Annotated in this window: 51 protein-coding genes, 1 tRNA gene and 1 pseudogene (1 of these 53 only partly in view); 33 read left to right on the forward strand and 20 right to left on the reverse strand. The window is 61.7% G+C overall.

What is annotated here, in order from left to right; translation table 11 throughout:
- Both J2857_RS28510 and J2857_RS28515 read left to right on the forward strand, forming a co-directional pair.
- On the forward strand, positions 1-1,690 hold the 3' portion of the coding sequence (locus J2857_RS28510) for a branched-chain amino acid ABC transporter ATP-binding protein/permease (RefSeq protein ID WP_210013448.1). Its footprint begins 80 nt before the window's first position; only the last 1,690 of its 1,770 coding nucleotides appear in the window; its start codon lies off the left edge, out of view; it ends in the stop codon at positions 1,688-1,690.
- Entirely contained in the window at positions 1,687-2,400 is a 714-nt protein-coding gene (locus J2857_RS28515; protein WP_210013449.1) for an ABC transporter ATP-binding protein, read from the forward strand. The genes J2857_RS28510 and J2857_RS28515 overlap by 4 nt, the downstream gene beginning before the upstream one ends.
- A gap of 29 nt (positions 2,401-2,429) precedes the next feature.
- Here J2857_RS28515 and J2857_RS28520 read toward each other — a convergent pair whose 3' ends face one another.
- Positions 2,430-4,082, reverse strand: a complete 1,653-nt coding sequence (locus J2857_RS28520; protein ID WP_210013450.1) for a sulfatase-like hydrolase/transferase — start codon at positions 4,080-4,082, stop codon at positions 2,430-2,432.
- 30 nt (positions 4,083-4,112) lie between these two features.
- Here J2857_RS28520 and J2857_RS28525 point away from each other — a divergent pair, with 30 nt between their 5' ends.
- Positions 4,113-5,039, forward strand: coding sequence for a lysylphosphatidylglycerol synthase transmembrane domain-containing protein (locus tag J2857_RS28525; RefSeq protein ID WP_210013451.1), 927 nt, complete (start codon positions 4,113-4,115; stop codon positions 5,037-5,039).
- Positions 5,040-5,043: 4 nt separating this feature from the next.
- Here J2857_RS28525 and J2857_RS28530 read toward each other — a convergent pair whose 3' ends face one another.
- Entirely contained in the window at positions 5,044-5,793 is a 750-nt protein-coding gene (locus J2857_RS28530) for an FkbM family methyltransferase (protein ID WP_210013452.1), read from the reverse strand.
- Positions 5,780-6,574 (reverse strand): CDP-alcohol phosphatidyltransferase family protein, encoded by a 795-nt coding sequence (locus J2857_RS28535; RefSeq protein ID WP_210013453.1) that lies wholly within the window; start codon positions 6,572-6,574, stop codon positions 5,780-5,782. The genes J2857_RS28530 and J2857_RS28535 overlap by 14 nt, the downstream gene beginning before the upstream one ends.
- Before the next feature lie 219 nt (positions 6,575-6,793).
- Here J2857_RS28535 and J2857_RS28540 point away from each other — a divergent pair, with 219 nt between their 5' ends.
- Genes J2857_RS28540 through J2857_RS28555 form a run of 4 tightly spaced genes read left to right on the forward strand, consistent with a single transcriptional unit; the run spans position 6,794 to position 10,027 of the window.
- Positions 6,794-7,795 (forward strand): zinc-dependent alcohol dehydrogenase, encoded by a 1,002-nt coding sequence (locus J2857_RS28540; RefSeq protein ID WP_348635733.1) that lies wholly within the window; start codon positions 6,794-6,796, stop codon positions 7,793-7,795.
- 11 nt (positions 7,796-7,806) lie between these two features.
- Positions 7,807-8,205 carry a 6-pyruvoyl trahydropterin synthase family protein gene (locus tag J2857_RS28545; RefSeq protein WP_210013454.1) on the forward strand — a complete coding sequence of 133 codons (399 nt, stop codon included), beginning with the start codon at positions 7,807-7,809 and terminating at the stop codon, positions 8,203-8,205.
- Positions 8,202-9,245 (forward strand): glycosyltransferase family 4 protein, encoded by a 1,044-nt coding sequence (locus J2857_RS28550; RefSeq protein WP_210013455.1) that lies wholly within the window; start codon positions 8,202-8,204, stop codon positions 9,243-9,245. The genes J2857_RS28545 and J2857_RS28550 overlap by 4 nt, the downstream gene beginning before the upstream one ends.
- Positions 9,242-10,027: a class I SAM-dependent methyltransferase gene (locus J2857_RS28555; protein ID WP_210013456.1), complete on the forward strand. Its 786-nt coding sequence runs from the start codon at positions 9,242-9,244 to the stop codon at positions 10,025-10,027. Before J2857_RS28550 ends, J2857_RS28555 begins: the two co-directional genes overlap by 4 nt.
- On the opposite strand, the gene J2857_RS28560 is transcribed toward J2857_RS28555, so the two are convergent.
- The gene (locus tag J2857_RS28560; RefSeq protein WP_245363967.1) at positions 9,986-10,798 is read right to left on the reverse strand and encodes a RibD family protein; all 813 of its coding nucleotides are present in this window, start codon (positions 10,796-10,798) and stop codon (positions 9,986-9,988) included. The genes J2857_RS28555 and J2857_RS28560 overlap by 42 nt on opposite strands.
- 258 nt (positions 10,799-11,056) lie before the next feature.
- Here J2857_RS28560 and J2857_RS28565 point away from each other — a divergent pair, with 258 nt between their 5' ends.
- Positions 11,057-11,881 (forward strand): SHOCT domain-containing protein, encoded by an 825-nt coding sequence (locus tag J2857_RS28565; protein WP_348635735.1) that lies wholly within the window; start codon positions 11,057-11,059, stop codon positions 11,879-11,881.
- Between the two features lie 849 nt (positions 11,882-12,730).
- On the opposite strand, the gene J2857_RS28570 is transcribed toward J2857_RS28565, so the two are convergent.
- Positions 12,731-12,820, reverse strand: a tRNA-Ser gene (locus J2857_RS28570).
- Positions 12,821-13,138: 318 nt separating this feature from the next.
- Between J2857_RS28570 and rplU the strand changes: the two genes are divergently transcribed.
- The 4 genes from rplU to J2857_RS28590 all read left to right on the forward strand — a co-directional run bounded on the left by rplU (position 13,139) and on the right by J2857_RS28590 (position 15,100).
- Positions 13,139-13,450 (forward strand): 50S ribosomal protein L21, encoded by a 312-nt coding sequence (gene rplU, locus J2857_RS28575; RefSeq protein WP_210013459.1) that lies wholly within the window; start codon positions 13,139-13,141, stop codon positions 13,448-13,450.
- A gap of 32 nt (positions 13,451-13,482) precedes the next feature.
- Positions 13,483-13,752 (forward strand): 50S ribosomal protein L27, encoded by a 270-nt coding sequence (rpmA, locus tag J2857_RS28580; protein WP_046606682.1) that lies wholly within the window; start codon positions 13,483-13,485, stop codon positions 13,750-13,752.
- A gap of 128 nt (positions 13,753-13,880) precedes the next feature.
- The gene (locus J2857_RS28585) at positions 13,881-14,516 is read left to right on the forward strand and encodes a GNAT family N-acetyltransferase (RefSeq protein WP_210013460.1); all 636 of its coding nucleotides are present in this window, start codon (positions 13,881-13,883) and stop codon (positions 14,514-14,516) included.
- Positions 14,513-15,100, forward strand: coding sequence for a GNAT family N-acetyltransferase (locus J2857_RS28590; RefSeq protein WP_210013461.1), 588 nt, complete (start codon positions 14,513-14,515; stop codon positions 15,098-15,100). The genes J2857_RS28585 and J2857_RS28590 overlap by 4 nt, the downstream gene beginning before the upstream one ends.
- Before the next feature lie 45 nt (positions 15,101-15,145).
- On the opposite strand, the gene J2857_RS28595 is transcribed toward J2857_RS28590, so the two are convergent.
- Entirely contained in the window at positions 15,146-16,009 is an 864-nt protein-coding gene (locus tag J2857_RS28595; RefSeq protein ID WP_210013462.1) for an endonuclease/exonuclease/phosphatase family protein, read from the reverse strand.
- 114 nt (positions 16,010-16,123) lie between these two features.
- On the opposite strand from J2857_RS28595, the gene obgE reads away from it, so the two are divergent.
- The 10 genes from obgE (at position 16,124) to J2857_RS28645 (ending at position 26,129) form a co-directional block, all read left to right on the forward strand.
- Positions 16,124-17,185, forward strand: coding sequence for a GTPase ObgE (obgE, locus tag J2857_RS28600; protein ID WP_210013463.1), 1,062 nt, complete (start codon positions 16,124-16,126; stop codon positions 17,183-17,185).
- Entirely contained in the window at positions 17,182-18,360 is a 1,179-nt protein-coding gene (proB, locus tag J2857_RS28605) for a glutamate 5-kinase (protein WP_210013464.1), read from the forward strand. The genes obgE and proB overlap by 4 nt, the downstream gene beginning before the upstream one ends.
- Positions 18,353-19,636 carry a glutamate-5-semialdehyde dehydrogenase gene (locus J2857_RS28610; RefSeq protein ID WP_210013465.1) on the forward strand — a complete coding sequence of 428 codons (1,284 nt, stop codon included), beginning with the start codon at positions 18,353-18,355 and terminating at the stop codon, positions 19,634-19,636. The genes proB and J2857_RS28610 overlap by 8 nt, the downstream gene beginning before the upstream one ends.
- A gap of 42 nt (positions 19,637-19,678) precedes the next feature.
- Positions 19,679-20,275, forward strand: coding sequence for a nicotinate-nucleotide adenylyltransferase (locus tag J2857_RS28615; RefSeq protein WP_245363990.1), 597 nt, complete (start codon positions 19,679-19,681; stop codon positions 20,273-20,275).
- 148 nt (positions 20,276-20,423) lie between these two features.
- Positions 20,424-20,855 (forward strand): ribosome silencing factor, encoded by a 432-nt coding sequence (rsfS, locus tag J2857_RS28620; RefSeq protein WP_210013467.1) that lies wholly within the window; start codon positions 20,424-20,426, stop codon positions 20,853-20,855.
- Between the two features lie 108 nt (positions 20,856-20,963).
- Positions 20,964-21,446 (forward strand): 23S rRNA (pseudouridine(1915)-N(3))-methyltransferase RlmH, encoded by a 483-nt coding sequence (gene rlmH, locus J2857_RS28625; protein WP_210013468.1) that lies wholly within the window; start codon positions 20,964-20,966, stop codon positions 21,444-21,446.
- A 106-nt stretch (positions 21,447-21,552) separates the two neighbouring features.
- Positions 21,553-22,953 carry a murein hydrolase activator EnvC family protein gene (locus tag J2857_RS28630; RefSeq protein ID WP_245363969.1) on the forward strand — a complete coding sequence of 467 codons (1,401 nt, stop codon included), beginning with the start codon at positions 21,553-21,555 and terminating at the stop codon, positions 22,951-22,953.
- Positions 22,943-24,277, forward strand: a complete 1,335-nt coding sequence (locus tag J2857_RS28635; RefSeq protein WP_210013470.1) for a S41 family peptidase — start codon at positions 22,943-22,945, stop codon at positions 24,275-24,277. The genes J2857_RS28630 and J2857_RS28635 overlap by 11 nt, the downstream gene beginning before the upstream one ends.
- 90 nt (positions 24,278-24,367) lie before the next feature.
- On the forward strand, positions 24,368-25,567 hold the full coding sequence (locus J2857_RS28640) for a divergent polysaccharide deacetylase family protein (RefSeq protein ID WP_210013471.1): 1,200 nt from the start codon (positions 24,368-24,370) through the stop codon (positions 25,565-25,567).
- A gap of 16 nt (positions 25,568-25,583) precedes the next feature.
- A complete protein-coding gene (locus tag J2857_RS28645) occupies positions 25,584-26,129 on the forward strand; it encodes an RNA pyrophosphohydrolase (RefSeq protein ID WP_210013472.1) in 546 nt (181 codons plus the stop codon).
- A 117-nt stretch (positions 26,130-26,246) separates the two neighbouring features.
- On the opposite strand, the gene bfr is transcribed toward J2857_RS28645, so the two are convergent.
- From bfr to J2857_RS28665, 5 genes and pseudogenes are all read right to left on the reverse strand, one after another.
- On the reverse strand, positions 26,247-26,732 hold the full coding sequence (bfr, locus tag J2857_RS28650) for a bacterioferritin (RefSeq protein ID WP_113283845.1): 486 nt from the start codon (positions 26,730-26,732) through the stop codon (positions 26,247-26,249).
- Positions 26,698-27,101: pseudogene (locus J2857_RS31160) on the reverse strand ((2Fe-2S)-binding protein). Before J2857_RS31160 ends, bfr begins: the two are co-directional and overlap by 35 nt.
- A gap of 58 nt (positions 27,102-27,159) precedes the next feature.
- Positions 27,160-30,597 carry an error-prone DNA polymerase gene (locus J2857_RS28655; RefSeq protein WP_210013473.1) on the reverse strand — a complete coding sequence of 1,146 codons (3,438 nt, stop codon included), beginning with the start codon at positions 30,595-30,597 and terminating at the stop codon, positions 27,160-27,162.
- On the reverse strand, positions 30,594-32,015 hold the full coding sequence (locus J2857_RS28660) for a Y-family DNA polymerase (RefSeq protein ID WP_210013558.1): 1,422 nt from the start codon (positions 32,013-32,015) through the stop codon (positions 30,594-30,596). Before J2857_RS28660 ends, J2857_RS28655 begins: the two co-directional genes overlap by 4 nt.
- Positions 32,016-32,055: 40 nt before the next feature.
- Complete coding sequence (locus J2857_RS28665; RefSeq protein WP_210013474.1) at positions 32,056-32,994, reverse strand: ImuA family protein; 939 nt, start codon at positions 32,992-32,994, stop codon at positions 32,056-32,058.
- A gap of 172 nt (positions 32,995-33,166) precedes the next feature.
- Here J2857_RS28665 and J2857_RS28670 point away from each other — a divergent pair, with 172 nt between their 5' ends.
- A complete protein-coding gene (locus J2857_RS28670) occupies positions 33,167-33,604 on the forward strand; it encodes a metallopeptidase family protein (protein ID WP_210013475.1) in 438 nt (145 codons plus the stop codon).
- 4 nt (positions 33,605-33,608) lie between these two features.
- Here the strand turns inward: J2857_RS28670 and J2857_RS28675 are convergent, their stop codons facing one another.
- Positions 33,609-33,815, reverse strand: a complete 207-nt coding sequence (locus J2857_RS28675; protein ID WP_007764402.1) for a DUF1737 domain-containing protein — start codon at positions 33,813-33,815, stop codon at positions 33,609-33,611.
- Positions 33,812-34,714, reverse strand: a complete 903-nt coding sequence (locus tag J2857_RS28680) for an HpcH/HpaI aldolase/citrate lyase family protein (RefSeq protein WP_210013476.1) — start codon at positions 34,712-34,714, stop codon at positions 33,812-33,814. Before J2857_RS28680 ends, J2857_RS28675 begins: the two co-directional genes overlap by 4 nt.
- Positions 34,715-34,822: 108 nt before the next feature.
- Here J2857_RS28680 and J2857_RS28685 point away from each other — a divergent pair, with 108 nt between their 5' ends.
- From J2857_RS28685 to lpxE, 5 genes are all read left to right on the forward strand, one after another.
- The gene (locus J2857_RS28685) at positions 34,823-35,050 is read left to right on the forward strand and encodes a hypothetical protein (protein WP_210013477.1); all 228 of its coding nucleotides are present in this window, start codon (positions 34,823-34,825) and stop codon (positions 35,048-35,050) included.
- Positions 35,051-35,187: 137 nt separating this feature from the next.
- Entirely contained in the window at positions 35,188-35,793 is a 606-nt protein-coding gene (gene leuD, locus J2857_RS28690; RefSeq protein WP_210013478.1) for a 3-isopropylmalate dehydratase small subunit, read from the forward strand.
- A gap of 16 nt (positions 35,794-35,809) precedes the next feature.
- On the forward strand, positions 35,810-36,199 hold the full coding sequence (locus J2857_RS28695) for a RidA family protein (protein ID WP_210013479.1): 390 nt from the start codon (positions 35,810-35,812) through the stop codon (positions 36,197-36,199).
- 107 nt (positions 36,200-36,306) lie between these two features.
- Positions 36,307-37,416, forward strand: coding sequence for a 3-isopropylmalate dehydrogenase (gene leuB, locus J2857_RS28700; RefSeq protein ID WP_210013480.1), 1,110 nt, complete (start codon positions 36,307-36,309; stop codon positions 37,414-37,416).
- A 133-nt stretch (positions 37,417-37,549) separates the two neighbouring features.
- Positions 37,550-38,374, forward strand: a complete 825-nt coding sequence (gene lpxE / locus J2857_RS28705) for a lipid A 1-phosphatase LpxE (RefSeq protein WP_210013481.1) — start codon at positions 37,550-37,552, stop codon at positions 38,372-38,374.
- A gap of 80 nt (positions 38,375-38,454) precedes the next feature.
- Here the strand turns inward: lpxE and J2857_RS28710 are convergent, their stop codons facing one another.
- Entirely contained in the window at positions 38,455-40,341 is a 1,887-nt protein-coding gene (locus tag J2857_RS28710; RefSeq protein ID WP_210013482.1) for an MFS transporter, read from the reverse strand.
- A gap of 504 nt (positions 40,342-40,845) precedes the next feature.
- On the opposite strand from J2857_RS28710, the gene J2857_RS28715 reads away from it, so the two are divergent.
- Together J2857_RS28715 and J2857_RS28720 are read left to right on the forward strand one after the other, a co-directional pair.
- Positions 40,846-41,880 carry an aspartate-semialdehyde dehydrogenase gene (locus tag J2857_RS28715; RefSeq protein WP_210013483.1) on the forward strand — a complete coding sequence of 345 codons (1,035 nt, stop codon included), beginning with the start codon at positions 40,846-40,848 and terminating at the stop codon, positions 41,878-41,880.
- 203 nt (positions 41,881-42,083) lie between these two features.
- Positions 42,084-42,896, forward strand: coding sequence for a lytic murein transglycosylase (locus J2857_RS28720; RefSeq protein WP_210013484.1), 813 nt, complete (start codon positions 42,084-42,086; stop codon positions 42,894-42,896).
- A 33-nt stretch (positions 42,897-42,929) separates the two neighbouring features.
- Here J2857_RS28720 and J2857_RS28725 read toward each other — a convergent pair whose 3' ends face one another.
- Positions 42,930-43,604: a carbonic anhydrase gene (locus J2857_RS28725; protein ID WP_210013485.1), complete on the reverse strand. Its 675-nt coding sequence runs from the start codon at positions 43,602-43,604 to the stop codon at positions 42,930-42,932.
- 70 nt (positions 43,605-43,674) lie between these two features.
- Complete coding sequence (pdxY, locus tag J2857_RS28730) at positions 43,675-44,547, reverse strand: pyridoxal kinase PdxY (protein WP_210013486.1); 873 nt, start codon at positions 44,545-44,547, stop codon at positions 43,675-43,677.
- A 174-nt stretch (positions 44,548-44,721) separates the two neighbouring features.
- Here pdxY and J2857_RS28735 point away from each other — a divergent pair, with 174 nt between their 5' ends.
- Both J2857_RS28735 and J2857_RS28740 read left to right on the forward strand, forming a co-directional pair.
- Positions 44,722-49,488 carry an NAD-glutamate dehydrogenase gene (locus J2857_RS28735; RefSeq protein ID WP_210013487.1) on the forward strand — a complete coding sequence of 1,589 codons (4,767 nt, stop codon included), beginning with the start codon at positions 44,722-44,724 and terminating at the stop codon, positions 49,486-49,488.
- A gap of 34 nt (positions 49,489-49,522) precedes the next feature.
- Positions 49,523-50,905, forward strand: a complete 1,383-nt coding sequence (locus J2857_RS28740) for an MFS transporter (RefSeq protein WP_210013488.1) — start codon at positions 49,523-49,525, stop codon at positions 50,903-50,905.
- Between the two features lie 200 nt (positions 50,906-51,105).
- Here the strand turns inward: J2857_RS28740 and purH are convergent, their stop codons facing one another.
- From purH to htpX, 4 genes are all read right to left on the reverse strand, one after another.
- Entirely contained in the window at positions 51,106-52,722 is a 1,617-nt protein-coding gene (gene purH / locus J2857_RS28745) for a bifunctional phosphoribosylaminoimidazolecarboxamide formyltransferase/IMP cyclohydrolase (protein WP_210013489.1), read from the reverse strand.
- Between the two features lie 86 nt (positions 52,723-52,808).
- Complete coding sequence (locus tag J2857_RS28750; RefSeq protein WP_210013559.1) at positions 52,809-54,491, reverse strand: heparinase II/III family protein; 1,683 nt, start codon at positions 54,489-54,491, stop codon at positions 52,809-52,811.
- A gap of 100 nt (positions 54,492-54,591) precedes the next feature.
- On the reverse strand, positions 54,592-56,010 hold the full coding sequence (locus J2857_RS28755) for an RsmB/NOP family class I SAM-dependent RNA methyltransferase (RefSeq protein ID WP_210013560.1): 1,419 nt from the start codon (positions 56,008-56,010) through the stop codon (positions 54,592-54,594).
- Positions 56,001-56,963, reverse strand: a complete 963-nt coding sequence (gene htpX, locus J2857_RS28760; RefSeq protein WP_210013490.1) for a zinc metalloprotease HtpX — start codon at positions 56,961-56,963, stop codon at positions 56,001-56,003. Before htpX ends, J2857_RS28755 begins: the two co-directional genes overlap by 10 nt.
- Before the next feature lie 121 nt (positions 56,964-57,084).
- Between htpX and J2857_RS28765 the strand changes: the two genes are divergently transcribed.
- Positions 57,085-57,303 carry a DUF1674 domain-containing protein gene (locus tag J2857_RS28765; RefSeq protein WP_210013561.1) on the forward strand — a complete coding sequence of 73 codons (219 nt, stop codon included), beginning with the start codon at positions 57,085-57,087 and terminating at the stop codon, positions 57,301-57,303.
- Positions 57,304-57,671: the final 368 nt, after the last annotated feature.

Consider the following 57,671-nt stretch of genomic DNA (forward strand, 5'->3'; position numbering starts at 1 on the left):
CTGGCTGACGATCCTCAACAATATCGGCCTCGCCTCGCTGGTGACGATCGGCCTCGTGCTGCTGACCGGTGTCGGTGGCCTCACCTCCTTCGGACAGGCCGCCTTCTGCGGCTTCGGCGCCTATACGACCGCCGTGCTGAGTACCAATTACGGCGTGTCGCCGTGGCTGACCCTGCCGCTGTCGCTGATTGTCGGTGCGGCAACCGCCCTGCCGCTCGGTCTGATCACCGTGCGCCTTTCCGGCCATTTTCTGCCGCTCGGCACCATCGCCTGGGGCCTGGCGCTTTATTATCTGTTCGGCAAGATCGACCTCCTCGGTCGTTATGACGGCATTTCCGGCATCCCGCCGGTTGAAGTCGCCGGCTATCGCTTCCTAAGCGACGGATCGATCTATTACCTCATCTGGTTCTTCGTGATTGCGGTCGCGATCGGCGCGAAAAACCTGCTCGACTCGCGGATCGGCCGCGGCATCCGGGCGCTGCGTGGCGGCGGCCAGGCGGCGGAAGCGTTCGGCGTCAACATCGTGCGCGCCAAGCTCACCGTCTTCGTGTTTGCCGGCGTCGTCGCCGCACTTTCCGGCTGGCTCTACGCCCATATGCAGCGCTCGGTGAACCCGACGCCGTTCGGGCTCGGCATGGGCATAGAATATCTGCTGATGGCCGTGGTGGGTGGTTCGGGTCACGTCTGGGGGGCAATCTTCGGTGCCAGCATCGTTCTGATCATGAAGGACGTGCTGCAGCGTTTCCTGCCGGATCTGATCGGTACGACCGCCAATCTGGAAATGGTCGTTTTCGGCATCCTGCTGGTGGTGATCCTGCAGCTCGCCCGAGACGGTCTCTGGCCCTTCGTATTGAAGCTCCTGCCGAAGCGCGCCGCGCGGCCTCTGCCCGCTTCCGACGACAAGCTTGCCAAACGAACGCTAGCGCCGGCCGGCTCGTCGCTGATCAAGGTGGAAAAGGCGCGAAAAGCCTTCGGCGGGCTGGTAGCGGTCAACGATGTCAGCTTCGAAGTGCGCGCCGGGCAGGTCGTCGGCCTGATCGGGCCGAACGGCGCCGGCAAGAGCACGACATTCAACCTCATCACCGGCATCGCTTCATTGACCAGCGGATCGGTTTTCTACGAGGGCCAGCCGATGACCGGCGACAGCCCGCGCGAAGTCGCCAAACACGGCATCGCCCGCACCTTCCAGCACGCCAAGATCCTGCCCGACATGTCGGTATTGGAAAATGTCGCGCTCGGCGCGCATCTGCGCGGCACGGCCGGCGTCTTCAGGAGCTTTCTGCGGCTGGAGCGGAGGCAGGAGGCGACGCTGTTGGCCGAAGCTGCCGTCCAGCTCGAACGCGTCGGGCTCGGCGCCTATCGCGACCGGCCGGCCGGTGATCTGGCGCTCGGCCAGATCCGCATCCTCGAAATTGCCCGCGCCCTATCCGCCGACCCGGCCGTGCTGCTGCTCGACGAACCCGCGGCGGGCTTGCGTCACGGTGAAAAACAGGAGCTCGCCAACCTCTTGAAGAAGCTGCGTGAAGAGGGCGTCAGCGTGCTGCTCGTAGAGCACGACATGGGCTTCGTCATGGGTCTCGTCGATCATCTCGTTGTGCTCGATTTCGGCACCCTGATCGCCGAAGGCAAGCCGGCCGACGTGCGCAAACATCCGGCAGTCGTCGCCGCATATCTGGGAGGCGTCGCATGAGCGGGAACCTGCTCGAACTCTCCGGCATCCACGTTTCCTACGGCCGCGCCGAGGTGCTGCACGGCATATCGCTTTCCATGAAGCCCGGCAGCATCGTCACCGTGATCGGCGCAAACGGCGCCGGCAAATCGACACTGCTCAATGCCATCATGGGCATCGTCCCCTCCTCCGGCACGATCGTCTACGACGGTGCACCGGTGCCGCGCTCGGTCGAAGGCCGAGTCGCCGCCGGTCTCTGCCTCGTGCCGGAAAAGCGCGAACTGTTCTCCACCATGTCGGTCGAGGACAATATCGAGCTCGGCGGCTTCCTGCGCAGCGCCACCGAGCGCGCCGAGACGCGCGAGGACGTTTACGCGCGTTTTCCGCGCCTGGCCGAACGGCGCAAGCAGCTTGCCGGCACGCTTTCTGGCGGCGAGCGGCAGATGCTGGCGCTCGCCCGCGCCTTGATGAGCCGGCCGCGCCTGCTGCTGCTCGACGAACCGAGCCTGGGCCTGGCGCCCAAGATCGTCATCGACATCCTCAACATCGTTTCGGAACTGCGAAAGACCGGCGTCTCGATCCTGCTCGTCGAGCAGAATGCCCGCGCCGCGCTCGAAATCGCCGACGAGGGTTATCTGGTCGAACTGGGCGAAGTCCGCCTTTCCGGCCCGGCAAGCGAAATGGCAGTCAATCCGGCGCTGATGGAGAGCTATCTCGGCACCCATTCCTGATGAGATAATTCGGCCGGGGATACGATCAATCAATCGAAGCTTTCGACCAGCTTCCTGCGGAATTCGTCCATGCGATAGACCGGAGTGGACGGCTGCGGGATCATGCCCTTCTGCCAGTTCCAGCCGTCGAGGCGTTTCAGGAGGTCCGGGTTGCCGGTGACGATATGCATCGGCACGTCGCGCGAGGCGCCTTCGCCGGTAACGATCGACGCCGGCTGGTGATCGCCGAGCAGGATGAACAGCGTGTTCCTGCCGTAACGCGCCATGTAGGAACCAAGCGTTTCGAGCGTGTAATCGATCGAGGTAAGGTATTGCGCCCGGACGCGGTTGGGATCGGCCCAGACGACCGAAGGCGGGTCGCCGCTTTCCGCCTGCGCGTTGAAGACGGCACCGTCGCCGACCTTATCCCAGGGGACCAGCGACGGGATAGGCGTCCATGGGGCATGACTGGAGATCAGCGCCATTTCCGCCATGACCGGTTTGTGGCCAGGCTTGTCACGGGCCTGCCGCTCCAGCCTCTCGAACGCCTCGAGCGTGAACTGATCCGGCATCGTCACCCAGTTGAAGGGTTTTCCGCGGTATCCGAGTCCCGCGGCGGCATGGATGCTGTCGTAGCCGAAATAACCGGCTTCCGGCCAGTCGAGCGTGATCGCCGGCATAACCGCCGTTGTACGCCAGCCGGAGGTACCGAAGAGGTTGTTGAGCGTCGTCCGCTCGCTGGTAACCATCCGGTCGTAGCGTCCCTGATTGTTGACCCAGAGGCCGGAGAGCAGCGTGCCATGCGCCAGCCAGCTGATGCCGCCGACGGTCGGCGAGGTGAGCCAGCCGCTGCGTGCCTGCAGGCCGGCGGCCTCGATCTCCTTCTCCACCAAGGTCAGCCGGCTGCCGATGCGCGCCGCATAACGCGGATCCTCGATCGCACTGCGGCCATAGGATTCGACGAAGACCAGCACGACGTCCGTGCCGGCAAGCGCTGAAAAATGCGGGCCGGCGGAAACCGGATCCTGTTTCAGTTCGTCTTCGAACCGGGCGAGATCGGCAATCGACTCCTCCACCATGGTGACACGATTGATGAGATAGGAGGCGGCATGCGCTTCGACGCCGAGATTGCGGCGATCAGGATTCTGAACCAAAAGCCCCACCAGTCCGACCGATAGCACCGCACCGCTGACAAGAACGGATTTGCGCCGGGCTCCGCCTGAGAGCCGCCGGAAGCCGCCAAGCGACCAATAGAGAATGGCCGCGATGACAAGCCAGGCCAGAAGACCGGCGCAGATGACCCCGACCGCCTCCGTGACACCGATGGCTCCGCTCAGCAGATTCCAGCCGTCGGTGAGTATCCTGAGATCCAGATAGGGATTGAACGGCCGCTGGAAGGCAGCGCCGGTGCCGATATCCGCAAGTTTCAGGAACAGCATCGCGGCAAGCGGCAGGGTGACGGCCCAGCGCAGAAGAGAAAAACCGATCCCCGTAACCACCGATGCCAGCAGCGCGATCCCGGCAATCTCCAGCGGAAACCGCAGCTCCGAGAATTCGCTGAAATTGGAAGGCAGGGCCAGAATCGCGACCATGATCGCCAGCGCAATCGTGATCCTTAGAAATGGCGACCCATTTGCCTTGCGCTGCGCGATATGCCCTATTCTGAGGGCGTCACTCTGGCGAAAAGGCCGATACTCGTTCATGCGCTACTGTTCCTGCAAAACCTTCGGCCCATGCGTCTTCTGAAACTTATAGGCTTATCTGCGGTCCTGGCACTTCTCATTGCCGTGATCCTGCGCTTCGATCCGGAGCGGATTGCCGCAGGCCTGGTTTCGGCCAATCCGGTCTATGTAGCGGCAGGGCTTCTTCTGGTGCAGATACAGATCGTCCTCTCCGCGCTCCGCTGGCGGTTCACGGCGGCGCGGCTTGGCCAGCATCTGGGTGTCGGCCAGGCAATCGGCGATTATTATCTCGGAACCCTGCTCAACCAGCTTCTGCCGGGGGGAGTAGCAGGTGATGCCATTCGTGCCGTTCGCAACCGGGCTCATGGTGACGATGGGTGGAAAGTCCCGGCCCAGGCCGTGCTCTTCGAGCGGATCGCCGGGCAGGGTGTGTTTTTCCTCATTGCGACCTTCGGCGTCATGCTCTGGCCGCTTCTGGGCGGTGCAGCGATCCCGGAAGACCTGCGCCTCCTTCTCTCCGGCTTCGCACTCGCGGTCGCAAGCCTCGCCATCATGTTTCTGCTGGCGCTCCGTTTCCCGCCGCGCCGCATCCAACCTCAGTTCGAGGGGCTGAAGGTGGCGCTCGCGCAGGTCTTCCTGCAGGGTCGGGCCTGGATCGCGCAGTCGCTGTTCAGCGTCGTCATCGTCGCAAGTTATATCGCCATGTTCATGCTTGCGTCAGCGGCCGTCGGTGCGCCGCTGCCGGCGCTTGCGGCAGTCACCGCGATTCCGCTCTGTCTGCTGATGATGCTGATCCCGGCGACGATTGCCGGCTGGGGCGCCAGGGAGGCGGCGGCAGCGGCGCTCTGGCCGCTCTTCGGTTACGCGGCGTCCGATGGCGTGGCCGCCGGCATCCTCTACGGCATTCTGGCGCTTGTCGGCGCAGCACCCGGCCTGGTATTCATCCTCGCGGCGCTTTTCAGCAGACGGAACCGTTGAACCGTCAGGCCTCCAGCCGAGCGTAGATATCGCCGGAGGGCGTGTGATCGGCAAGGCCCGCAATCTCGGCCAGCATCGCGTCGGCAGCTATCCATTCGTCATGGACGAACCGGTGCCGCTCGCCCTCGACCCGGTTGAAACGATAGGGACCGACTTCCCGCAGATGGCCGATCGCCTCCTCGGCGATTTCCATTGTCGCCGGGATATATTCGAAGGCGATCAGCGGGATGGGATGGCGCAGCCCGGCGACGATATCCGCTTCGGCCCCCTCCACATCGATCTTGCAGAAGGCCGGTTGGCCATATTCTCCGATCAGCGCATCGAGCGTCGTCATCTCCACGCGCTGGACCCGGTCCCAGGTGACGTTGCGGAAACCGGAGGTCTTCTCGACCTTCGAAATCCAGGACGAGGATATGCTGGTCACGGTCGGGTGGCGGCTGGAAATATGCAGATCGACGCTGCCGGGCTCCTTGCCGACCGCCTTGCGCAGCAGCGTCAGTTCCTCGCCGGCGAAGGATCTGGCAATGAAATCGGCAAATAGCGGCTGCGGCTCCAGCGCGACGATCCTTGCGCCGAGCGACAGAAGCGTCCGGCTACGGCTGCCGGCATGCGCGCCGATATCGAATACGAGATCGCCTTTGCGGACGAGGCCCGCATAGAACCGCTTCAGCGAAGAACGCCGCCAGGGCTGGCCGTAATAGATCAGCAGCGAGCGCGTCAGGCCCAGGGAAGCGGAAAAATCAGGCCGCAGCATGATGGCTCCTGCTCGCACTCACCAGGAAGATCACATCGACGGCGAAGGAATAGGTAAGCGAAGCGAGGGCTGCTGCTGCAAGCACGGCGGAGACCGGCGAGGCAATGACGGGAAACAACATCAGACAGAGCGCCACGCCCTGCACGACGCAGATCGCCTTGCGGCGCATCGAATGAGGCAGTTCGCCCTTGAGAGCCGGAAAGATCGCCTGCGCGGCCACATACGCATACCGCATCAGCCCGATCGACAGGACCCAAACTCCCGCCTTCTCGAGCATCACGGCTGCGAGCGACAGGAAGAGGATCAGCAGCGCATCGACTTCCATGTCGAATCGCGCGCCGAACCGGGAAGACGTACCCGCCTGCCGCGCGAGGAAGCCATCGACACCATCCAGAACAAGCGCGAAAGCGACTACGAACCCCAGCATCCATGAGGCGCCCTGACCGAAACCCATGCCGAACTGCGGCGATGCCAGCACCATCCCGCCCAAAACCGAGGTGAGCGCGGCGCGGACTGTCGTCACGATATTAGCCGCCCCGAAACGGCCGTGCCCGTGCGTGTGCAGATTGCCGAGCGCAATGGCGGAAATCGCTGCATAAATGATGAAGGCACAACCCGCGGCGGCCGTATCGATGCCGAGCCAGTCGCCGAAGAAATGCATCGCCGCGACCAGCGCGGCAGCGACGGTCATGGTCACCGCATAGGCATCGAGGGAGAGCAGGCGGCGAGCCCTGCGCGCCGCCCGGCGGTCCAGCGGCCCGACATTCATCCAGTCAGCCATCGGACGTGCCTTCCTCGTCCAAGGGATGATATGAAATATTCATGACGCTCTCCTCACAGGCACTACATGGAGAAGAATACGGCGGGCAGCAAAGGCCGGATCCGCGAAACCGCCGTCAAATAAACGTGATAGCCATATCGCCCTCTCGCCGGACAGGTCCCTTGCCGTCATCGTTGAAGCCTCTAGGTCTGGATTGTTATGGCGTGAAAGGTGTGAAGCGTGACAAGGCGTGAGACAGCTCCGAGTGCGGCGGCGCAGAAGGAGGGACGAGCCCTCTGGATCGAGGAGACTAGTCGTTGCGCGCTTCGGCAGGAGAAGCTGCAGGCGGCCTGCGAGGGCGAGATTGTCGTCCGTACGCTCTATAGCGGCATCAGCCGAGGCACCGAATCGCTCGTTTTTGCCGGACAGGTGCCGGAAAGCGAATACGAGCGCATGCGTGCCCCGCACCAGGCCGGCCAATTCCCCTTCCCGGTGAAATATGGCTATGCCGCAGTCGGCGTGATCGAAGAAGGGCCTAAGCACCTCGTCGGCAAATCGGTCTTCTGCCTGCATCCCCATCAGGACCGTTTTCGCATGCCCTTTTCCGCCGCCCACCCGCTTGGCGACAGTTTGCCCCCTCAGCGCGCCGTGCTGGCGGCCAATATGGAAACCGCGCTCAACATTATCTGGGACGCAGGCATTCAGCCAGGCGACCGGGTCACGGTGTTCGGAGCCGGCGTGATCGGGCTTCTGGTTGCCTATCTCGCCTCACGGATCATCGGCACAGAAGTGGTGATTTCGGATATCGAGCCGAAGCGCGCCGAAACCGCCAAGGCGCTCGGTCTTCGCTTTTCGCTCGGTCGTGATGTGCCCCATGATTGCGACGTGCTGATCAACGCCTCCGCTTCGGCACACGCCCTGGCAACGGCGCTCGATCATGCCGGCATCGAGGCACGCATCGTCGAAGCGAGCTGGTATGGCGAAAAGCATGTGGAAATTCCCCTCGGCGGCGCTTTCCACGCCAAGCGGCTTTCCATCGTCAGTTCACAGGTGGCCTCCCTGCCGCCTGGGCGGCGCGCCCGCTGGGACACCAGGCGACGCATGATGAAGGCGCTCCAGCTTCTCGCCGACGATCGGCTCGACCATCTGATTTCGGGCGAAACACCGTTCGAAACCATCGCCGCCGACTATGCCGGGATCATCGGCTCGGCTGCCACGCTCTGTCATCGCATCAAGTATTGAAGGAATCCCGCATGTTCGCCGTCGAAGTCCGCGATCACATCATGATCGCGCATAGTCTTGCCCGCCCGGTTTTCGGTCCCGCCCAGGGCATGCACGGAGCAACCTTCGTGGTCGATGCCGCCTTCTTCACCAGCGATCTGGACGAGAACGGCCTTGCCGTGGATATCGGGCTTGCGACCGACGTCCTGAAGGAAGTGCTGGCGCCGCTCAACTACCAGAACCTCGACACGCTGGAGATCTTCGCCGGCAAGGTGACGACGACGGAATTCCTCGCCAAGCACATATTCGACCGCATCGCCGATGCCGTCCGGAACGGCCGGCTCGGCGAGGGTGGTGGCCGCATCCGCAAACTGCGGGTCATGCTGCACGAATCGCACACTGCCCGCGGCTGGTTCGAGGCCGAGCTGTGAGCCGCGATCTTGTCTTCGCCTATCCGGGCGAGCTCGAAACCCGCACGGGCGGTTACGGCTACGATCGCCGTGTCGTCGCGGCCCTGCGCGACCTCGGTTGGAATATCGAACTGATCTCCCTCGGCGACGGCTTTCCGAAGCCGAATGCAAGACAGCTGGACGATGCCGGACGGAGGCTCTCCGAACTCGCCGACGACAGTGTCGTCCTGATCGACGGACTGGCCTTCGGCGCCATGGACGAATGGGCCGGGCGCGAAGCGAAACGCCTGAGGATCATGGCGCTCGTGCATCATCCGCTGGCGCTGGAGACGGGGCTCGACGGCGGGCAACAGGAGGCCGCGGCCACCCGCGAAAAGGCGGCACTGGCGTACACCCGCGGCGTGATCGTCACCTCGCATATGACGGCCACCGAACTCGCCGCCAATTACGCCGTCCCCGCAGAAAGGATCGCGGTCGCCATCCCGGGAATGGATCCGGCGCCGCTGGCCGCCGGTGGCGGCGATCCGCCTCTGATCCTCAGCATCGGCACCTTGACCCGTCGCAAGGGGCACGACGTCCTGATTTCTTCGCTCGAAAAACTGCACGATCTGCCATGGACCTGCCGCATCGTCGGCAGCAAGGTGCTCGATCCCGGTGTAGCAGCAGAACTCGAAGGCCAGGTCGCACGATCCGGGCTCGGTGACCGCATCGAACTCGCAGGGCAGATCGACGACACGCGCTCCGAATTCGCCAAAGCCGATATCTTTGCACTGGCGAGCCGTTATGAAGGTTATGGCATGGTGTTTGCCGAAGCGCTCGCGCAAGGCCTGCCGATCGTCGGCTGCGCGGCGGGAGCCGTGCCGGACGTCGTGCCGGGAAGCGCCGGCTTTCTCGTGCCGCCGGACGATCCGGACGCTTTCGCAGCCGCTCTGCGACGGCTGCTGGAGGAGCCCGAAACCCGTATTTCCATGGCCGACGCCGCAGCGATCGCCGGTGCCAAGCTTCCCTCCTGGCGGGACACCGCCGTCATCATCTCCGACTTTCTGGAAACGGTATCGTGAGCGGCTTCGACAAGGATTGGCTGGCACTGCGCGAACCCGTGGATGTTCGGGCACGGGATGCGAACTTGCTGGCATCAGCGATCCGAACCCTCGAAAGCGTCGCGGCACCAACCATCCTCGATATCGGCTGCGGCACCGGCTCGACCTTCCGCGTGCTCTCCCCGGGACTTGGAAAGCCGGCTCACTTTCGGCTTTTCGACCACGACCACCGGCTGCTGGACGAAGCCCGCCGCTTGCATGGCGATGCCGTCGAACTCATCCAGGGGGACCTCAACGAGATCGGAGCGCTGCCGCTCGACGATGTCCACCTCGTCACCGCGTCCGCACTCTTCGATCTCTGCTCGGAACGGTTCATTCGTCGTTTCGTCGCCCATATCGCGAAGAGGCGCGCCAGCCTCTATGCGGCGCTCAACTATGACGGCCGGATGCGCTGGTCGAAACCGCATCCGCTGGACGAGGCTGTGCTTGCCAGCTTCAACGCCCACCAGTTGAGCGACAAGGGGTTGGGTTCTTCGCTTGGTCCCGGGGCGTGGGAGACGCTCGCGGATTGCCTCGGGGAGAGCGGCTATACGGTGAGGACCGCCGAAAGCCCATGGATGATGGCGGCAGACCATCGGGACCTGCAGCTTCTGTTTCTCGACGGTGTGGTGCGTGCGGTCTATGAATACGGCCAGCTCGACGAGAGCGAAATCCGCGACTGGGCCGATTTCAGGCGGAAAATGATCGACCGCGAAGGCAGCCTATGCCAGGTCGGCCATCAGGATATCCTCGCGACCCGCTGAAACGGTCACCTGCTGCGATTCAACGCGGAAATTGCAGTCGAATACGATATCCGTGCCGATATTGTAGACCTGAACTTCAGGGCGGCGAGCCTCCGACAACCGGTCGATCGGCGAAAGGCGAATGCCGGCAGGCCCCGAGCCTATGATGATCGGTGCGACCGAGATATGCAGCCGGTCGATCATCTGGGCATCGACGAAGCGGGAAATGGTGGTTGCGCCTCCTTCGACGAGCACCGTGGTGAGGCCGCGTTCCGCAAGCGCCTCGAGAATATCCCGCGGCGCGAGCCCCCCATCCGCCTGGCGCGGCAGTCGGATGATCCGGTGCCGGACGTTGCGGAGCGGAATGTCGTCCGCCTGTAACACGAGCACGGGCATCCCCCCGTCGTGCAACATCTTGGCTCGCTCCGGCATGCGGCCATTGCAATCCACCACGACGCGCACGGGGCTTTTGCCGCTGACGGCACGAACCGAAAGACTGGGGTCGTCGGCAACGACCGTCCCGACCCCGACGATCACCGCATCCACCAGCGCCCGGCACCGGTGCAGATGGGCAATCCCGTCGCAGCCCGACACATCCTGGGCGTCGCCGGTCGGCGTCGCGACGCGGCCATCCAGAGACTGGCCGACCTGGGCCAGAACCAGTCGCCCGCCGCGGGCCGCGATCGGCCTGTAGAGCGAGAGACCGGAACCATCGACATCGGCGGAGAGTGCGATCGGGCGCAAGGGGGCCTCGCGAAGCGAAAGCAGGTGCTGCCACAGCTCTTCGGTCATCCTCACTGATCGCATACCCTGCCTCGTCCTCCGGCCGAAAATGAAGAATGCCGGTAAACCCAAAAAGTTCCTCGCCGGCGTACTTGCCTGTAGCTGTAATACGATCGAGAAATTTCACCAGATCAACATTCGGTCAACGGCCTGTGTTCCGCGTGCTCCATGCCCCGGCAACGGTCTGCGCCAGTACACGGCGCGGCGTGCCTATCTTCCGGGCCACGCAGGTGTCATAAGGGAAACCCGGCCAGTGGAGAGCAGCTTGTGACGAGAGATCCCCAGGAACAGAGCATTATCGAAGGCCTGTCCCAGCGGCACGGGTTCAGCCCTGGCGTCGTCGAGCACCTTGCGATGGCCTTGATCGCCGGCCATGCGAGCCAGGCACAGTTCAACCACGCCGAGCTTGGCGGCATGGGGCAATGGTCAAGCGGCGGCATGGTCATGATCGGCGACATGTTCAACAATGGTCTCAAGCACCGTGTGGATATGCTTTGCTCGGAGATCGCCGCTTATATCCGGTCGGGTGAAATTTCCGGCCCGAAGGTCGAAAGGCCCTATCAGTCTCAGAGCCAGGGAGACGGAAGCAGCTTCTTCTACCAGGGAAGTTCCCATGGCGGTTCGTGGCCGCAACATCTCGGCCAGCCCTCATCGACGGGCGCGCAGAACAACCTTCGCTACGCCTTCTTTCCCGCGAGCCGCCGTCTGGCCATCGACGTAAACGGGCAGATCACGGTTTACGACACAAAGGATCACAGCATCGGCGGCTTTTCCCAGCAGCAGAGCGGCGACCAGTCGCTGACCTTCACCTCGCAGCACGGCCTCGTCCGCATATCGGACCTCGAAATTGTACCGGCCGTCGATCAGACGCCAACACCCAAGGAGGAGCAGGAGGCGTCGGCACGCCAGAGCGAGCACGTCGCTGCCCCGTCGACGGCGTCCCCGAACACGAACGCCCCCTCCGCGCCGGCAGCCTCCGACCCGGACGACATCTTCGGCAAGATCGAACGACTCGCTGACCTGCATTCGAAAGGCATACTTTCCGACAACGAATTCACGGCGAAAAAGACGGAGCTGCTTCAACGGCTTTAGGTTTGGGGCCTGCCTGGACGCCGCGGAAATAGAGCGTTTGCGGCAAAGGCATCAGGCGCGAGTTTGCTCTGGAACCGAATTGTCAGGAAAGGTGGCTGACAGATAGGCAAGCCCTGCCGTCACTGCGGCCGGAACCTACTAAGACGAATAGTTCAGAAGGATGAGGTTCAAGGAAACCCTGGCAAACCACGGTCGTCATGGCGGACCGAGAACGATGAAACGGAGAACTACGTCTACGCTTTAGCCCTCCAAAATTAAGGCGCGAGCGAATGGCAACAATGGGGTGATAGCGGACGGTCAGCTTCAGGGGTGAAATGCGGAAAGCAGACCAGCTCTCGAAGAGGGGTAGCCAGAACGAGCGAGATTCATGTCGCCTTGCTCAGTTCGCGGACTGGGAGACGGCTGATGCTATGTCCTGTGGCCGCTTCAGCTGCGCGACGCAGCATGGCCGGGTCTGACACTCCCTGATGGTCGAGCCGCGGCGTGTAATTGATCGCGATGCAAATGCCGACGATGTTTTGATGCTTCTCGGAGTCCTTTGGCAAATCCCGTCCCATCCCGGGAGGGATGCTCAGGCAGCGAGGATAATAGCGCTCATCTTCAGGGGGTTGGGCGCCAAAGACGAGCCAGGCAGCCTTGCTGGACCATAAAGCTCGTTCTGTGTTGGAGCGCGTGTCGGGAGTGACCGGTCCCATGTACCGCGAGCGCATGGTTGCGGTGCAAGCCCGTAAGGCCTGCTTTCACGCCTTCGCTTTTAGGCGACCAACGTCAGAAATGGGGTCGTAAGCTCCTGTCGCCACTCTCAGGATATCGGATTGTAGCATAGTATAGCATGTAATCGGCGGCCAATGGCGGAGAGGGTGGGATTCGAACCCACGATACGGTTGCCCGTATGCCGCATTTCGAGTGCGGTGCTTTCGACCACTCAGCCACCTCTCCGCTAAGACGTGATGACGCGTTGGTCAGCGCGGGCGTTCTCATAGCGGGCAAACATGGGGCTGGCAAGGGGCGAATATCAAGTCTTTGTATCCTTTCGTCTTGACAGTTTTTTGTCGCTCGCGTATGTCCGCTCGCGATCAGGCGTGGAAAAGTATCCATGCCTCTTTGTTTGTGTGGAGGTTGTTGGAACGCCACATGAATTCCACCGGCAGGCAAGTTCAAAAGATCGTTCTTTCGAAACCCTGCTAGAGCCCGACTGATAAAAAGACCGGCCGCCTTTTCAAGGCAGAGCCGGAAACGAACATGAAAGGATAAAAAATGTTCGCAGTCATCAAGACCGGCGGTAAGCAGTACCGCGTGGCAGCCAACGACGTGCTCACCATCGAAAAGCTGGAAGCCGAAGCTGGTTCAGTCGTAGAATTCAACGAAATCCTGGTTGTCGGCGTTGGCGCCGATGCCAAGTTCGGCGCTCCCTTCGTTTCGGGTGCGACGGTCAAGGCCGAAGTGGTCGAGCATAACCGCGGCAAGAAGGTCATCTCCTTCAAGAAGCGTCGCCGTCAGAATTCCAAGCGGATTCGCGGGCATCGCCAGCATCACACGGTCGTCCGCATCACGGACATCTTGGCTTAACAACGGGTTTCGAAGGTTAAAGGAGAACTCCAATGGCACATAAAAAAGCTGGCGGTTCGTCGCGCAACGGTCGCGATTCGAATTCCAAGCGCCTTGGCGTGAAGAAGTTCGGCGGCGAAGCTGTCATTCCGGGCAACATTATCGTGCGTCAGCGCGGTACGCAGTGGCATCCGGGCGCCAATGTCGGCATCGGCACGGACCACACCATTTTTGCGCTTACCGAAGGCAATGTGAATTACCGAACCAAGGCCAATGGTCGAGTGTTCGTGTCCGTAATGCCGAAAGCCGAAGCAGCAGAATAAAGCCGGCAAGCGTTTTAAGCAGCCGGTGTCACATCGACCCGGCTGAACGCCCAAAGGTTCAGTCAGAAAAAAGGGAAGATGGGACACCACCATCTTCCCTTTTTCTTTCCCCAACAGGAGGACTGAACATGCAAGGCGAACTATTGAGGGCGAGCCAATCCCGGCCGCCAGAGGAACGGTTAAGACCTGACCGGTCGAGAAGCGATTGCCCCGTCTTACTGTCGCAGAGGTTAGTTCTGCGCACGCCCCACGAAGAAGACATCGACGCACTTGCCCATCTCGCCAACAATGCGAATATCGCGACCATGGTGTCGCGTATGCCGCATCCCTATACGGCTAAGGACGCAGCCGACTTTGTGCGACGCACGAAGGCCGGCGAGATTGGCAAATGCGTCTACGCCATCACGCGAGGAGACAACGGCGCCTTTCTCGGTTGCTGCGCGCTCGAACCGCAACAGGACGAAAGAACGCTCGAACTAGGCTATTGGCTGGGCGAACCCCATTGGAACAGGGGTTATGCCACGGAAGCCGCCCATGCCCTGATCGACATGGCCTTCCGCACCCGCAACAATATCGACCATATCGATGCCCGTTGCCGGGTGACCAATATCGCATCGAGGCGGGTGATCCAGAAATGCGGTTTCCAGTTCCAGGGCACCGGCATGATCGATTGCCTGGCGCTTGGCGGCATGGTCGCGGTCGAATGGTTCCGGCTCGACCGCAAGACCTGGATGTCATTGAGAAGCTGGGGAGAACTGCGATGAACGCCGCCGTCCTCCAGAAGACGAGTTCGACCGTAACGATGCCTGGACCCTGCCCGGTCATCAGCACGGAAAGGCTGGTGCTTCGCCCGCACAGGATCACCGATGCGACGGCAATTGCCGAATCGCTTAGCGATTTCAAGGTCAGCCGCATGCTGGCACGGGTGCCGCAACCCTATGACCGCCAGGACGCGCTGGACTGGCTCGTTCCGCATGCATCCGGCATCCTGCCGGACTGGACGCTGGCGATCACCACCGGTGACGACACCCATATCGGCGCCGTCTGCCTGGAGCCGAGACGGGGCCAGTGGCATCTTGGGTACTGGCTCAACCGGCTCTACTGGGATCGGGGTTATATGACGGAAGCGGTGGCCGGGGCGCTGGAGCGTTTCTTCCGACGCATGCCGGAGGCGCAGGTGTTTTCCGGCGCCTTCGCGGACAACCTCGCCTCGTTGAACGTTCAGAAGAAGCTCGGCTTCACCATCGTCGATGCGAACCAGCTCTTCAGCACGTCCCGCAACCGCATGGTGCCGCATATCGAGACTATGCTTTTGCCCGAGGATTTCCGGCGTCCGGCCCGACCGTGACGCTCAGGTAACAAAGGTCCGGCGGAGGAAACTCCGCCGGATCGCTCACTCGACCTCGACCCACAGCGGAAAATGGTCGGAACCAAACGCCTCGTTGTCGATCCAGGCGTTTTTCAGCCGCGGCACCAGTCCCGCATTCACGAAGCAATGATCGAGATGCATCTTTATCGGCCCGGAACCCGGCGGTTTCGCCCAGGTATAGCTTTCCGGCGTCAGCGATCCGAGGCGCTCCAGCACGTCGACGGGTTCGTTGGCACGCAGAGTGCGGCCGTAATAGCGGTCCCGCTGGCCGGCCAGGGCTATATATTCGGTCGATTCCGGCTCCATGTTGAAGTCGCCCATCAGCAGGAAATCCTCCGGCAGCGGCAGATCGGGAAACCCCTCTTCGGCGGCGCCGGTCAGCGAACCGCCTTCGGAGGTGAAATTCATCACCCGCTCTTTCAGAAAGCGGATCTGGCCAAGCCGTTCATCGGGAGAAACGTGATCGAGGTGGACGGAATAGACCCGAAGCGGCCCGCCGGGGGCCAGGATGATCGCTTCCAGCGCCCCGCGCTGCAGGTTGAGCATCTCAACGGTCCGGCTGCGCGGCAGGAGGAGGTGGCGGGTGGCAAGGATCGGCCAGCGCGACAGGATCATGTTGCCGAACTGGGAGCGGCGCTCGACGCGGCGGCCATTCTCGACGGAGATGTCGAGCAACAGGTCGCAAGGCGCGCCGTAGACGTGAAAATGCTCCGGAAAGAGATCCGAGAAACGGGCAACGAGATCGACATGGCCATTCTTAGGAAAACCGCGCGTCACCTCCTGAAGCGCGATCACATCGGCTCCATTGATACTGGCGGCAATGCGTTCAGGATCGAACAGACCATCCATGCCGATCCCGTATTGAATGTTATAGCTGACGAACTTCATGATATTCTTTGACCTCCGCCCCAACCGACGATATCGAAACCCCTATCGACGTGCACTGAGCGCCCTACCTAAAGCGACAGGCCTCCCGACTAACACAAGACTGACGGCGACAAGATGAAATTTCTCGACGAGGCAAAAGTCTATATCCGCTCCGGCGACGGCGGCGCGGGCGCCGTCTCGTTCCGGCGGGAAAAGTTCGTCGAATTCGGCGGACCTGATGGCGGTGACGGCGGGCGCGGCGGTGATGTCTGGGTCGAGGCGGTCAACGGCCTCAACACGCTCATCGATTTCCGCTTCCAGCAGCATTTCAAGGGCCAGACCGGCACCCACGGCATGGGTCGCAACCGCACCGGCGCCAATGGCGGCGACGTGACGCTGAAAGTGCCCGTCGGCACCCAGATCTTCGAGGAAGACAACGAGACCCTGATCATCGACCTCACCAAGGAAGGCCAGAAGTTCCGGCTCGCCAAGGGCGGCAATGGCGGTTTTGGCAACACCCATTTCAAGAGCGCGACCAACCAGGCGCCGAACTGGGCCAATCCCGGTCTCGAGGGCGAGGAAAAGACCATCTGGCTGCGGCTGAAGCTGATCGCCGATGCCGGCCTGGTCGGAATGCCGAATGCCGGCAAGTCGACCTTCCTGGCGAGCGTCACCCGCGCGCGTCCCAAGATCGCCAATTATCCGTTCACGACCCTGCATCCCAATCTCGGCGTCGCCACCATCGACGGCCGCGAATTCGTGCTCGCCGATATTCCGGGCCTGATCGAAGGCGCCCATGAGGGCGTCGGCATCGGCGACCGGTTCCTGGGCCATGTCGAGCGAACCCGCGTGCTCCTGCATCTGGTGTCCGCCGTCGAGGAAAAGGTCGGCAAGTCCTACAAGACGGTGAAGCACGAGCTCGAAGCCTATGGCGGCGGCCTGATCGACAAGCCGGTCATCGTGGCGCTGTCGCAGATCGACGTGCTCGACGACAAGGAACTGAAGAAAAAGGCCAAGGAACTCGAAAAGGCCTGTGGCCAGACGCCGTTCCTGATTTCCGCCGTCACCGGCAAGGGCATGACCGAGGTGCTGCGCGCGCTGCGTGACGTGATCGTCGAGGCAAGCGGCGTCAACGACACCGCATTGCCCGATCGCTCGACCCCCATCCAGGATTTCGATGAGGACGAGGACGCATGACGGCTGTCCGTAAACCGCTCGCCAGCCATCGCCGCATCGTCATCAAGATCGGCTCGGCGCTCCTCGTCGATCGCAAGACGGGCCTGAAGTCGCAATGGCTCGATGCCATCTGCGCCGATATCGCTGCCTTGAAGGCGACGGGTATCGACGTTCTGGTCGTGTCTTCCGGGGCGATCGCCATGGGTCGCACCGTGCTCGACCTGCCCTCTGGCGCGTTGAAGCTCGAAGAGAGCCAGGCGGCTGCGGCCGTCGGGCAGATCGCACTGGCCCGTGCCTGGTCGGAAAGTCTTTCGCGCGATGGCATCGTGGCTGGCCAGATCCTGTTGACGCTGGGCGACACCGAAGAGCGCCGCCGTTACCTCAACGCCCGCGCCACCATCAACCAGCTTCTGAAGATAGGCGCCGTGCCGATCATCAACGAGAACGATACCGTCGCCACGACCGAAATCCGTTACGGCGACAACGACCGCCTTGCCGCCCGCGTCGCCACCATGACAAGTGCCGATCTGCTGGTTCTGCTCTCCGATATCGATGGGCTCTACACAGCCCCGCCGCATCTCGACCCCGACGCGAAATTCCTGGAAATCGTCCCCGCGATCACACCGGAGATCGAGGCCATGGCCGGCGGCGCGGCGTCCGAACTGTCGCGCGGCGGCATGCGCACCAAGATCGACGCCGGCAAGATCGCCACCGGCGCCGGCTGCGCCATGATCATCGCATCCGGCAAGACGGATCATCCTTTGCGCGCCATCGAGCAGGGCACTCGCTCCTCGTGGTTCGCGCCCTCGGGAACGCCGGTCACGGCGCGAAAAACCTGGATTGCAGGGCAGCTTCAGCCGGCCGGCGAACTTTTCGTCGACGAAGGGGCAGAAACCGCGCTCGGCACCGGCAAAAGCCTTCTGCCTGCCGGCGTGCGCCGCATCGACGGCCATTTCCATCGTGGCGACACAGTCGCGATCATCGGCGCCGATGGTCGCGAGATCGCCCGTGGCCTTGTGAGCTACGATGCCGAAGAAGCCCGCCAGATCACCGGACGCAAGTCCGGCGAAATCGAGGCGATCCTCGGTTATGCCGGCCGCGCCGCCATGGTCCATCGCGACGACCTTGTGATGACCGGACCGGCGAAGCGGAAAGTCAAAAAAGAAGATCGCAAGGAGGATGCCGCCCATGCTTGATATGGTTGCGAAAACGGGCGACGTCGCCGCCGTGATGGATCAGATCGGCCGGAACGCCAAGTCGGCGGCCCGCCAGCTTGCTACGGCTTCGACCGAAGCGAAGAAGAAGGCGCTGAGCGCCATGGCGGATGCGATCCTTGCCGCCAAGGACAGGATTCTTGCCGCCAATGCCGCGGATCTCAAGAATGTCGAAGGCAAGGACCTCCTGCCGTCGTTCGTCGACCGGCTGACACTCACCGAAAAGTCGATCGCCGGCATGGCGCAGGCGCTGCGCGAGATCGCCGAGTTCAAGGATCCGGTCGGCGAAGTCATTGCCGCCTGGGACCGCCCGAACGGCCTCCATATCGAACGCGTCCGGACGCCACTCGGCGTCATCGGCGTGATCTATGAAAGCCGCCCGAACGTCACCGCCGATGCCGGCGCGCTCTGCCTCAAGGCCGGCAATGCCGTGATCCTGCGCGGCGGCTCCGATTCGGCCCTGTCGTCGCAGGCGATCCACGATTGCCTCGTGGCCGGCCTGAAGGCTGCCGGACTTCCCGAACATGCGATCCAGATCGTGCCGACCACTGACCGCGCCGCCGTGGGCGCAATGTTGTCGGGCCTTAACGGCGCGATCGACGTCATCGTGCCGCGCGGCGGCAAGAGCCTGGTCGCCCGTGTCCAGAACGAGGCGCGTGTGCCGGTCTTCGCCCATCTCGAAGGCCTATGCCATATCTATGTGGATGCCTCGGCGGACCTGGAGATGGCGAAAAAGATCATCGTCAACGCAAAAATGCGCCGTACCGGCGTCTGCGGCGCGGCCGAGACCCTTTTGATCGACAGTGCCGGGATCGGCACGCATCTAATGCCCATCCTCGAAGCACTGACGGAAGCCGGCTGCGAAATCCGCGCCTCGGCGGCCGTCCTCAAGGTGTTTCCGGGCTTCAAGCCTGCGACGGAAGAGGACTGGCGCACCGAATATCTCGACGCGGTTATTTCGGTTGCGATCGTCGATGGCATTTCCGGCGCCATCCGCCACATCAATACCTATTCTTCCAACCACACGGAGGCAGTGATCGCCGAGGATCCTGAAGTCGTGTCGCGTTTCTTCAACGAGCTCGATTCGGCGATCCTGCTGCACAATGCCTCTACCCAGTTCGCCGATGGCGGCGAGTTCGGCATGGGCGGCGAGATCGGCATCTCGACCGGCAAGATGCATGCCCGCGGCCCCGTCGGCGTCGAGCAGCTGACCTCGTTCAAATACCGGGTGCACGGCACCGGCCAGATCCGGCCCTGATCGCGCGTGACGGAAGAGACGATCGACCGCCGATATCTGGTCATGCCGCATGCCGAACGGGGCATGGCCGTCGGCCTGTTCGGCGGTTCGTTCAATCCGCCTCATGAGGGCCATCTCCTGGTCGCCGAGATCGCGCTCCGGCGCCTTGGCCTCGACCAGCTCTGGTGGATGGTGACACCCGGCAACCCGCTGAAAAGTCGTTCCGAACTTGCTTCGCTCGACGACCGGCTGACGATGAGCGAGAAGCTGATCGACGATCCGCGCATCAAGATCACCGCTTTCGAAAAGACGCTCGGCGGATCCTATACAGCCGACACGCTGGCCTTCGTGAAGGCCAGGAACCCGCTTGTGCATTTTGTCTGGGTCATGGGCGCCGACAGCCTGAAGACCTTCCACCACTGGCAGAAATGGCAGACGATCGCCTCGACCTTCCCGATCGCCGTCATCGACCGGCCGGGAGCGACACTCTCGTTCCTGTCGTCGAAAATGGCCCGCACCTTCGATTACGCCCGTGTGGACGAAGATGACGCGGGCACGCTCTGGAAACGGCGCGCGCCGGCCTGGACCTTCATCCATGGCCCGCGTTCGGCCTTGAGTTCCACCGCGATCCGCGCCGCAAACGGACAGAAATCCGATTAGCGCCGGCCACCAATGCGACGAAAAGGGTCTACATCTTTCTATCACCTTTCAGGACGCTCTCTTGAAAGATTAAGAATTCGATGCCACCTTAAATATAGCGGCCGAGCGTGAATCGGATTCGCTTCAAGTGCCTGTTGCTGTTACCTGGATGAAAGGACAAACCCTGACAACAGTACACGCCAAGGGCAGGACGGCCTCCGTTCTCCCGCAGAGCCTGGAACGTGGCGCCGATGCTGCTGCCCGTGCTCTCGAACTGGTCCTCGCAAGTCTCGAGGACTCCAAAGCTGAAGACATCGTCACCATCAACATTGCTGGAAAATCAGCGCTCGGAGACTACATGGTCGTTGTCTCCGGACGATCGAACCGGCATGTCATGGCCATCAGCGATCACCTGATTTCCGATCTGAAGGACGACGGGCTTGGAACCGCCCGCGTCGAAGGGCAGGAGACGGGTGACTGGGTGCTCATTGACACCGGGGACATCATCGTCCACGTGTTCCGTCCTGAAATCCGCGCGTTCTACAACATCGAAAAGATGTGGGCGACGCCGGATATCGAAGAAGGCACGCTGCTGCACTGACGCGTTCGGGCAGGCCCTGAACCGTCGGACTGAGGTCGAAGTCATGCGGCTGGGTGCAAACTCGCCGCCGGAAGGGATTTTCGGCCGTAAAATTCAACGGATCAGGACATGCGAATAAGCCTTTTTGCCGTGGGACGGCTGAAAACCGGACCGGAAAAGGATCTTGCGTCCCGTTATCTCGACCGCTTCGCCAAGGCTGGCCCGGCGGTGGGTCTGGAATTGTCGAAACTGATCGAGGTCCAGGAAAGCCGAGCGGCGAATGCCGACACGCGCAAGCGCGAGGAAGCGACGGCGCTCGAAAAGGCGCTTGCCGAAGGCGCAGTCCTCATTCTTCTCGATGAACGCGGCAAGGCGCTCGACAGCGAAGCCTTTGCCGGCATGATCGGCCGATACCGCGACAACGGCAAACGCGACATGATGCTGGCGATCGGCGGAGCCGACGGTCTCGACCCCGAACTCCGCGAGCGGGCCGATATGGTGCTCAACCTCGGCTCGATGACCTGGCCGCACCAGCTGGTGCGCATCCTGATCGCCGAACAGCTCTACCGCGCCGTCACCATTCTCTCGGGCCATCCCTATCACAGAGCTTAAACGATCGTTTACCTTCAAACACGATGTTGTTTGTGGCCTCGTCGGGCAAATCAGCTTAAGTTTTCTCGATCCGGCGAATAGCGGAGCGGGAATGCGGACAATCAGGATGACATCGTACCGGCGCGCGCTGCTTCTGGCGGCGGGTCTCGGTTTCGCGCTGGTCCCACCCTTCCCCATCTTCAGCAACGCACGCGCCCAGAACGTTTCCCCGCCGACGGCACCTCAGGCGGCACCCGCCGCCGCAGTCGATCCGACTGCCGACCTGCAGCGCCGGCGCAACGAAACCCGCGGCGAGCTCGAAGTTCTGACCAAGAACATGAAGATTTCCGGCGACAGGGCCGCCGCGATCGAAAAGAACATCGCCGATATCAGGAAGAATACCGCCGATGTCCGCCAGGCGCTGATCGATTCGGCCGCCCGTCGAAAAAACCTGGAAACCAGGATCCTCGACAGCGAGAAGAAGATAACCGAGCTGAAGCTCAAGGAAGACGGTATCCGCACCTCCCTGCGCGGCCGCCGCGCCGTGCTGGCCGAAGTGCTCGCAGCCCTGCAGCGCATGGGCCGCAATCCTCCTCCGGCACTTCTGGTGACGCCCGATGATGCGCTTGCCTCGGTTCGCAGCGCGATCCTGCTCGGCGCCGTCGTTCCTGGCATGCGCCACGAAGCGGACAAGCTCGTTGCCGACCTCCAGTCTCTGGCCTCTCTGCAGGCCTTGGCAATGACCGAGAAGACCACCGTCTCCAGCACCATTGCAGCCAGCCTCGAAGAGGACCGGCGCATGACCCTGCTGCTCGCGGAAAACGAAAAATTGAACAAGCGCAACGCGGCCGATCTCGACGCCGAGCGCCACCGCTCCGAGGAGCTTGCCGGCCGCGCCACCACGCTCGAGAACCTTATCCAATCGTTCGAAGGCGAGATCGCCTCGGTGCGTGAGGCGATCGACCAGGCGCGCGCCGAGGAAGAGCGCCAGCGTATGATGTCCGATGCCGAGCGCGAAAAGGCAAAGCAGCTTGCCCAGAGCGGCGTGCCCGACAAAAACCGCATTGCGCCCGCATACGCGTTTTCAAGCCTCAGGCAGAAACTGGAGCTTCCGGTTGCCGGAGATGTATTGCGGTGGTTCGGCGATTCCGACGGGACGGGGCATTCGGCGAGAGGCATAACCGTTGCTTCGAATGCAGGTGCCGTGGTGACGGCGCCGGCTGATGGCCTGGTGGTTTTCGCCGGAGCCTTCCGGAGTTACGGACAGATGATCATCCTCAATGCCGGAGACGGATACCATCTGGTTCTGACCGGCATGGACGTTGTGAATGCACGGCAGGGCAAGTTCGTTTTCGCAGGCGAGCCCATTGCGGTGATGGGTGAGAAAAGAGTGGCAAGCGCAACCGCATTGGCGCTGGAAACAGATCGTCCAACGCTTTACATTGAATTCCGAAAAGATGGCACACCGGTCGATTCCAAACCGTGGTGGACCTCGAAAGAAACTGGAAGGGCACGAAATGATTCGTAGGGCTTCTCTTGTCATCGTCGGTGCACTCTTGGGTGCGACCGCGATGAGCGTGATTTATTCGGCCGGTGTGCCGGCGCAGGCCGCCGGCCCTTCGACCTACCGGGAACTGTCGATCTTCGGCGACGTGTTCGAACGTGTACGCGCCCAGTACGTGACGCCGCCGGATGAAGAAAAGCTGGTCGAGAATGCCATCAACGGCATGCTGACCTCGCTCGACCCCCATTCGAGCTTCATGAATGCCAAGGATGCCGAAGACATGCGCACGCAGACGCGCGGCGAGTTCGGCGGCCTCGGCATCGAGGTCACCATGGAGAACGAACTCGTCAAGGTCATCGCGCCGATCGACGATACGCCCGCCTCCAAGGCCGGCATTCTGGCAGGCGACTTCATTTCCGAGATCGACGGCGCCCCGGTGCGCGGCCTGAAGCTCGAAGAAGCCGTCGAGAAGATGCGCGGCGGCGTCAACACCCCGATCAAGCTGACGATCATCCGCCAGGGCGCCGATAAGCCGCTCGACATCACCGTGGTCCGCGACATCATCGCGGTGCGCGCCGTGAAGTCCCGCGTCGAAGGCGGCGATGTCGGTTATGTCCGCGTCATCTCCTTCACCGAAAAGACCTATGACGACCTCGAAAAGGCGATCAAGAAGATCAAGGCGGATGTCCCGGCCGACAAGCTGAAGGGCTACGTGCTCGATCTGCGCCTCAACCCGGGCGGTCTGCTCGACCAGGCGATCAACGTTTCCGACGCATTCCTGGAACGTGGCGAAGTGGTTTCGACCCGCGGCCGCAATGCCGAAGAGACCCGCCGCTTTAACGCCGGCCCGGGTGACCTGACCGACGGCAAGCCGGTCATCGTGCTCGTCAACGGCGGCTCGGCTTCCGCTTCGGAAATCGTCGCCGGGGCGCTCCAGGATCTGCGCCGCGCCACGGTTCTCGGCACGCGCTCCTTCGGCAAGGGTTCGGTTCAGACAATCATCCCGCTCGGCGATGCCGGCGCGCTGCGTCTGACCACCGCGCTCTATTACACGCCGTCGGGCAAGTCGATCCAGGGCACCGGCATCCAACCGGACATCAAGGTCGACCAGCCGCTGCCGCCCGAACTGCAGGGCAAGATAAGGGCTGAAGGCGAATCCAGCCTGCGCGGCCACATCCAGGGTGCTGCCGAAACCGACGAAGGTTCCGGTTCCGCCGCCTACGTGCCGCCGGAAGCCAAGGACGACATCCAGCTCAACTATGCGCTCGATCTCTTCCGCGGCGTGAAGAAGGACCCGTCCTTCCCGCCGAGCCCGGACAAGGCCGCAGCCGCTACGATCAAGAAGTAAAGACAATCATCGGGCCGGCCAGCGTGACGCGTTGAAAAGACGCCGCGCTGGCCGGTTCTTCGTATCTGCAGACAGAACGCGGAATAGACCTTGGGCACCGATCTCCATGCACCGCTCGGACAGAACCGGCCGGCCGCTCGGCGACGGAAGCGAAGGTTTTCTTTCGCGATTGCTTTGGCGATGCTTTCGGTTACCGGCATCCTGGGGCTTTCGCTCTACGCCATGCGCGGCGATGATGCCCTGAAGCAAACTGCTTCCAACGCACCGCCCGCTTCCAAGCCCGAACAAGTCCAGCCTGCCGCAAAATCCGACCAGAGCGCAACGCCGCAGCAATCCGCCGGCATGCCTCGTTCCGATCCGAGTTCCGGGGCCAATATCGAACGGACGCTCACTGATGACGGCTCGGTCGTCACCAAGTACACGCCCCGATCACGCGACGGCAGCGGGCCGGTGATGATCGGCACCCAGCGGATCGGCCAGGACCCGCGTATGGCTGCCCAGCCCAACGATGCGCTGCTGGAAGATTCGCCCCACGGCCGGCTGCCCATTGTCGGGCCCGGCGGGCAGCGGCCGATGGATCAGTATGCGCGGCCCTGGTCCGGCGCGCGCGGAACCCGAATCGCAATCGTCGTCGGCGGTCTTGGCCTCAGCCAGACGGGCACCCAGCGGGCGATCCGCGACCTGCCGCCGACGGTGACGCTCGCGTTTGCCGTCAGCGGTAACAGCCTGCAGCGATGGATGCAGGAAGCCCGCCGCGCCGGCCACGAGATCCTGATCCAGGTGCCGTTCGAACCATTTGATTATCCGGCCAACGATCCAGGCCCCGGCACTCTGCTGACCAGGATGTCGGCCAAGGACAATCTCGGCCGCCTTCACCGCGCCATGGGCGAAATCACCAACTATACCGGCGTCATGAACTATCTCGGCGGCCGTTATCTCTCGGATGCCGGCGCGTTGGAGCCGGTCCTGCGCGACATTTCCAGACGCGGGCTGCTCTTCCTCGACGACGGAACCTCCGCCCAGTCCAAGACGGCGATCGTTGCCAAGGCGATCGAACTACCGCATGCCTTCGGGGATCTGACGCTTGACGGGCAATTGCAGAAGGATGCCATCCTCAAGAAGCTCGATGAACTGGAGCGCATTGCCGGTCGCAAGGGAACGGCGATCGGCATCGCTTCGGCTTTCGACGAGAGCATCGATGCGGTAAGGCAATGGAGTGAAGAAGTCTCGCAGCGCGGTATCGAGATTGTCGGCGTCTCGTCGCTCGCGAGCGAAAGCGTCGGACCGTAATCGATCGGAGTTATCCATGAGCAAAAAAGGCAAACGTTCGGTCGTCGCGGAGGAGCTTCCCTATCGCCCCTGCGTCGGCATCATGGTTCTCAACCGTGAAGGCCTTGTCTGGGCCGGCCGGCGCATCAGCGACGGCAACAGTGAATTTGACGGTTCGCCGCAGCTCTGGCAGATGCCGCAGGGCGGCATCGACAAGGGCGAGGAGCCGCTTCCCGCCGCCTATCGCGAGCTTTACGAGGAAACGGGGATGCGCTCCGTCACCTTGCTCGCCGAGGCGGACGATTGGATCAATTACGATCTGCCCGAACATCTGATCGGCATCGGGCTGAAGGGAAAATATCGCGGCCAGACCCAGCGCTGGTTCGCCTTCCGTTTCGATGGCGACGAAAGCGAGATTGCCATCAACCCGCCGCCTGGCGGACACGCGCCGGAATTCGATGCCTGGGAATGGAAGCCTATGGCCGACCTTCCGAGCCTGATCGTGCCCTTCAAGCGCGCCGTCTACGATCAGGTCGTCGCCGAGTTTACCCACCTGGCCAAGGCTGCAACCAAGAGGCTCTGACCGGTGGGGAGCTTGCGTCTGGCTCAGCCGGCTGCCATGTGACCGGTTCGTGGACTGAAATGAAAAACCCGGCGGAGCGGATGCTTCGCCGGGTTTTGTGTGTTCAAGTACAGCCCCTTATTCGGCAGAATCGGCAGATTCTGCATTGAGGAGGCCGTAACGCTCCTCGCCGATTTTCGCCAGGAGATCGAGTTGCGTTTCGAGGAAGTCGATATGGCCTTCCTCGTCCATCAGAAGCTCTTCGAAAAGCTTCATCGAGACGTAGTCGCCGGCCGCGTGACAGATATCGCGGGAAGCCTTGTAGGCCGTGCGGGCATCGTATTCGCCGGCGAGATCGGCCTCCAGGACTTCCTTGACGTTCTGGCCGATGCGCAGCGGGGCAACCGTCTGCAGGTTGGGATGGCCTTCGAGGAAGATGATGCGATCGATGAGACGATCGGCATGCTGCATTTCTTCGATCGACTCCGCCCGCTCCTTTTTCGCGAGCTTCTTGAAGCCCCAATCGTCGAGCAGGCGATAATGCAGCCAGTACTGGTTGACTGCGCCCAGCTCGAGAAAAAGTGCCTCGTTAAGCCGCTCGATGACCTTTGAGTCGCCTTTCAATGTCCGCTCTCCTGTTTTCCTCATGGAATTGTCTCAAGCGGGACATATATACGACCACCTCGTCTTCCGTCGAGTGGTGCGCGGCGTGATATTCCTCGGTTGTGCGGATGATCAGATCGACGACGCCCGGGAAACAGCCGCAGCAGCGGCCGCGTTTCGCCATGGCGTGATAGACTTTTGACGGGACGATAAGCTGCCAGCAGTCTTCGTCAAGGAGCTGCGTGATGACGTCCTTGATTTCCCTGTCGGTGATGTAATTGCAACTGCAAACCAGCATTCTCGGTCGACCTGCCAAACATGACCTGTAACATCTTCTTTTTGCGAAAGCGGATAGGAGATGTCAAGAAAAAATCGACGCATATGCGTCATTTCTTAAGTGAGCCTGCCATACCCGGAGCCTCCTCTTTCGCCCCATTCCCGTTGGCAATTAGTGGAAGTTACGGCCTTTGGGCATGACGCTTCCCGGACCGGCCGCATAGGAATGATGAGGCCCGGCCTCTTTTACGGACTTGCTGTCTCGTTCTTCCATTCCATTGGAACGCCTCTTCTGCCGATGGTCGCCGCTGGACTGCAACACCTCGTCGGAGCGGGCCGACACCCCGAGCCGCCTCGCCTCCTTCTGCAGCAAACCCAGCATCGGTGTAATGTCCTCGATATGCTCGACCACCGTATGAATCACACCACTCTGGCTTTGCAGTTTCCCCCGGATCTTCACCAGCCGCGCGCCCATGACGACCGGCCGGTAACGTTCGAAAATTTTCGACCACACAATTGCATTGGCGACGCCAGTCTCGTCTTCCAGCGTCATGAAAATGACGCCCTTGGCCGAACCCGGCCGCTGCCGGACGAGAACGATCCCGCCGATCGTCACCCGCTGCCCGTTCGGGACAGTCAAAAGATCGACGCTGCGGGTAATCCCCATCATCTTGAATTCCTCCCGCAGGAAAGAGACCGGATGGGCTTTCAGCGAAAGCGAGAGATAGCGGTAATCCTCGACCACCTGTTCGCCGGGCAGCATTTCCGGAAGCGCCACTTTTGCCTCGGGCCTCAAATCCATGCGGTCGGCCATTTCGAACAGAGGCAGTTTCTCGGCAACCCTCCTGGCATCGAGCCCCCTGACTGTCCAGAGCGCCTCGCGACGATTGAGCCTTACGGAGTTGAAGACATCGGCATCCGCGAGCCGCTCGATATCCGACTTGTCGAGACCGGACCGCTGCCAGAGATCATGGATCGAGGTATAGCCCTCTCCTCGGTGAGCAATAAGCTTCTCGACCACGTCTTTCTCGGCAAGGCCCTTGACCTGACGAAACCCAAGCCGCACTGCGCGCCGGGTCCTGATGACATCCCGCATGGATCCGTGACGCTTATCGATCGCATTCCTGTCGAAGGCAGACGCTTCCAAAGTACAATCCCAATCCGAGTAATTGATATCGACAGGAAGGATTTTGACGCCATGTTCCCGCGCATCGCGAACGAGCTGCGCTGGCGCATAAAAGCCCATGGGTTGGGAATTCAACATCGCCGTGCAGAAGACATCCGGATAATAGGCCTTGATCCAGGAAGAGGCATAGACGAGCAAAGCGAATGAAGCCGCATGACTTTCCGGAAATCCGTATTCGGCAAAACCTTCGATCTGGCTGAAACAGCTTTCTGCGAATTCTCGTGGGTACTCGTTCTTGAGCATCCCTTGAATGAAATCACGCCTGAATTCTTCCACTCTCCCGGAACGTTTGAAGGTGGCCATCGATCGGCGCAGTTTGTCTGCCTTCGCTGGTGAAAAGCCGGCTCCAGTAATAGCGATCTGCATTGCCTGCTCCTGAAAAAGCGGCACTCCCAGCGTCCGCTTAAGGACTTCTTCCAATTTAGGGCCGGGGTATTCGATAGGTTGATTGTTCCGTAAGGCCTCTCGCCGCTTCAGATAAGGATGGACCATGTTCCCCTGGATCGGTCCCGGTCGAACGATCGCCACCTCGACGACAAGATCATAGAACTCCCGAGGCCTTAGACGCGGCAGCATGCTCATCTGAGCCCGGCTTTCGATCTGGAATACACCGATCGTGTCGGCACGGCAGATCATGTCATAGACATCATCCTGCTTATCCTGAAGCAAACCAGCCAACGTCTCTTCTCGATTGTAATGCTGTTTCATAAGTTCGAATGCCTTCTTGAGGCAGGTCAGCATGCCGAGCGCCAGCACGTCGATCTTCAAGAGCTTCAGCGTGTCGAGGTCGTCCTTGTCCCACTCGACCATGTAACGGCCAGGCATCGCCGTTTTCATGATCGGCACGACTTCATCCAGCCGGTCGCGTGTAATCAGGAACCCGCCGACATGCTGGGTGAGATGGCGCGGAAAACCCATGAGTTCCTTCGCATGGGCAATCACCTTGAGTGTCGTTTTGTCCGCCACATCAAGACCTGCGACCTTTGCCTCCCGCTCCGAAAGCCCCTCTTCCGACCAGCCCCAGACAGTACTCGAAAGCGCCGATTGCACATCTTCGGAAAGACCGAAAGCCTTGGCCACCTCGCGCCCTGCCATACGCGTTCGATAGCTGGTCACAGCCGCGGTCAAGCCGGCATGGCGATAGCCGTAATGCTGATAGATGTATTGGATGATCTCTTCTCGCCGCGCATGCTCGAAATCGACGTCGATATCAGGCGGTTCGTTCCGCTCCGTCGAAATGAACCTTTCGAAAAGAAGTGTCGTGAACGTTGGATCGACTTCGGTAATGCCAAGGCAGTAACAGACTGTGGAATTGGCGGCCGAGCCACGTCCCTGGCAGAGGATTTTCAGCTCGTACCGGGCGTGCCAGACGATATGGCGTACCGTCAGAAAATAAGGCTCGTATTCCATCTCCTTGATCAGGTCGAGCTCATATCTGATCTGGTTCGAAACCTTTTCCTCGATCTTGTCGGGGTATCGGCGCCTTGCCCCCTCCCACGTCAACCGTTCCAGAGTTTCGGACACCGTCTCGCCTGGCACGCTTTCGTCGGGATAGTTGTGGCTGAGTTCGTCAAGGGAGAATTTCAGCTGGCTGAAGAACTTTTTCGTATTGGCGATCGCGTCCGGATAGGCACGGAACAGCCGCATCATTTCAGTGGCTTGTTTGATATACCGTTCTCCATTCGGTGCGAGCCGGAAACCGGCTTCCTGGACTGTCACGTGTTCGCGGATTGCCGTGACCACGTCCGATAGGGATCGCCGATAGGGGAGATGGAAAAGGGGCAGGTTGGTCGCAATCAGAGACACTCGATTGCGTGCGGCAATCTGGGCAAGCGAGTCAAAGACAAGGGCATCGCGGCCATCATAGGTCGGTGCCAGAGCCAGATAGATATTATTGCGAAACCGTTCTCTGTATTCATTGAGACAGTCTCCCAGGTGCTGCTGATAAACCGAGTCTTCCAAGCGGGAAAAATCCGGCACGACCGCCAGCATCATCTCGTCGCACCATTCCAGAAGATCCCATCCTTCCAGAATGCAGGCTCCCTTGTCTGCCCTGAGTTTCCCCCGGCTCAGCAGGCGGCAGAGATTGGCCCAGCCCTTCCGGTTCTGCGGATAGGCGAGAATATCCGGCGTCTTGTCGGAAAAAACGAGCCGCGCTCCCGGATGAAACGCGCAAGGGAAGATGGCCGCTTCCTCGTCTTCCTTTTTGCCGTGCTTCTGCTGAAGTTCGTATGTTTCCTTCATGTTTCTGACTTGGCTATGCGCTCTCACCACGCCGGCAACGGAATTCCTGTCGGCGATACCAAGACCGGACAGGCCGGACACGCTGGCCGCGATGATCATCTCCTCAGGCTTGGCCGCTCCCTCCAGGAAGGAGAAATTGGTCTTGGCGCCGATCTCGAAAAAGGCGGGAGCGTCCGTCATGCGAAAATCCCGTGCACGCGCCAGGTCGGCGCAGTTTTGCCGGCGACGTAATGGCCCGCGCGGAAAACCCAGAAGCGGCGGCCCGCCTCGCTTTCCAACCGGAAATAGTCGCGCTCCTCTGCATCCTCCTCGTCATGCCACCATTCCGGCGAAATCCGCTCCGGTCCCTCGGCACGAATGACCTTGTGAACGATGCGGCGCCAGCGGAAACGCTGGGGAGGACCGTCCGGCACCGTTGCCGCAAAAGCTTCCACGGGTTCCGGATGACGAAAAAGCCGCAAGGGCCGGTCGCTTCTCGGCACGAAGGTGAAAATTTCCTCGGGTTTTTCCCGGACGATCCTTGCTGCAATCGCCGGCACGAACACTTCCGCACGCTCCGGCACATGGCTCTGTTTTGGTTCGGCGACCTGCAGACAGTCAGCTCCGAGCCGGGCTGAAACCCGATCGACAAAATCGGCAAGCGAGATTTCACTATCGCCATTCCCGGTGAAATCACCCTGCAGGATCTTGAAGATATCGTATTGCAGCACGTTGAGACGCAGGAGCTCGAAACCGAAGCCGGCATCGAGATGGTCATGCACAGCGTTCAGGCGCTCGGAAAACAAGGACGAAATCCGTTTCGGATCCTGCAGGGGCTGGGAAGCGCCGGCCGCGATGCGAAACACCCGGCCATCGACCCGAAAAAGAACCAGTTCAAAAACCCGCCCGCCGACGCCGCGCGCTTCCAGTTCCGATTTCAACGAAATGGCAATCTGGCCGGTCAGCTGCAGAATATGTTCTTCAGCCTGGATCGGCTCGGCGAGTCGCCGCTCGGCGGAAAGGGCTGCCACAGGACGGCGAGGCGAAATGGCCTCTTCATTGTTCCCGAGCGCCTGATCCAGACGAAGCAACAGATGCGTGCCGAAACGGCGGGCCAAAGGCGCACGCGGCATGGGCAGAAGGTCCCCGATCCTTTTCAGTCCGAGCTTGTAGAGCGATGCAATAGTGGTCTCATCGATGCGCAGGGCGTTGACCGGCAGAGGCGCCAGCACCTCCTGCGTCACCTGATCGGCGATCACGCCGCCGCGGCCGAAGCGGCAGGCCGCCCATGATAGGCCCGGCGACGAGGAGATCGCTCCTTTGACATCGAAGCCCATCTGCAGAAGCCGGCCAAGAATATCCTTCAGCAGGGCTTCCTCGCCGCCGAAGAGGTGGGCACAGCCGGTGATGTCGAGAAACAGGCCTTCGCGGCCGTCCAGCGCCACCAGCGGGGTATAACGATCACACCAATCGGCGATCGCCTCGAGAAGGCTCTGGTCCGCAGCGTCATCTTCGTCCGCCACGTCGATTTTCGGAAACATGGCGCGTGCCTCGGCCAACCCCTGCCCGCGCTTCAGCCCAAGGCGTTCGGAAACTTCGTCGAGCGCCGTGAGCCGCATGGCGTTTTCCCGCCGGCCGGCACAGAGGATCGGAGGATGTTCAGGACGCCCTTTCGAACGCCATGACAGTCCCCAGAGCCGGCGCGCGATCCTGTCGGTCGGCAGATGCGGGAAGACGAGCGCCAGGATGCGCTGGCGGGTTGCGGAAAGAAAAAGCCTCTCCTGTGTCTTTGCCGAGGGAAAATTGACGCTCATAAGGGTTCCACTCCAGAAGTAAGGACAGCGGAGCCGGGTTACGGCTCTTCTCCAGGGTCAGCCTGAAAACGGGATGACCGATGCTGCCGCCAAGCACGGATCCATTCGGAAGATGCCGGGGAGCCGCCGGTGCCGGTTCGACAAGAAAACGGAACGAGGCGCTGCTCGCCTCTTCTTCTCCCCCATGCCGCAATAGAAAGAGCGGCCGCCCCGCCGCCTTTGCTCTGAGACCCAACCTGCGGCTTTCGGTGAGCCCGAAATGCCTAGGGTTCCCCCGGATTTCGAGAATGACGGCGACAAGAGCCCGGCTCGCCACCGCGGTCTCCGCAAGCCACAGGGCATCGTCCAGCTTGCGCGGGGAGGCGTAAAGAACATCCCGCGAGCTCAATCCGAACTGTTTGAGGCCGACGGAATAAGGAATACCGGCTTCCTGCGTGGAGACGACATCGCCTATCCAGAGAACGGGCACCTCATTCGGTTGTCTCGCTTTGAGGTAAGATGCCAGCGAGAGAGCAAAGCCGCTTGCAGCCCCGGCATCTCCCATCAGGAGGGAGCGGATTTCCGTGATGCCGTCGAGCGGCAGACCGCCTTCCAATGCGGTGTCCATCTGCGTTATGCCGAATGGCAGGCGGGGCTGATTGTCTTTGGCTTTCCGGCCTTCCGGATCGGCAGCCGAGTCCGCCTGTTCCGCCGCGGCAAGCGCCGGAAGGGATTTTCCTTCCAATCTGGCGATCTGTTCGCGCAGGGCAAAAAGCGTCTCCTGCGCCGTGGCGTGCTCGGCCATGGCGTCAGCTCCATCTGTAAATGTTCTCTTTATGTTCTTATGGATTCCAGAGCTGCCCGAAAGAGTCAACAGCCAAATCCTGGGAATCTTTTCCTTGGAGGGTAGGCCGATGATTCTTCACTCGAAAAATATCGCGGGAGGTACTATATGGGCCTGATCAGAAGGAGAGCCTATGGCCCGCATCGACCAGACCGACGATTGGCAGGATCGCCACGCGCCGACGATCAGCGCATTCGAGTCGTTGGCGATCGAGGCCTATGGTCATTTACCGGAGGAATTCCGGGCTCTCACCACCAACCTGACGATCGAGATCGAGGATTTTCCCGACGACGACGTTTTCGAGGACATGGCGCTCGAGACACCCTTCGACCTGCTCGGCCTTTTTGAAGGCCGCGGCATTTCCGAGCGGTTCAACATGGAAACGGGCGAACTGCCGAACCGCATCCGGCTTTATCGCCGGCCGATCCTCGATTACTGGGCGGAAAACGAGGAAACCCTGGGCGATATCATCACCCATGTGCTGATCCACGAAATCGGTCACCATTTCGGCCTCAGCGACGACGACATGGAGCGTATCGAGGCGAGCGCCGAGGAAGCAGCCCAGCGCTGAATTATTACTGTTCGCCGAGTTTCATCTCGGGATCGTATTCCTTTCCATGAACGGTCTTCGTCACCGCCTGGCCGCACTGCATCTCGCCGGTCGTGGCGTTGAAGGCATAAGTCGGCGAGCCGGAAAGTTCCCAGCCCTTGTTCAGTGCCGCCGTCACCTTGTGGCAGAAGGAGGAATCGTCGGGACCGCTGAGGAAGCGATAAAGTTTCATGGCGTTCTCTTTCGTTCAGCAATGATCCGGGCCGTGGCGGCAAGTTTTTCGGCCTCCGCCAGGTGCAGCCTTTCGACCATTTTGCCGTTCAGGTTGATGACGTTGAGATGTTGCGCTTGCGGTTCCGCGAAGGCGGCGATCACCGCTTCCGCCTCTTCCACGGCCTGGGGGTCCGGCCCAAAATGCCGGTTGGCAGGTTCGATCTGCGCCGGATGGATCAGCATCTTGCCGGAAAAGCCCATGGCGCGGCCCTGCGCGCATTCCGCCTCGAAGGCTTCCGCATCCTTGAAATCGTTGAAAACGCTGTCGATCACATCGATCCCATGGGCGCGGCCGGCGAGCACGATCTGCATCAGCCAGGGCACCAGATAAGCCCGGCCCCGCTGTGCCAACACGCCTGTCTCCTTGCGCAGGTCGTTAAGGCCGACCACGAAACACTGGAGCCGCTCGTCGACAGGGGCAATCGCCGGTGCATTCAAGACGCCCTTCGGCGTTTCGATCATGGCCCATATGGCGAGATCGTCCGGAGCCCCGGCCTCAGAAAGGATATCCGCCACCGCCTGGACCTGCGACATATGCTCGAGCTTGGGGATCAGCACTACGTCGGGAAAGACCTCGGTGACGAGATCCATATCGGCCCTGCCGAACTCGGTTTCGAGCGGGTTGATGCGGATGATCGTTTCCCTGCCCCGGAGAGGGTTTTCCGTAAACAGCCGGCGAAGGTTGCCGCGGGCCTCGGTCTTCTTTTCCGGCGCAACCGAATCTTCCAGGTCGAAGATCACCGCGTCGCAATCCAGCCCATGCACCTTTTCCAATGCCCTCGTATTGCCGGCCGGCACGCTCAGGATCGAGCGGCGAAGATGAACGGAGGCAAGTTTGATATCGGTCAAGGCGGTCATCGGCGATTTGTGCCAATCTTTTTGGTCTGCGGCAATACCGCGCTGCGCAAAAGCCCTTGCAAGAAAAGGCGGAAGGCCCCACATTCCTCGATGAGAAAGGTATATACCATGCAAAACATCCGCGTATTCTTCGTCATCGTTTCGGCCATCGCCGTGCTCGCCATGGCGGCGCTTCTGACGGCTTCGCTGACCGTCGCATTCGCGGGCATCCTCGCGGTTCTGTCCATCGGACGCGCGCTTTCGGCTCGGCTGAAGCCGGTCCCGGTGCGGGCCAAGGCGAACAAGCGCGAAATGCGCGTCTGGAACGACGGCCGCGGCACGATCATCGATCTTTGATCGTTCCAAGCGCTAACTGAGACGAATACGCCGGTTTCCGGCGTATTGGCGTACCGGTTCACGTCAAACAGGCCTTCAAATCTGCGTCGATTTGCTTTATGGCAGCTTCCGCAGATAAGTCCATCTGGAGGCAGATCATGGAAAAGTTCACCAAACTCACCGGCGTTGCAGCGCCGCTTCCGGTCATCAATATCGACACGGACATGATCATTCCGAAGGATTACCTCAAGACCATCAAGCGTACCGGTCTTGGCAAGGGTCTCTTTTCGGAAGCCCGCTACAAGGACGACGGTTCTGAAAATCCCGATTTCGTGCTGAACAAGCCGGCCTATCGCAACGCCAAGATCCTGGTCGCCGGCGACAATTTCGGCTGCGGTTCCTCGCGCGAACACGCGCCGTGGGCACTTCTCGATTTCGGCATCCGCTGTGTCATCTCGACGAGCTTCGCCGACATTTTCTACAATAACTGTTTCAAGAACGGCATCCTGCCGATCGTGGTCAGCCCCGAAGACCTCGAAAAGCTGATGGACGATGCCGAGCGCGGCTCGAACGCCATCCTCTCGATCGACCTGGAAGCCCAGGAAATCACCGGCCCGGATGGCGGCTCGATCCATTTCGACATCGATCCCGGCCGCCGCCACATCATGCTCGAAGGCCTCGACGACATTGCCTCGACGCTGAAGAGCGATGCCGCGATCAGCGCTTTCGAGAACAACAACCGAGCCGCTCGCCCCTGGCTCTGATTTCCGGAGCATCCTGATGGTCAAGCGGATTTCCTCCGGATCGCCCTTCGAAGCGCGGATCGGTTATTCGCGCGCAGTGGTGGATGGCGACATGGTCTACGTCTCCGGCACCACCGGCTACGACTATGCCAGGATGGAAATGCCCGCCGACGCGGCCGCCCAGACGCGCAATACGCTCGGCACGATCGAAAAGGCGCTGAAGGAGGCCGGCAGCGGCCTCCAGGACGTTGTCCGGGTGCGCTACTACCTCACCGACATGGCCGATTATGATGCCATCGTTCAGGTTCTCGGCGAGACCTTCTCCGAGATCCGGCCTGCGGCGACCATGGTCGTATGCGGCCTCACCACGCCCGAAATGAAGATCGAGATCGAGGTGACTGCCCGCATCGGCGCCGGCAGTCCCTAAAACCTTTCCAGCCTCGTCCTTTGGCAGGCTCGGACGAGGTTATGCCAGGCGCGGAGATCCGCGCGGGAGGACGCGAGCCTGCGAAACCCGCAAGGACACCAAACGATATGGCAAAGAACCTCTTCCTCCTTCCCGGCGACGGCATCGGCCCCGAGGCCATGGGCGAAGTCCGCAAGATCATCGCCCATATGAACAGCGCCATGAAAACCGACTTCGTCCTCGACGAAGGATTGGTCGGCGGCTGCGCTTATGATGCCCATGGCGCCGCCATTTCCGAAGAGGACATGGCCAAGGCCATGAACGCGGATGCCGTGCTTTTCGGCGCCGTCGGCGGCCCGAAATGGGATCACGTTCCTTATGACGTGCGCCCGGAAGCCGGCCTCTTGCGCCTGCGCAAGGACATGGAACTGTTCGCCAACCTGCGCCCGGCGATCTGCTACCCGGCGCTCGCCTCCGCCTCCTCCCTGAAGCCGGAACTCGTCGAGGGCCTCGACATCCTGATCGTCCGCGAATTGACCGGCGGCGTCTATTTCGGCGAACCGAAGGAAATCATCGACCTCGGCAACGGCCAGAAGCGCGGCATCGACACCCAGGTCTACGATACCTACGAGATCGAGCGCATCGCCGGCGTCGCCTTCGAGCTTGCCCGCACCCGCAGGAATGCCGTCTGCTCGATGGAAAAGCGCAACGTCATGAAGTCGGGCGTGCTCTGGAACCAGGTGGTCACCGAGACGCACAAGGTGAAATATTCCGATGTCAAGCTGGAGCATATGCTGGCCGATGCCGGCGGCATGCAGCTCGTGCGCCAGCCCAAGCAGTTCGACGTGATCGTCACCGACAACCTGTTCGGCGACATGCTCTCCGACGTCGCGGCCATGCTCACCGGCTCGCTCGGCATGCTGCCTTCGGCATCGCTCGGCGCGCCCGACGCCAAGACCGGCAAGCGCAAGGCGCTTTACGAGCCCGTGCACGGTTCGGCGCCGGATATCGCCGGCACCGGCGTTGCCAACCCGATCGCCATGATCGCCTCGTTTGCCATGTGCCTGCGTTATTCCTTCAACATGGTCACGGAAGCCGACAACCTCGAAAAGGCGATCGCCAACGTGCTCGATCAGGGCATCCGCACCGGCGACATCATGGCCGAAGGCGCCCGCAAGGTCGGCACCGCCGAAATGGGTGATGCGATCCTCAAGGAATTCGTGAGCCTTTCCGCCTGACACACCGATCGGTGCCTTTCCGTCGCGGCGGAAAGGCACCTCGACATTTGGCGCTCGGCATCCCGCTACCCATATCGCGGAATCTATGGGAAGAAGCCGCGCGGGATCGATCCCGCGCCACGGACAGAGGCCGATGAAACGGACAATCGAAAAACTGAAACATCGGCGATATCGCCATCCACCAGGGCCCTCGTCGCCCCGATGGCTGTCTTTTGCGGTCGTCACGATCAACCTGATCCTGATCGCCTTTTTCCTGCTCGATGCGCCGGTCGGTTTCTATGCCGCCCACACGCCGAACGTGCTCTTGCCGCTCGGCAAGGCGATCACCGATTTCGGCACGTCCGGCTGGATCCTTTTCGCAACTGCCCTTCTCTTCTTCGAGGCGCTGGCGGTCATCCGGCTGACGCCCGGCCTGAGAGCCCGTTTCCAAGCGATGCTGGTCAGCCATATCGCGGCTTATATCTTTGTGGCCGTTGCCGGCTCAGGCCTTCTGGTCAACCTGGTGAAGCGTATCATCGGGCGAGCCCGGCCGGGGCTTTACGAGCAATGGGGCTTTTATGGTCTCAACCCCTTTTCCGGCTCCCGGTTCGAAAGCTTTCCTTCCGGCCACGCAACCACGGTCGGGGCATTCCTGATGGCGCTGGCGCTGCTCGCTCCCCGCTACCGCCTGTTCTTTCTGGTCATGAGCCTCTGGCTCGGCTTTTCGCGCGTCATCGTCGCGGCGCATTATCCGAGCGACGTGATTGCCGGTCTCTCCTTCGGCGCCTGGTTTTCGGTCATCATGGCGATCGTCTTTTCCCGCTATGGGCTGCTCTTCCGGCAGGAGCCCGACGGTTGGCCGGTTCTGCGCCGACCCATTCCTCTCCTCTTGCGCCCCAATCGGGCGACCGTGCCACTCCCGCTCCGCGGCATTCCACCGAAGCGGGAGGCAAGCGAAAAGACCAATGACCTGACATGAAGAAGCCCGGCGCAGAGAACTGCGCCGGGCTTTTCATTTGGACGGGTTTACCCAAGTGGAAATCCCGGGGACGAAGCCCCTTACTCGGCGTGGATGTCGCGGTCCTTGGTTTCCGGCAGGAACAGCAAGCCGATCACCAGCGTGATGCCGGCAAATACGATCGGATACCAGAGACCATAGTAGATATCGCCCTTGGCGGCACTCATCGCGAAGGCCGTTGCCGGCAGGAGGCCGCCGAACCAGCCGTTGCCGATATGGTAAGGCAGTGACATGCCGGTGTAGCGGATGCGGGTCGGGAAGAGTTCGACCAGAAGTGCCGCGATCGGGCCATAGACCATGGTCACGTAGATCACCAGAACCGTCAGGATGGCGATGATCGTCACCCAGTTGACCGCCTGCGGGTCCGCCACCATCGAGAAGGCGCCGGAGCCTGGGATGGTGTAGACTGCCATCTCGGTCACGCCAGTGGCTTCCTGTGCGGTCAGCAGCTTCTGCGTGACCAGGTCGGGACCTGAGACCGAAGCCTTGTTGCCGGTGCGAATGGCGGCAGCGTCGAGCTTCAATTCCGGATTGGCCGCAATGAAGGCATCCAGCTTTGCTTCCGGCACCTTCGAGGCAGCGCGGGCCAGGGGATACCCGCTCGCCTGCAGTGCAACATTCACCTGCTTCTGGAAAGAAGCATCCTTGGCCTTGGCGTCAGCGCCGGATGCAACGGCATCATAGCTGGCGATCGTCGAATTGCCGATCTTCACCGTAGCCGGCGTACCGGCTGCACCTGCAACAACGACGTCGTAAGGCACCGAATTGCGGGTCAGGAACGAAGTCGCGATGTCGCAGGACGTGGTGAACTTTGCCGTACCAGTCGGGTTGAACTGGAATTTGCAATCGCCAGGAGCTGCCGTCACCGTCGCACGCACGGTTTCCTGAGCTTGCGCCAGAGCAGGGTTACCTGCCCAGGTCATGGCCTTGAACAGCGGGAAGTAGGTCACCATCGCCAGGAACAGCCCGGCCATGATGATTGGCTTGCGACCGATCTTGTCGGAAAGCCAGCCGAAAAAGACGAAGAAGCCGGTGCCGAGAAGAAGCGAAGCAGCGACCATCAGGTTCGCGGACTGCGCATCGACCTTGAGAATGTTCTGCAGGAAGAACAGGGCGTAGAACTGGCCGGAATACCAGACGACGGCCTGACCCACCACCGCGCCGAACAGAGCGAGAAGCGCGATCTTCGCGTTCCGCCACTGGCCGAACGCCTCTGTGAGCGGAGCCTTGGATCCCTTGCCCTCTTCCTTCATTTTCTTGAAGGCAGGCGACTCGTTCATCTTCAGACGAATCCAGACCGAAACGCCGAGCAGGATGACCGAAAGGAGGAACGGAACGCGCCATCCCCAGGCAGCGAAGGCTTCACGACCCATGGCCATCTGGACGCCGAGAATGACGACCAGCGACAGGAAGAGACCGAGAGTGGCCGTGGTCTGAATCCACGAGGTGAAGAAGCCGCGCCGGCCATGTGGCGCATGTTCCGCCACGTAGGTCGCGGCACCGCCGTATTCGCCGCCGAGCGCCAGGCCCTGAAACATGCGCAGCGCGACCAGCAGGATCGGAGCGGCAATGCCGATGGAAGCTGCGCCAGGCAGTACGCCCACCAGGAAGGTTGAAAGACCCATGATCAGAATGGTGACGAGGAAGGTGTATTTACGGCCAACGAGATCGCCAAGACGGCCGAACACCAGTGCGCCGAAAGGACGGACAAGGAAGCCCGCCGCAAAGGCCAATAGGGCAAAGATGTTCCGGGTCGTTTCCGGATATTGGCTGAAGAAGGTTGCCCCGATAAAGGTGGCCAGTGAACCATAAAGATAGAAATCGTACCATTCGAATACGGTGCCGAGCGAAGAAGCGAAGATAACCTTCTTCTCTTCCCGCGTCATCGGTCCGGCTTTTGCGCCGACCGCTACTGCGACATCTGCCATTGTCGTCGTCCTCCCTCAAGATGAAACTCGCGTGCCGCCTCCGAGCCCATTCCTCCGGGGCGTGGATATGGCGACGCATTGTCGCAGATTGCCAGAAATCAAGGCTCAAGGAGAGCGATGCTTTGGGATTATGACTTTCGTCTAACATCGCGCCTGCCGTGTGCAGAGGATGCTGCGGCGCGGTATGAGGGTAATGCAGTGCAGCACCTGCTCAGCCATCGCTTGACTCGTTGCGAAAATCTTTTAAACAGCTTCGCGAACGGGAAGACACCCACATGCGCGCCTGCGAATTCCATATCGCTGCCTCCGCACTGCCGGCCATCCAGGCTGCGCAGCGGGCGTGTTTTGCCGCTTTCTCCAAAACCAAGGCCAAAACGACGACGAAAACCGTCTGACGTCTCTGGCCGCCGCTCTCTCCCCGGATGGCCGGGGACAAGGAATTCCGCGAGTTGATCGCGGCTTCCCCCTCACCAGAAACGAGGAGAGACAGAAAGAGAGCACAAAATGGGTTTCAAGATCGCAGTCGCCGGTGCAACCGGCAATGTCGGCAGGGAAATGCTGACGATCCTTTCCGAGCGCGGCTTCCCGGTCGATGAAGTCGTGGCGCTGGCATCCGCCCGCAGCCAGGGGACCGAAGTTTCGTTCGGCGACCGGACGCTGAAGGTTTCCAACCTCGAAAACTACGATTTTTCCGACACCGACATCTGCCTGATGTCGGCTGGCGGCGAGGTTTCCAAGAAGTGGTCGCCGAAGATCGGCGCCCAGGGCTGCGTCGTCATCGACAACTCTTCCGCCTGGCGTTACGATCAGGACGTTCCGCTGATCGTCCCGGAAGTGAACCCCGATGCGATCTCCGGCTTCACCAAGCGCAACATCATCGCCAATCCGAATTGCTCGACAGCCCAGCTCGTCGTCGCCTTGAAGCCGCTCCATGACTTCGCCAAGATCAAGCGCGTCGTCGTCTCGACCTACCAGTCGGTTTCCGGCGCCGGCAAGGAGGGCATGGACGAACTATTCACCCAGACCCGCGCCGTCTTCGTCGCCGATCCGGTCGAATCCAAGAAGTTCACCAAGCGCATCGCCTTCAACGTCATCCCGCATATCGATAGCTTCATGGAAGACGGATACACGAAGGAAGAGTGGAAGGTTCTCGCTGAAACCAAGAAGATGCTCGACCCGAAGATCAAGGTGACCTGCACTGCCGTGCGCGTTCCGGTCTTCATCGGCCATTCGGAATCGGTCAATATCGAGTTCGAAAACGAGATCACTGCAGACCAGGCCCGCGACATTCTCCGCGAAGCTCCGGGCTGCCTCGTCATCGACAAGCATGAGAACGGCGGCTACATCACGCCTTACGAATGCGCCGGCGAGGATGCAACCTACATTTCCCGTATCCGCGAGGATGCGACGGTGGAAAACGGCCTCAATATCTGGGTCGTTTCCGACAACCTGCGCAAGGGTGCCGCGCTCAATGCCATCCAGATCGCCGAATTGCTCGTCAATCGCGGCCTGATCAAGCCGCGCAAGGTTGCTGCCTGACAAATAATAAATTTATTAAGCATGTTCCGATAGAAACCCCGTCAGAAATGGCGGGGTCTTTCTTACGAATCACCTGCATCACGAACTATTCATGAACGGGTGAGTTGCGATTGTCTGCAACCGCCGCCATAAGGCCGAAACAAAACACATTATCCGGACGCTTCTGGCTGAAGCGATCCGGCTCTCGGGACGGGTTTGACCGCATGAAGAAGATTTTGCTGGCAGGATTGATCGCAACCGGTTTCATGACCGCCACCCCGGCACTTGCCGCGCTCCAATGCGGCAACGATTCATCCGGCTTCGCCCGCTGGGTCGACGAGTTCAAACGGGTTGCACCTGCGAATGGCGTCAACCCTTCCGTTGTCGAAAAGGCTTTCTCGAACGTCTCCTACAACCGCCCGACCATCAGCGCCGATCGCGGCCAGAAAAGCTTCAAGCTTTCCTTCGACGAGTTCATGAAGAAGCGCGGTGGGGCTGCCATCATCTCCCGCGGCAAGGGCATGAAGTCCGGCAATGCCGCCCTCTTCGCATCGATCGAGCGCCGTTTCGGCGTGCCGGCCGGCCCGATCATCGCCATCTGGGGCATGGAAACCGGTTTCGGCGCCTTCATGGGCGATCAGCATACGCTTTCCGCCGTCGCAACGCTTGCTTACGACTGCCGCCGCTCGGCCTATTTCACGGAGCAGCTCTATGCTGCCCTCCAGCTCGTCGGCCGCGGCGATCTGAGCGTGACGGCCCGTGGCGCCGCCCATGGCGAGATCGGCCAGACCCAGTTCCTGCCGCTGAACGTCGTCCGCTATGGCGCCGACGGCGACGGTGACGGTCATATCGACATGGTCCGTTCGCGTGCCGATGCGCTTGCCTCAACCGCCAACTTCCTGAAGGGACACGGCTGGAGGGCCGGCGCCGGTTACCAGCCGGGCCAGCCGAACTTCGTTGCCATCCAGGGCTGGAACGCCGCGACCGTCTATCAGCAGGCAATCGCCTATATGGGCGCCCAGATCGACGGCCAGTAAGCTCAGGCCCGTAGGCTCGGTTGCCTCAGAAAATCAGGCCGACTCCTGCTCGGCCTGAGCCGGCGGTTCGGTGAGGTCCGGACGGACGAAATCGCCCTTGCTGTCCATGATCCAGAGCTCGCCGGTCGAAATGTCGAACCAGGCGCCGTGAATGCCGATCTTCCCCTCTTCGTCGAGTTTGCGAACAAAGGGAAACGTCTGCAGATTAGCAATCGAATTGCGGATCGAAACCCGCTCCAGTGCCGTCTGGCGTTCGGCCTGCGTCATGAATTCGTTGTTCTGGATCTGCTCGGCGGCGGGCTTCACAAGTCCCATCCATTTGCCGATGAAATCGCCCGGAGATAGCGGCTCCATGGCAGGGTCGAGAGCTGCCCGGATGCCGCCACACCGCCCGTGGCCCATGACGACGATATTGTCGATCTCCAGAACCTCGACCGCATATTCCAACGCCGCCGAAGTGGCATGGAACTGGCCGTCCGGCTCAAAAGGCGGCACCATGTTGGCGACATTGCGTACGACGAAAAGTTCGCCAGGACCGCAATCGAAAATGGTTTCCGGCGCCGCACGGGAATCGCAACAGGCGATCAGGAGCGTATGGGGTTTCTGCCCGGTCTCCGCCAACACGCGGTAGCGCTCGCGTTCATCGCTATAGCGCCCGCTCATGAAGTTGCGGTAGCCCGCCAGAAGTTTGGCTGGAAAGTCCGTCATGAAACAACGATTATAGCGCCGCCGAGCGAAGATCAACGGCCATTGTGCATCTGCGAACTTCCGATGCCGATTACCGCTTGGTGCGCTGCAAGGGGTGCACCAGCCGGCGCATCTGGACCATCGCCATGGGTGTGGAGAGGCTCGACGCGTCCGTCTCCAGCGTCAGCTCGTCACCGCCGCGCTTTGCGGTGCGCGCAAGGATCTCGAAAACGCTCGCCGTTGCCAGCTGCAACGCCTTTTCCTCATCCATGCCGGCGAGGATCCGCCCCAGAAACAGCGCTCCTAGAAGGTCGCCGAGTCCGTTGGGCGGATTGTCGATCAGCCGGTGTTCGGCAAGCAGCGCATGTTTGCCGGTCAGGTAGAGATTGCCGGTGCCGCCCGCCATCATCGGCACGGCCGAGGTCACCAGGATGCGCGGCGGCCCGAGCGCGATTGCGGCGTCCATGATATCGTTATTGGTTTCGAGCGGCGCGCCGGAGAGCCAGGCGAGCTCGTAGCGGTTCGGGGTGGCGATCGTCGCGAGCGGAATGAGTTCGTCACGGATCGCTTCCGCCGTCGGCTGCGGGATATAGAGCCCGCCAAGATCGCCCATGACCGGATCGCAGACATAAAGAAGGTCCGGGTTCTTCTCCTTCAGCGCCCTTATAAGCCGCGCCACCGAACGCGGCTGGGCGGCATTGCCGAAATAGCCGGTCAGCACCGCCTTCACTTCTCCCAACCATGGCGCGCGAATAAGATCGTCTATAGCCTTGTCGAAATCTGATTCGGGAAAGGTCAGCCGGGTGGAAGGCCCATGACCGGGATGCCAGGGGAGGACGACGGTCGGCATTGCCCAGACGGGAAATCCAAGCGTCTCGAGCGCGAAGACGGCGGCGCGATTGCCGACCGAGCCGCGCACGACATGGCTGGAGATGACGAGGACGGCACTGCTGGTATCCTGCATGAGACTGGTTTCCGGCTACGATGGCCCTGTTGATCGTTTCTTCGCCGCCGCATGTCAACAAGGCTTCACGGAAGAATGAAACGTGTACTGTCGGTTGACATGGATCAGCCACGTTGCCGCGTGATGACACAAATCTAGATTATTCCGTCCGGGCACGGAAAAGGGGAGAGGGACATGGCCGTCAGGCAAAATCCGAAACGGGAAAAGCAGATTGAAAGCGCGCGTAAGATCGTTACTGCGAGCAAGGGGCCGCATCTCGACCCGCTCATCCTGTTCGGCCGTGCCAGTACTGACGACCTCGAAAGCTACACCCCGGAAATGCTGGCGCTTTCCGCCAATCATGCCGCCGCGCGACTGATGGCCTGGCCCCGGGTTCGGGCCGACATCACGGTCGAACCGGTCGCCGGTGTCGAGCCGGACGGAATTGCGGTCTCGGTGCTGACCGTCGTCGACCGCAACATGCCCTTCCTGTTCGACTCGGTCATGGGCGAAGTAACCGCCACTCACCGCGACCTCACCATGGCGGTTCACCCGATCCTGGTCGTGGAACCGGGTAAGGAACCGGTCCTGCGCTCCAACGAACAGCCCGGCAACCCCGCTCATCACGTGAGCCTCATCCAGATCCACCTGTCGCCGCTCAACGAGGAACAGGCCGCTTCGCTCGTCGAGCGCATCCGCTACATCCTCGACCAGGTGCATCTGTCGATCACCGACTGGGGCTCCATGCTGGAAGTCCTCGATGGCGCGGCAAAGCAGCTCAACAACTCGACCAGCCGCAAGAAGGCGGACCGCGAGGAGGCACTCGCCTTCCTGGACTGGCTGCGCGACGACAATTTCACCTTCCTCGGCATGCGCGAATACGTCTATTCCGGCAAGGGCGCCGAGGCCAAGGTCGAACGCGGCAAGGGCCGCGGCCTCGGCATTCTCTCCGATCCGGATGTGCTCGTCCTGCGCCAGGGCAAGGATGCGGTAACGACCACGCCGGAAATCCTCGAATTCCTCGACGGACCGGATTTCCTGATCGTCACCAAGGCCAACGTGAAGTCCGTCGTCCACCGCCGCGCCTATATGGACTACGTCGGCGTCAAGCGCTTCGACGAGAAGGGCGAAGTGGTCGGCGAACTGCGCGTCGTCGGCCTTTTCACCGCAACCGCCTATACCCATTCCGTCCGCGATATCCCTCTCCTGCGCGCCAAGGCCGGCCGGGTGGAAGAACAGTTCGGCTTCGACCCCGACAGCCATTCCGGCCGCATGCTGGAAAACACGCTCGAATCCTATCCGCGTGACGACCTCTTCCAGATTGATACGGAGCTGCTGGCCCGCTTCTGCGAACAGATCATGGAACTGAGCGAGCGTCCGCGCGTCCGGGTTCTGCCGCGCATCGACCATTTCGACCGTTTCGTTTCGGTAATCGTCTACGTACCTCGCGAGGACTATAATTCCCTGGTCCGCGAGAAGGTCGGCGACTACCTGACCAAGGTCTATGACGGCCACGTCTCCGCCTATTACCCGGCTTTCCCGGAAGGCGGCGTCGCCCGCGTCCACATGATCATCGGCCGCCGCGGCGGCAAGACGCCGCGAATCGCACAAGCCAAGCTCGAAGAAGCGATCCGGCTGATCGCCACCCCCTGGGAGGACCGCTTCGCAGCACTTGCGGAGGAAGGGCCGCGGCTCTCCGTCACCCAGGCCTTCCAGGAAGCTTTCACGCCCGAGGAAACCTTCGCCGACCTGCCGGACATCGCCGCCTGCGCCGCCGGCGAAACGATCCGCATCGCCTTCTATCGCCGCCCCGGCGACGCCGCCAGCACGGTATCGCTGAAGATCTTCCACCGGGACCGGCATCTGTCGCTCTCGCGCCGCGTGCCGCTTCTCGAAAACCTCGGCTTCCATGCCGTCAGCGAGCAGACGTTCGAAATCCAGGTCGGCCCGGAAAACGACCGCAAGCTCATCGTCCTCCACGACATGGAACTGCAGCTGGGTGACGGACGCGAGGTCGATCTTGCCCGCGAGGGACTGTTGCTCGAAGAGGCCTTCCTCTCCGCCTTCGAAGGCCTGATCGACAACGACGCCTTCAACCGGCTGGTTCTTCTGGCCGGCGTTTCCGCCCGCGAAGTCACTGTGCTGCGCGCATACTCGCGTTACCTGCGCCAGACCGGCATCGTCTATTCGCAGGCCTATATCGCCGATACGCTGGTGAAATACCCGGCCATCTCCGCCGCCATCTTCCGCCTCTTCCGCGACGGTTTCGATCCGAAAATTGCCGAAAAGGCCCGCGTCAAGAAACTCACCGACCATCACGCCGAGATCGAGGAAGCGCTCGGCAACGTGCCCAACCTCGACGAGGACCGCACGCTTCGCCGCTTCGTCAATGCGGTCGATGCGACGCTCCGGACCAACTACTTCCAGCGTGACGCCAATGGCGCCCCGCACCGGATGTTTGCCTTCAAGCTCGATCCGAAGCTGCTGGACGGCCTGCCCGAACCCCGCCCCTTCCGCGAGATCTTCGTTTACGGCACCGAGGTCGAAGGCGTGCACCTGCGCTTCGGCAAGGTGGCCCGCGGCGGCCTGCGCTGGTCGGATCGCGGCGAGGACTACCGCACCGAAATCCTCGGCCTCGTGAAGGCACAGCAGGTCAAGAATGCCGTCATCGTGCCGGTTGGCGCCAAGGGCGGCTTCTTCCCGAAAATGCTGCCCCCGGCAAGCTCGCGCGACGCGTTCTTCAATGCCGGCAAGGAGGCCTACAAGACCTTCATCCGCACGCTTCTGTCGATCACCGACAATATCGTCGGTGCCGACATCGTCGGGCCGCCGGACACGATCCGCATCGATGGCGACGACCCCTATTTCGTGGTGGCCGCCGACAAGGGCACCGCGACCTTCTCCGACACCGCCAACGGCCTGGCGCAGGAAGCCGGCTTCTGGCTGGACGACGCCTTCGCGTCGGGCGGTTCGGCCGGTTACGACCACAAGAAGATGGGCATCACCGCCCGCGGCGCCTGGGAGGCCGTGAAGCGGCATTTCCGCGAAAAGGATGTCGATATCCAGACGACGCCGTTCACGGTCGCCGGCGTCGGCGACATGTCCGGCGACGTTTTCGGCAACGGCATGCTGCTGTCGCGCAAGATACGGCTCATCGCCGCCTTCGACCATCGCGATATCGTCATCGATCCTGATCCGGATATCGAAAAGTCCTTCGCCGAGCGCGAACGCATGTTCGCCCTACCCCGATCGAGCTGGCAGGATTACGACAAGTCGACCCTTTCCGAAGGCGCGATGATCATTTCGCGCTCGGAAAAGTCGGTCAAGCTCACCAGGCAGGCGGCGGCCGCGATCGGCATCGACAAGACGACCGCAACGCCCTTCGAGATCATGACCGCGATCCTGAAGAGCCCCGTCGACCTTCTCTGGTTCGGCGGCATCGGCACCTATATCAAGGCCGCCTCCGAAACCGATGCGGAAGTCGGCGACCGCGCCAATGATCCGATCCGCATCACCGCGGCGGACGTGCGCGCCAGCGTCATCGGCGAAGGCGCCAATCTTGGCATGACCCAGAAGGGCCGCATCGCCTATTCGCTGAATGGCGGACGCTGCAATTCCGACGCGATCGACAATTCGGCCGGCGTCAATTCCTCAGACGTCGAGGTCAATATCAAGATCGCCCTCAATCCCGCCATGCAGGACGGTCGCCTGACCCGCGAAAAGCGCAACCAGCTTCTCGCCTCGATGACCGAGGAAGTCGGCCATCTCGTGCTGCGCAACAACTACCTGCAGCCGTTGTCGATCTCGCTTACCGAACGCAAGGGCGCCGGCAACCGCGAGGAACTGTCGCGGCTGATGTCGGTGCTGGAATCGCAAGGGCAGCTCAACCGCAAGGTCGAAACCCTTCCCGACGATGCGGAGCTGGCGGAGCGTTATGCCTCAGGCCGGCCGCTGACCCGGCCGGAAATCGGCGTGTTGCTCTCCTATTCGAAGATCGTCCTCTTCGACGCCCTCATCGACAGCAGCCTGCCGGACGATCCGTATTTCTCGGCCGTCTTGAAGGCCTATTTCCCGGCCAAGATGCAGAAGGCTTACGCAGCAGACATCCAGTCCCACCGCCTGCACCGCGAAATCGTCGCCACCGCGCTCGCCAACGAAGCGATCAACCGCGGCGGGCCGGGTTTCGTGCAGCAGATGAGCGACATGACCGGCGCCACGGCGGCGAATGTCGTGAAGGCCGCCTTCCTCGCTCGCGACGGCTTCGAACTTCCCAAGCTCTGGGCCGAGATCGACGCACTGGACGGAAAGATCCCCGGCCAGCTGCAGAACGATCTCTACGCCCGCACCACCGAGACCTTTGCGGAAGCGACCCGCCTCATCCTGCAGACGCAGGTCGGCACCGGCGACATGGACTGCGCGATGAGCCGCCTCAAGGCCGCGATCAAGGGGCTTCGTTCCTCGCTCGCGGGCGGAGATTTCGTGGAAACCGCGGCACGCGCCGTGGAACTCGAAGCGCAGGGCATACCGGCGTCGCTTGCCCGCGAGATCGTGCTGCTCTCGACGCTGGTCCTGGTGCCGGAGATCATGCTGATCGCCGACCGCACCGGCGAGACCATGGCGCGCGCCACCGAGAGCTATTTCGCCGTCACCGAGACCTTCCGGGTCAACCGCCTGATCGGCGCGGGAGATCGGATCACCACCTCGGAACATTACGAGAGCCTGGCGCTCTCCCGCAGCCTGCAGCAGCTCGCCTCGGCGCGCCGCGATATCGTCATTGCCGCGCTCACCGCCCATCCGAAGGAGAAGAAGCCCTTGGAAGCCTGGGTCGGCGGCGACCGGATGCGGGTGAATCGGATCGGCGCCGAACTGGTGACCCTGAGCGAAAGCGGCGAGCTGACGCTTCCGAAGATCACCGTGGCGGCAGGTCTCCTGAGCGATCTTGCGCATGGTCGGGCGATGTAGGAGAACGGAACGAACTGGCTGATCCGGGGGAAAAATGGCCGTTACTGATGTGGACGATGCGCCGGTGAAAACGAGCCGGCGCGGCATCTGGGGCTGGATGTTCTTCGATTGGGCAGCCCAGCCGTTCTTCACCGTCGTCACCACCTTCATCTTCGGCCCCTATTTCGTCGCCCGGCTGACCGAGGATCCTGTCTCGGCGCAGGCGGCGTGGAGCAATATGGCGACCGTCTCGTCGCTGGTCATCGCCGTCTTCTCCCCCATCCTCGGCTCGATCGCCGACCAGGCAGGCCCGCGAAAACCCTGGATTGCCTTTTTCGCGGTGATCAAGATCGCCTGCGTCTCGGCCCTCTGGTTTGCGGCACCCGGCTCACCGATCATCTGGCCGATGATCTTCATGATCTTCGCGTCGATCGCCGCGGAATTTTCGACCGTCTTCAACGATTCGATGATGCCGCGGCTGGTTTCCAAGCAGGATGTCGGCCGTATTTCCAACGTCGCCTGGGGGCTCGGTTATCTCGGCGGCATGATCGTGCTGATCGCCGTCGTGACACTGCTTGCAGCCAATCCCGAAAGCGGCAAGACCCTGATCGGCATTCCCCCGCTTTTCGGCCTCGACCCGCATCTCGGCGAGGACGCGCGCATCACCGGTCCGATCTCCGCCCTCTGGTATTTCCTGTTCATCCTGCCGATGTTCTTCTTCACGCCGGACGCCAGGAAGGGCCTGCCGCTCGCCGCGGCGGTCCGCTCCGGCATAAGGGAACTTGGCGGCACGCTGCGGGACCTGAGGCAGCGCACGGGCATCGCGAAATTCCTGGTCGCCCGCATGCTCTACCAGGACGGCGTCAACGGCCTGCTGATCCTCGGCGGCACGTTTGCGGCCGGGATGTTCGGCTGGGCGACGATCGAGATCGGCATCTACGGCATCATCCTGAACGTCGTGGCGATCTTCGGCTGCATCGTCGCCGGCTGGCTCGACCGCCTGCTTGGCTCGAAGATCGTCGTGATCATCAGCCTCGTCCTGCTGCTGGTGGCGACGCTTGGCATCATCTCGACCGGCCCGGGCTTCGTCTTCTTCGGCCTTCTGCCGCTTTCGGGAGAAGACGGCGGCGGCCTGTTCGGCACCGCCGCGGAAAAGGCCTATATCCTGTTCGGACTGCTGATCGGCATCGCCTTCGGCCCGGTCCAGGCCTCGTCCAGATCCTACCTCGCGCGCAGCGTCAGTCTTTCGGAGACCGGCCGATATTTCGGCATCTACGCATTGTCCGGCCGAGCGACCAGCTTCCTCGCCACGCTGTTCTTCTCACTCATGACCTATGCCAGCGGCTCCGCCCGGCTCGGCATGGCGACGCTGCTCATCTTCCTCGTGGCGGGGCTGCTTCTGCTGTTTGCGACGCCTTATCCGGCGAACAGGAAGTAGACGGATAGCTATTCGGTCGGGACGTGGATCCTCGGGTCGAGCCCGAGGATGACGAAGTGCGTGGGATTGCCTTGTGAAAGCAATAAACCTAGCGGTTCATCAAACGTCTCTTTAGGCAGCCGGGAAAAACCCTCTACGCCGTCATCCTCGGGCTCGACCCGAGGATCCACGCCACCCTCAGAGCATGACGTCCAGCAACATCAGTGCCGGAAATGCCGCATTCCCGTGAACACCATGGCCACACCATGCTCGTCCGCGGCCGCAATCACCTCGTCGTCGCGCATCGAGCCGCCTGGCTGGATGACCGCGGTGGCACCGGCGGCGATCGCGGAAAGCAGACCGTCAGCGAAGGGGAAGAAGGCTTCCGAGGCAACGGCGGAACCCTTGGTCATCGGCTCCGCCCAACCCATGGCCTTGGCCGCCTCTTCCGCCTTGATGCCGGCAATGCGGGCGGAATCGATACGGCTCATCTGGCCGGCGCCGATGCCCGCCGTCTGGCCGTTCTTGGCGTAGACGACCGCGTTCGACTTCACGTGCTTGGCAACCTTGAAGGCGAACTTCATGTCTTCGAGCTCGGTCGGCGTCGGCGCACGCTTGGTGACGACGCGCAGGTCGATATCCTCGACCATGCCGTTGTCGCGGGTCTGGACCAGCAGGCCGCCCGAAACGGTCTTCGCCGTCAGGCCGCGCGAGCGCGGGTCCGGCAGGCCGCCGGTCACCAGCAGGCGCAGGTTCTTCTTGGCGGCGATGATCGCCTGGGCCTCGTCGGACACTTCCGGCGCGATGATGACTTCCGTGAACAGCTTGACGATCTCCTCGGCCGTCTCGGCGTCGAGAAGCTGGTTGACCGCAATGATGCCGCCGAAGGCCGAGGTGGAATCACAGGCAAGCGCCCTGAGATAGGCTTCCTTCAGGCTCGGACCGGTCGCCACGCCACAGGGGTTGGCATGCTTGATGATCGCGCAGGCCGGCGCCTTTTCCGGCGAGAACTCGGCGATCAGCTCGAAAGCACCATCGGTATCGTTGATATTGTTGTAGGAAAGCTGCTTGCCCTGCAGCAGTTTTGCGGTCGCCACGCCCGGACGGTTCTCGCCGGTCACGTAAAAGCCGGCGCTCTGGTGCGGGTTCTCGCCGTAGCGCATCTCTTCCTTCAGCACGCCACCGATCGTCCGGTAGCGCGGGATCTCGATGTCGAGCGCTTCCGCAAACCAGTTGGAGATCGCCGTGTCATAGGCCGCCGTGCGGGCATAGGCCTTGGCCGCGAGCTTCTGGCGGAAGGCGTAGACCGTCTGGCCGTCATTCGAACGCAGCGCCTCGATCAGCGCCGGATAATCGGAAGGGTCGGTGACGGTGGTCACATAGGCATGGTTCTTGGCCGACGCGCGGATCATCGCCGGGCCGCCGATATCGATATTCTCGACCGTCGTCGGATAGTCGCCGCCGGCGGCGCGCACTTCCTCGAAGGGGTAGAGATTGATGACGGCAAGATCGATGCCCTCGATGCCGTGTTCCTTCATCGCGGCGACATGTTCCGCATCGTCGCGGATCGCCAGCAGGCCGCCATGCACCGTCGGATGCAGCGTCTTCACTCGCCCGTCCATGATTTCCGGAAAACCGGTGACTTCCGAAACGTCGGTCACGGCAAGGCCCGCAGCAGCGATCGCCTTGTGCGTACCGCCGGTCGACAGGAGCTTCACGCCCCGCTCGGTGAGGGCCTTGGCAAGCTCGATGATGCCAGTCTTGTCGGAGACCGAGAGCAGCGCAGTGCGGATCCTGATGCGGTCGGGAGCAGGGATTTTCTTGGAAACGACGGCCATCGGTCTCTCCTGGAAAGGCGCCGCGGAACCCGGCGCAAAGGTAAGATCGCCGCCCGTTAGCACAGCTTGACGGAAGAAGAAACGGCCTATTCGCCGCGTCTCAGCATCCAGCGTATTTCCGAAGTCTCCGGCGGCGAAAACTCGATGACGAGCTGCTGGCTCGGCCGCACGCCGGAAACGTCGGCAAAGAAGATGTCCTCGTCGATCATCACCTGCAGCCCCGGTGCCGCAAAGATCCAGGTCTCGCCATCCGGCGCGCGCATGGCCACGCTTTCCTCGTCCCGCCGCGACAGCGTGATGACCGGGTGGATGTGGAAACGCGCCACCGCCAGGAAAGGCCCGTTGTCGGGGGCCTCGCCCTCCGGCAGGTAAAGCCGGTCTCGGCCCTTGATCTTGTTGCCCTTCACATTGAGGCCGATCTCGCGCTCGTGAAAGAATCCGAACTGGTGGACGTAGCCATCATGGCTGGCCCGCAGCCAGTCATTGCCGTGCATGTCGTCCCACCGTTCGACCTCCACCTCCGACACGCCTCCAAGCAGCATCGAGCCGGCAAACCGGGACCGGATGATGCGGCTGGACGAAGTTTCGTTGAGCGTCACCGTCGAATGGGCGGGTGTCGAGCGGGCCATGTGCCGGTAGTTCCGTCCGGCATATTTCGGCGAGCCGCAGTTGACGATGAAACGGTGCCGGCCGGCCGACATCTCGAAGGAAAGGCAGCCTGCGTGAGCACCGCGGGAAAGCCCCGGAGAGAGTGGACGGCCGGTATCGACGATCAGCGTCGTGCCATCCGCCGACAGGCGATGATAATGCATGTGCGGCAGCGCCTTGAACGGCTTGCCGGCGGTCTCGTCGTAACGCAGCACCGACATCAGCTCGCTCGCCGGCGTCGAGCTCGCACCGTTGAACAGCGCGAGATCGCCATCCTGGTGCCGGAAGAAGCGCAACGCCGGATACATGCGGTCGATCGCCGGAATGAGTTTTTGCGGAAGGTCGTGGCCGAGATTGATATAGGTCTGGCGCAGCGGCAGGAGATCGATCAGCAGGTCGAGCACCGCCCTCGGATTGCGCGACACGTGACCGCCATCGGCCAGGATCTGCCGCTCCAGTTCCCGATCGAGCCGCCCGCCCTCGCGGCGGATATAGGCGGCCCGCGTCGGCATCGAGATCGAGGCCATGGCGAGCGCGATCCTCAGCCTCAGCCGCGTATCGCCCTCCGGCGTGCAGCCGGCTATCTTCCTGAGATACCGGACCTGATAGGCGAGGCTTTTCATGAAGCGACGGTAGAAGCCGGCTTCCGCGCCCTGCAGCACCACCGTCGAATGGGAAAGCCAGGCGATCACCCTTTCCGCCGCTACATGCGCTTCCCAGGCAATGCCCTTCGGGCTTCGGCCATAAAGCGCGATCCAGTCGGCCACCACCTGCCGGACGCTGGCACAGGCGGCTTCCGTCTTGTTGGTGCGGATATGGCGGAGCCAGGCAAACGAATGCAGCCGTTCTGCGGCCGCCCTGGACGGCAACTCGACCGAAAATGGCGATTGTCCATAGGTTTCGAGGATCCGACCCGCCAGCGGGAACCGGCCTTCCAGGATTTCCTCCGCCACGAACGGATCGAGCGCCCGCAGATCAGTCGGGGCAACGATCAACCGATCCGGCACCTGCAGGGAAAACGAGGTCACGGCCAGGCGAAATCCTGCGGACCGCCGGCAAAGGCGTCGCCAGATTTCCCGCAAGCCGAAGGACAGGAGCCTCCGGCGATCCGCGAGCCGCATCTTCAATCTGGAATACTCCGCAGGAATCAGCCTCCGCCCCGCCGGCGGGAATCAACTATTAGATTGTTCGAAAGTATCAATCCGTATGGTGAAGAAAACCTTACCGAACCTGAAGGACGCTCGCGAAGAAGCCATCCATGCCGCCCACGAAATTTTCGCTGGCGGGCAGCATGGCCGGCGTGGTGCGGAATTCGCCGAGTGGCGAAATGGCCCCTTCCAGCCCCGGCCAGTCCTCGGGATTGACAGCCAGGCGTTTCAATTCGGGATGATCCTTGAGCACACGCACGACCAGTTCCTCGCCCTCTGCCGAATCAAGCGAGCAGTTGGAGAAAACGATAATCCCGCCCGGTTTCACCAGCGTGACGGCGTGGCGCAGCATCTTTTCCTGAAGCACCGCAAGCTTGCTCACATCCTCCGGACCCTTGGTCCAGAGCACATCCGGATGCCGGCGTGTCGTGCCGGTGGAAGAGCAGGGCGCGTCGAGAAGCACGCCGTCCAGCAGTTCTGCCGGCTTGAACTCGAAGAGATCCCCGCCGACCAGCTCCGCCTCGTAATCGAGCCGCCCGAGGTTTTCCTTGAGCCGTGCCAGCCGGTTAACGGATTGTTCGACGGCGATCACCTCGGCACCGGCCGCAATCAGCTGCGCCGTCTTGCCGCCGGGCGCCGCACAGAGATCCGCAACCTTCTTGCCCTTGAGGTCCCCGAACAGCTTTGCCGGAATGCTGGCCGCAACGTCCTGCACCCACCAGACGCCCTCATCGAACCCTTCCAGCGCGGAAACCGCGCCATCGAAGGCCGTCAGGCGAATGCTGCCGGTCGGCAGAACCGTGCCGCCGAGCTTTTCGGCCCAGGCTGCCGGATCGGATTTGACCGTCAGGTCGATGGCCGCCGGAACCAGCTGGGCTTCGGCGATACGATCCGCCTCCGCTTCGCCGTAGAGGGCGACCAAGCGCTTGCGGAACCATGCCGGTACCGGGGAAATCGTTGCGGTCGAGGCAAGGATCTCATCCTTTTCCCGGTCCATCCGGCGCAGGACCGCATTCACCAGCTTGGCGAAACGGCGGTTGCGCGGGTCGCGATTGGCCTGCTCGACCGCAAGGTCGACGGCAGCATGCGGCGGCACGTCGAGATGCAGGATCTGCGCTGCGGCGATCACCAGCACATGGTGAAGCGCCCGCGCGCCTTCCGGCAGCGGCGTATCGATCAGCGAAGCGATCGCCGCCTCGATGCGCGGCAGATGCCGGAGTGCGGTATTGAGAATGGCGCGCGTCAGCGCCCTGTCGGCATCGCTGAGCGCCCGATAGGCCGGATTGCCATGGACGAGGTCGAGCATGCCATCGAGCGAGATCTTGCGATCAACAACGGCCGCCAGAAGCTTGGCGGCCGTGACACGAACTTCGAGGCCCGCCTTGAAGGGGCCGCTTTCCCGCTCCGAGTGAGCCGGTTTCCTGCGCTGTTCGGTTGGTTTGCCCGATGGCTTGTATGGTTTCTTGTTCTTCTTGTCTTCGTTCAAGACCAGGGACCTTTGCGCGGTTCATCCGAGCCGCGGCCCCAACCGGTATTCGGAACGGAGCGCGCGGTGCGCTGCGGTCTATCAGCCCGGAACCCGGCCGTCGAGGCACCGTTGCGGAACTCAGCCGCCATCTGCTGCAGTGCGGCGATACGGTTCCCGGTGTCCGGGTGGGTCGAGAACAGGTTGTCCATGCGCTCGCCCGACAGCGGGTTGATGATGAACATATGCGCCGTTGCCGGATTGCGTTCGGCCTCGTAGTTCGGGATCTGATGCGCCGCACCGGCGATCTTGCCGAGCGCGGAAGCGAGCCAAAGCGGATTGCCGCAGATCTCGGCACCGCGACGGTCGGCCGAATATTCGCGCGTCCGGCTGATCGCCATCTGCACCAGCATGGCCGCGAACGGAGCGACGATCATCGCCACGATCACGCCGACGAAGCCGAGCGGATTGTTGTTCTCGCGATTGCCGCCGAAGAAGAAGGCGAAATTGCCGAGCATCGAGATCGCCCCGGCAAGCGTCGCGGTAATCGTCATGGTCAGCGTGTCGCGGTTCTGGATATGTGCGAGCTCATGCGCCATCACGCCCGCCACTTCCTCATGTGTCAACCGCTGCATCAGCCCGGTGGAGGCGGCAACGGCCGCGTTCTGCGGGTTGCGGCCGGTGGCAAAGGCGTTCGGCTGCGGATTGTCGTAGACATAGACCCTCGGCATCGGCAGGCCGGCATTGGCCGACAGATCGCGGATCATGTTGTAGAACTCCGGCGCGCTGCGCGCATCCACTTCCTGGGCATGATAGGCCGATAGAACCATCTTGTCGGAGTTCCAGTAGGAAAACAGGTTCATCCCGGCAGCGATCACCAGCGCGATCATCATGCCGCCCTTGCCGCCGATCACAAAGCCGATCCCCATGAACAGGGCCGTCATGAAGGCCAGAAGCATGGCGGTGCGCATTACATTCATCGTCATCTCTCCCGTTGCCGATCGCCTCAAGGCAGTTAAAGGGTTTTCCCCTGGACGCGGACGCCTTATGATGTGGTCAATTCAACCAGAATTTTCAATAATCGACCCGGCAAAGCCCAAGATGCAAAACGCAGATAACGACAATTCGGAAACCACACCGGAAGAAGCTGCCCCCAGGAAGCCACTTTCCCCAGCCGCCCAGCGCGCCCTGAAGGAAGCCGAGGAACGCCGCCATGCAGCGGCCAAAGTCGAAATGCCCGAGGAATTCGGCGGCCGCGGCGGCGCCGACCCCGCCCGCTTCGGCGACTGGGAGATCAACGGCCGGGCGATCGATTTTTAGCGAATCGGCGAATGATTCGCTCCCTAGGGATGGTAGGTTTACCGTTAGGAGCCGCCATCTAACCACACTTGTGGAAATGCAGAAAATCTCTTTAAATAAATAACTTAGGTGCTTACTTGCTCAAGCAAAGGCGGCCTACATCTGGGTGTGCTTGACTCTTTGCGTAGAATCCAACTTATTTCGAGTTGCAAATGAAAAACCGCCACCCCCGGCCAAGGAAAGTGACGGTTTTGATTTTGTATCCCGCCCATTGTCGGGCGCGGGACACGGCACTTAAGCGACTCTATTGAGTCAGAATTTTTCGCTGTGGTCAAGCCCGACGCTTTTAGCACGGAGGCCATGATGGCTACTCGCGAATACCCCTCGTA

Origin of the sequence: Neorhizobium galegae, from assembly GCF_017877055.1 — a bacterium.
GTDB lineage: Bacteria > Pseudomonadota > Alphaproteobacteria > Rhizobiales > Rhizobiaceae > Neorhizobium > Neorhizobium galegae_D.

Coding starts and splice junctions, on each gene's coding strand:
- leuB (WP_210013480.1), top strand. CDS start 36,307: ATGGCAAAGAACCTCTTCCTCCTTCCCGGCGACGGCATCGGCCCCGAG.
- J2857_RS28645 (WP_210013472.1), top strand. CDS start 25,584: ATGAGCAAAAAAGGCAAACGTTCGGTCGTCGCGGAGGAGCTTCCCTAT.
- J2857_RS28515 (WP_210013449.1), top strand. CDS start 1,687: ATGAGCGGGAACCTGCTCGAACTCTCCGGCATCCACGTTTCCTACGGC.
- J2857_RS28535 (WP_210013453.1), bottom strand. CDS start 6,574: ATGGCTGACTGGATGAATGTCGGGCCGCTGGACCGCCGGGCGGCGCGC.
- J2857_RS28765 (WP_210013561.1), top strand. CDS start 57,085: ATGCAAAACGCAGATAACGACAATTCGGAAACCACACCGGAAGAAGCT.
- rpmA (WP_046606682.1), top strand. CDS start 13,483: ATGGCACATAAAAAAGCTGGCGGTTCGTCGCGCAACGGTCGCGATTCG.
- J2857_RS28680 (WP_210013476.1), bottom strand. CDS start 34,714: ATGACCGCCTTGACCGATATCAAACTTGCCTCCGTTCATCTTCGCCGC.
- J2857_RS28740 (WP_210013488.1), top strand. CDS start 49,523: ATGGCCGTTACTGATGTGGACGATGCGCCGGTGAAAACGAGCCGGCGC.
- J2857_RS28655 (WP_210013473.1), bottom strand. CDS start 30,597: ATGACGGACGCTCCCGCCTTTTTCGAGATCGGCGCCAAGACCAATTTC.
- J2857_RS28560 (WP_245363967.1), bottom strand. CDS start 10,798: ATGACCGAAGAGCTGTGGCAGCACCTGCTTTCGCTTCGCGAGGCCCCC.
- pdxY (WP_210013486.1), bottom strand. CDS start 44,547: ATGCAGGATACCAGCAGTGCCGTCCTCGTCATCTCCAGCCATGTCGTG.
- obgE (WP_210013463.1), top strand. CDS start 16,124: ATGAAATTTCTCGACGAGGCAAAAGTCTATATCCGCTCCGGCGACGGC.
- J2857_RS28545 (WP_210013454.1), top strand. CDS start 7,807: ATGTTCGCCGTCGAAGTCCGCGATCACATCATGATCGCGCATAGTCTT.
- J2857_RS28520 (WP_210013450.1), bottom strand. CDS start 4,082: ATGAACGAGTATCGGCCTTTTCGCCAGAGTGACGCCCTCAGAATAGGG.
- rsfS (WP_210013467.1), top strand. CDS start 20,424: ATGAAAGGACAAACCCTGACAACAGTACACGCCAAGGGCAGGACGGCC.
- leuD (WP_210013478.1), top strand. CDS start 35,188: ATGGAAAAGTTCACCAAACTCACCGGCGTTGCAGCGCCGCTTCCGGTC.
- J2857_RS28670 (WP_210013475.1), top strand. CDS start 33,167: ATGGCCCGCATCGACCAGACCGACGATTGGCAGGATCGCCACGCGCCG.
- J2857_RS28725 (WP_210013485.1), bottom strand. CDS start 43,604: ATGACGGACTTTCCAGCCAAACTTCTGGCGGGCTACCGCAACTTCATG.
- J2857_RS28715 (WP_210013483.1), top strand. CDS start 40,846: ATGGGTTTCAAGATCGCAGTCGCCGGTGCAACCGGCAATGTCGGCAGG.
- J2857_RS28590 (WP_210013461.1), top strand. CDS start 14,513: ATGAACGCCGCCGTCCTCCAGAAGACGAGTTCGACCGTAACGATGCCT.
- J2857_RS28675 (WP_007764402.1), bottom strand. CDS start 33,815: ATGAAACTTTATCGCTTCCTCAGCGGTCCCGACGATTCCTCCTTCTGC.
- J2857_RS28525 (WP_210013451.1), top strand. CDS start 4,113: ATGCGTCTTCTGAAACTTATAGGCTTATCTGCGGTCCTGGCACTTCTC.
- J2857_RS28595 (WP_210013462.1), bottom strand. CDS start 16,009: ATGAAGTTCGTCAGCTATAACATTCAATACGGGATCGGCATGGATGGT.
- J2857_RS28665 (WP_210013474.1), bottom strand. CDS start 32,994: ATGGCCGAGCACGCCACGGCGCAGGAGACGCTTTTTGCCCTGCGCGAA.
- rplU (WP_210013459.1), top strand. CDS start 13,139: ATGTTCGCAGTCATCAAGACCGGCGGTAAGCAGTACCGCGTGGCAGCC.
- J2857_RS28530 (WP_210013452.1), bottom strand. CDS start 5,793: ATGCTGCGGCCTGATTTTTCCGCTTCCCTGGGCCTGACGCGCTCGCTG.
- purH (WP_210013489.1), bottom strand. CDS start 52,722: ATGGCCGTCGTTTCCAAGAAAATCCCTGCTCCCGACCGCATCAGGATC.
- J2857_RS28735 (WP_210013487.1), top strand. CDS start 44,722: ATGGCCGTCAGGCAAAATCCGAAACGGGAAAAGCAGATTGAAAGCGCG.
- J2857_RS28660 (WP_210013558.1), bottom strand. CDS start 32,015: ATGCGGCTCACGGCGCTCGACGAAGTTTCCGAACGCCTTGGGCTGAAG.
- J2857_RS28720 (WP_210013484.1), top strand. CDS start 42,084: ATGAAGAAGATTTTGCTGGCAGGATTGATCGCAACCGGTTTCATGACC.
- J2857_RS28710 (WP_210013482.1), bottom strand. CDS start 40,341: ATGGCAGATGTCGCAGTAGCGGTCGGCGCAAAAGCCGGACCGATGACG.
- J2857_RS28695 (WP_210013479.1), top strand. CDS start 35,810: ATGGTCAAGCGGATTTCCTCCGGATCGCCCTTCGAAGCGCGGATCGGT.
- rlmH (WP_210013468.1), top strand. CDS start 20,964: ATGCGAATAAGCCTTTTTGCCGTGGGACGGCTGAAAACCGGACCGGAA.
- htpX (WP_210013490.1), bottom strand. CDS start 56,963: ATGAATGTAATGCGCACCGCCATGCTTCTGGCCTTCATGACGGCCCTG.
- J2857_RS28615 (WP_245363990.1), top strand. CDS start 19,679: ATGCCGCATGCCGAACGGGGCATGGCCGTCGGCCTGTTCGGCGGTTCG.
- J2857_RS28585 (WP_210013460.1), top strand. CDS start 13,881: ATGCAAGGCGAACTATTGAGGGCGAGCCAATCCCGGCCGCCAGAGGAA.
- J2857_RS28635 (WP_210013470.1), top strand. CDS start 22,943: ATGATTCGTAGGGCTTCTCTTGTCATCGTCGGTGCACTCTTGGGTGCG.
- J2857_RS28610 (WP_210013465.1), top strand. CDS start 18,353: ATGCTTGATATGGTTGCGAAAACGGGCGACGTCGCCGCCGTGATGGAT.
- proB (WP_210013464.1), top strand. CDS start 17,182: ATGACGGCTGTCCGTAAACCGCTCGCCAGCCATCGCCGCATCGTCATC.
- J2857_RS28685 (WP_210013477.1), top strand. CDS start 34,823: ATGCAAAACATCCGCGTATTCTTCGTCATCGTTTCGGCCATCGCCGTG.
- lpxE (WP_210013481.1), top strand. CDS start 37,550: ATGAAACGGACAATCGAAAAACTGAAACATCGGCGATATCGCCATCCA.
- J2857_RS28750 (WP_210013559.1), bottom strand. CDS start 54,491: ATGCGGCTCGCGGATCGCCGGAGGCTCCTGTCCTTCGGCTTGCGGGAA.
- J2857_RS28630 (WP_245363969.1), top strand. CDS start 21,553: ATGACATCGTACCGGCGCGCGCTGCTTCTGGCGGCGGGTCTCGGTTTC.